This is a genomic window from Rhodococcus sp. YL-1, assembly GCF_001942025.1.
Classification (GTDB): domain Bacteria; phylum Actinomycetota; class Actinomycetes; order Mycobacteriales; family Mycobacteriaceae; genus Rhodococcus_F; species Rhodococcus_F qingshengii.
Genome location: NZ_CP017303.1, coordinates 1 through 57,671 on the forward strand (window position 1 = coordinate 1; position 57,671 = coordinate 57,671).

51 protein-coding genes and 4 pseudogenes are annotated in these 57,671 nt (G+C 60.4%); 22 read left to right on the forward strand and 33 right to left on the reverse strand.

The genetic code is table 11. The annotated features are described in order from the left end of the window. Window positions 1-539: 539 nt before the first annotated feature. The 4 genes from BH682_RS32120 (at window position 540) to BH682_RS32135 (ending at window position 4,279) form a co-directional block, all read left to right on the forward strand. Entirely contained in the window at window positions 540-1,097 is a 558-nt protein-coding gene (locus tag BH682_RS32120; protein WP_075836022.1) for a hypothetical protein, read from the forward strand. A gap of 161 nt (window positions 1,098-1,258) precedes the next feature. Next, a complete protein-coding gene (locus BH682_RS32125) occupies window positions 1,259-1,567 on the forward strand; it encodes a hypothetical protein (protein WP_075836024.1) in 309 nt (102 codons plus the stop codon). A 208-nt stretch (window positions 1,568-1,775) separates the two neighbouring features. Beyond that, window positions 1,776-2,891 carry a CoA transferase gene (locus BH682_RS32130; protein WP_083954811.1) on the forward strand — a complete coding sequence of 372 codons (1,116 nt, stop codon included), beginning with the start codon at window positions 1,776-1,778 and terminating at the stop codon, window positions 2,889-2,891. A 71-nt stretch (window positions 2,892-2,962) separates the two neighbouring features. After that, a complete protein-coding gene (locus BH682_RS32135; protein ID WP_332328464.1) occupies window positions 2,963-4,279 on the forward strand; it encodes an amidohydrolase family protein in 1,317 nt (438 codons plus the stop codon). Window positions 4,280-4,432: 153 nt separating this feature from the next. Here BH682_RS32135 and BH682_RS32140 read toward each other — a convergent pair whose 3' ends face one another. Both BH682_RS32140 and BH682_RS32145 read right to left on the reverse strand, forming a co-directional pair. Next, window positions 4,433-5,509, reverse strand: coding sequence for an enoyl-CoA hydratase/isomerase family protein (locus BH682_RS32140; RefSeq protein WP_087503903.1), 1,077 nt, complete (start codon window positions 5,507-5,509; stop codon window positions 4,433-4,435). Then, window positions 5,510-5,902: a hypothetical protein gene (locus BH682_RS32145; protein WP_075836030.1), complete on the reverse strand. Its 393-nt coding sequence runs from the start codon at window positions 5,900-5,902 to the stop codon at window positions 5,510-5,512. A gap of 104 nt (window positions 5,903-6,006) precedes the next feature. Between BH682_RS32145 and BH682_RS32150 the strand changes: the two genes are divergently transcribed. Both BH682_RS32150 and BH682_RS32155 read left to right on the forward strand, forming a co-directional pair. Further along, window positions 6,007-6,900, forward strand: a complete 894-nt coding sequence (locus tag BH682_RS32150; RefSeq protein ID WP_075836032.1) for an alpha/beta fold hydrolase — start codon at window positions 6,007-6,009, stop codon at window positions 6,898-6,900. Between the two features lie 73 nt (window positions 6,901-6,973). Further along, window positions 6,974-8,112, forward strand: a pseudogene (locus BH682_RS32155) (amidohydrolase family protein). Window positions 8,113-8,183: 71 nt separating this feature from the next. Here BH682_RS32155 and BH682_RS32160 read toward each other — a convergent pair. The 6 genes from BH682_RS32160 to BH682_RS32185 form a co-directional block, all read right to left on the reverse strand. Next, window positions 8,184-9,101: a TIGR03619 family F420-dependent LLM class oxidoreductase gene (locus BH682_RS32160; protein ID WP_075836033.1), complete on the reverse strand. Its 918-nt coding sequence runs from the start codon at window positions 9,099-9,101 to the stop codon at window positions 8,184-8,186. Further along, entirely contained in the window at window positions 9,098-9,838 is a 741-nt protein-coding gene (locus BH682_RS32165) for an ABC transporter ATP-binding protein (RefSeq protein WP_075836034.1), read from the reverse strand. The genes BH682_RS32160 and BH682_RS32165 overlap by 4 nt, the downstream gene beginning before the upstream one ends. Next, on the reverse strand, window positions 9,831-10,634 hold the full coding sequence (locus BH682_RS32170) for an ABC transporter ATP-binding protein (RefSeq protein ID WP_075836036.1): 804 nt from the start codon (window positions 10,632-10,634) through the stop codon (window positions 9,831-9,833). The genes BH682_RS32165 and BH682_RS32170 overlap by 8 nt, the downstream gene beginning before the upstream one ends. Next, window positions 10,631-12,634, reverse strand: a complete 2,004-nt coding sequence (locus tag BH682_RS32175; RefSeq protein ID WP_075836038.1) for an ABC transporter permease — start codon at window positions 12,632-12,634, stop codon at window positions 10,631-10,633. Before BH682_RS32175 ends, BH682_RS32170 begins: the two co-directional genes overlap by 4 nt. 32 nt (window positions 12,635-12,666) lie before the next feature. After that, the gene (locus BH682_RS32180; RefSeq protein ID WP_143542644.1) at window positions 12,667-13,932 is read right to left on the reverse strand and encodes an ABC transporter substrate-binding protein; all 1,266 of its coding nucleotides are present in this window, start codon (window positions 13,930-13,932) and stop codon (window positions 12,667-12,669) included. A 182-nt stretch (window positions 13,933-14,114) separates the two neighbouring features. After that, the gene (locus BH682_RS32185; RefSeq protein ID WP_143542643.1) at window positions 14,115-15,377 is read right to left on the reverse strand and encodes an ABC transporter substrate-binding protein; all 1,263 of its coding nucleotides are present in this window, start codon (window positions 15,375-15,377) and stop codon (window positions 14,115-14,117) included. A 221-nt stretch (window positions 15,378-15,598) separates the two neighbouring features. Here BH682_RS32185 and BH682_RS32190 point away from each other — a divergent pair, with 221 nt between their 5' ends. Then, window positions 15,599-17,053, forward strand: a complete 1,455-nt coding sequence (locus BH682_RS32190; RefSeq protein WP_075836044.1) for an MFS transporter — start codon at window positions 15,599-15,601, stop codon at window positions 17,051-17,053. A gap of 40 nt (window positions 17,054-17,093) precedes the next feature. On the opposite strand, the pseudogene BH682_RS32195 reads toward BH682_RS32190, so the two are convergent. The 5 genes and pseudogenes from BH682_RS32195 to BH682_RS32215 all read right to left on the reverse strand — a co-directional run bounded on the left by BH682_RS32195 (window position 17,094) and on the right by BH682_RS32215 (window position 22,562). After that, window positions 17,094-18,232 (reverse strand): annotated as a pseudogene (locus tag BH682_RS32195) (amidohydrolase family protein). A gap of 123 nt (window positions 18,233-18,355) precedes the next feature. Continuing rightward, window positions 18,356-19,219 carry a mycofactocin-coupled SDR family oxidoreductase gene (locus tag BH682_RS32200; RefSeq protein ID WP_075836046.1) on the reverse strand — a complete coding sequence of 288 codons (864 nt, stop codon included), beginning with the start codon at window positions 19,217-19,219 and terminating at the stop codon, window positions 18,356-18,358. A 47-nt stretch (window positions 19,220-19,266) separates the two neighbouring features. Then, window positions 19,267-20,799 carry an aldehyde dehydrogenase family protein gene (locus tag BH682_RS32205; protein WP_075836048.1) on the reverse strand — a complete coding sequence of 511 codons (1,533 nt, stop codon included), beginning with the start codon at window positions 20,797-20,799 and terminating at the stop codon, window positions 19,267-19,269. A gap of 201 nt (window positions 20,800-21,000) precedes the next feature. Then, a complete protein-coding gene (locus BH682_RS32210) occupies window positions 21,001-22,143 on the reverse strand; it encodes a thiolase family protein (RefSeq protein WP_075836049.1) in 1,143 nt (380 codons plus the stop codon). Further along, window positions 22,140-22,562: a Zn-ribbon domain-containing OB-fold protein gene (locus tag BH682_RS32215; RefSeq protein ID WP_075836050.1), complete on the reverse strand. Its 423-nt coding sequence runs from the start codon at window positions 22,560-22,562 to the stop codon at window positions 22,140-22,142. Before BH682_RS32215 ends, BH682_RS32210 begins: the two co-directional genes overlap by 4 nt. Window positions 22,563-22,813: 251 nt before the next feature. Here BH682_RS32215 and BH682_RS32220 point away from each other — a divergent pair, with 251 nt between their 5' ends. After that, window positions 22,814-24,034, forward strand: a complete 1,221-nt coding sequence (locus tag BH682_RS32220) for a CaiB/BaiF CoA transferase family protein (RefSeq protein ID WP_075836052.1) — start codon at window positions 22,814-22,816, stop codon at window positions 24,032-24,034. A 125-nt stretch (window positions 24,035-24,159) separates the two neighbouring features. Here BH682_RS32220 and BH682_RS32225 read toward each other — a convergent pair whose 3' ends face one another. Further along, window positions 24,160-26,307: an acyl-CoA dehydrogenase gene (locus BH682_RS32225; RefSeq protein ID WP_075836053.1), complete on the reverse strand. Its 2,148-nt coding sequence runs from the start codon at window positions 26,305-26,307 to the stop codon at window positions 24,160-24,162. A gap of 256 nt (window positions 26,308-26,563) precedes the next feature. Here BH682_RS32225 and BH682_RS32230 point away from each other — a divergent pair, with 256 nt between their 5' ends. Together BH682_RS32230 and BH682_RS32235 are read left to right on the forward strand one after the other, a co-directional pair. Then, entirely contained in the window at window positions 26,564-26,857 is a 294-nt protein-coding gene (locus BH682_RS32230; RefSeq protein ID WP_087503910.1) for a hypothetical protein, read from the forward strand. A 13-nt stretch (window positions 26,858-26,870) separates the two neighbouring features. Further along, window positions 26,871-28,364 carry a class I adenylate-forming enzyme family protein gene (locus tag BH682_RS32235; RefSeq protein WP_075836055.1) on the forward strand — a complete coding sequence of 498 codons (1,494 nt, stop codon included), beginning with the start codon at window positions 26,871-26,873 and terminating at the stop codon, window positions 28,362-28,364. 158 nt (window positions 28,365-28,522) lie between these two features. Here the strand turns inward: BH682_RS32235 and BH682_RS32240 are convergent, their stop codons facing one another. Both BH682_RS32240 and BH682_RS32245 read right to left on the reverse strand, forming a co-directional pair. Then, entirely contained in the window at window positions 28,523-29,761 is a 1,239-nt protein-coding gene (locus BH682_RS32240) for an acyl-CoA dehydrogenase family protein (RefSeq protein WP_075836057.1), read from the reverse strand. Between the two features lie 15 nt (window positions 29,762-29,776). After that, complete coding sequence (locus tag BH682_RS32245) at window positions 29,777-30,904, reverse strand: acyl-CoA dehydrogenase family protein (RefSeq protein WP_075836059.1); 1,128 nt, start codon at window positions 30,902-30,904, stop codon at window positions 29,777-29,779. Window positions 30,905-31,130: 226 nt separating this feature from the next. Here BH682_RS32245 and BH682_RS32250 point away from each other — a divergent pair, with 226 nt between their 5' ends. Continuing rightward, a complete protein-coding gene (locus BH682_RS32250) occupies window positions 31,131-32,003 on the forward strand; it encodes an AAA family ATPase (RefSeq protein ID WP_075836061.1) in 873 nt (290 codons plus the stop codon). 7 nt (window positions 32,004-32,010) lie between these two features. Here BH682_RS32250 and BH682_RS32255 read toward each other — a convergent pair whose 3' ends face one another. Then, window positions 32,011-32,694, reverse strand: coding sequence for an alpha/beta fold hydrolase (locus tag BH682_RS32255; protein ID WP_075836063.1), 684 nt, complete (start codon window positions 32,692-32,694; stop codon window positions 32,011-32,013). A 62-nt stretch (window positions 32,695-32,756) separates the two neighbouring features. On the opposite strand from BH682_RS32255, the gene BH682_RS32260 reads away from it, so the two are divergent. From BH682_RS32260 to BH682_RS32270, 3 genes are read left to right on the forward strand one after another with little or no spacing between them, the layout of a single operon-like run. Next, window positions 32,757-34,130: a vWA domain-containing protein gene (locus tag BH682_RS32260; RefSeq protein ID WP_190287678.1), complete on the forward strand. Its 1,374-nt coding sequence runs from the start codon at window positions 32,757-32,759 to the stop codon at window positions 34,128-34,130. A gap of 32 nt (window positions 34,131-34,162) precedes the next feature. Continuing rightward, window positions 34,163-34,690, forward strand: a complete 528-nt coding sequence (locus tag BH682_RS32265; RefSeq protein WP_075836393.1) for an FAS1-like dehydratase domain-containing protein — start codon at window positions 34,163-34,165, stop codon at window positions 34,688-34,690. A gap of 32 nt (window positions 34,691-34,722) precedes the next feature. After that, window positions 34,723-35,142 carry a MaoC/PaaZ C-terminal domain-containing protein gene (locus BH682_RS32270; RefSeq protein ID WP_075836065.1) on the forward strand — a complete coding sequence of 140 codons (420 nt, stop codon included), beginning with the start codon at window positions 34,723-34,725 and terminating at the stop codon, window positions 35,140-35,142. A gap of 70 nt (window positions 35,143-35,212) precedes the next feature. Here BH682_RS32270 and BH682_RS32275 read toward each other — a convergent pair whose 3' ends face one another. From BH682_RS32275 to BH682_RS32290, 4 genes are read right to left on the reverse strand one after another with little or no spacing between them, the layout of a single operon-like run. Then, window positions 35,213-36,148 carry a VOC family protein gene (locus BH682_RS32275; RefSeq protein ID WP_075836067.1) on the reverse strand — a complete coding sequence of 312 codons (936 nt, stop codon included), beginning with the start codon at window positions 36,146-36,148 and terminating at the stop codon, window positions 35,213-35,215. Between the two features lie 39 nt (window positions 36,149-36,187). After that, window positions 36,188-36,517 (reverse strand): DUF4286 family protein, encoded by a 330-nt coding sequence (locus BH682_RS32280; RefSeq protein WP_075836069.1) that lies wholly within the window; start codon window positions 36,515-36,517, stop codon window positions 36,188-36,190. A 38-nt stretch (window positions 36,518-36,555) separates the two neighbouring features. Then, on the reverse strand, window positions 36,556-38,004 hold the full coding sequence (locus BH682_RS32285; protein WP_075836071.1) for a carboxyl transferase domain-containing protein: 1,449 nt from the start codon (window positions 38,002-38,004) through the stop codon (window positions 36,556-36,558). 6 nt (window positions 38,005-38,010) lie between these two features. Beyond that, a complete protein-coding gene (locus BH682_RS32290) occupies window positions 38,011-38,865 on the reverse strand; it encodes a 3-hydroxyacyl-CoA dehydrogenase family protein (RefSeq protein WP_223304709.1) in 855 nt (284 codons plus the stop codon). 184 nt (window positions 38,866-39,049) lie between these two features. Here BH682_RS32290 and BH682_RS32295 point away from each other — a divergent pair, with 184 nt between their 5' ends. Beyond that, a complete protein-coding gene (locus tag BH682_RS32295; protein WP_075836075.1) occupies window positions 39,050-40,501 on the forward strand; it encodes an NAD-dependent succinate-semialdehyde dehydrogenase in 1,452 nt (483 codons plus the stop codon). 29 nt (window positions 40,502-40,530) lie between these two features. After that, a complete protein-coding gene (locus BH682_RS32300; RefSeq protein WP_075836395.1) occupies window positions 40,531-41,238 on the forward strand; it encodes an SDR family NAD(P)-dependent oxidoreductase in 708 nt (235 codons plus the stop codon). A gap of 72 nt (window positions 41,239-41,310) precedes the next feature. Here BH682_RS32300 and BH682_RS32305 read toward each other — a convergent pair whose 3' ends face one another. Together BH682_RS32305 and BH682_RS32310 are read right to left on the reverse strand one after the other, a co-directional pair. Continuing rightward, window positions 41,311-42,150: a PaaI family thioesterase gene (locus tag BH682_RS32305; protein WP_190287679.1), complete on the reverse strand. Its 840-nt coding sequence runs from the start codon at window positions 42,148-42,150 to the stop codon at window positions 41,311-41,313. A gap of 23 nt (window positions 42,151-42,173) precedes the next feature. After that, window positions 42,174-43,352, reverse strand: coding sequence for a thiolase family protein (locus tag BH682_RS32310; protein ID WP_075836079.1), 1,179 nt, complete (start codon window positions 43,350-43,352; stop codon window positions 42,174-42,176). A gap of 216 nt (window positions 43,353-43,568) precedes the next feature. Here BH682_RS32310 and BH682_RS32315 point away from each other — a divergent pair, with 216 nt between their 5' ends. Continuing rightward, entirely contained in the window at window positions 43,569-44,336 is a 768-nt protein-coding gene (locus BH682_RS32315; RefSeq protein WP_075836081.1) for an SDR family NAD(P)-dependent oxidoreductase, read from the forward strand. 85 nt (window positions 44,337-44,421) lie between these two features. Here the strand turns inward: BH682_RS32315 and BH682_RS32320 are convergent, their stop codons facing one another. Then, window positions 44,422-45,243 carry an enoyl-CoA hydratase-related protein gene (locus tag BH682_RS32320; protein ID WP_075836083.1) on the reverse strand — a complete coding sequence of 274 codons (822 nt, stop codon included), beginning with the start codon at window positions 45,241-45,243 and terminating at the stop codon, window positions 44,422-44,424. 121 nt (window positions 45,244-45,364) lie between these two features. Between BH682_RS32320 and BH682_RS32325 the strand changes: the two genes are divergently transcribed. Continuing rightward, window positions 45,365-46,189, forward strand: a complete 825-nt coding sequence (locus BH682_RS32325) for an enoyl-CoA hydratase/isomerase family protein (protein WP_075836085.1) — start codon at window positions 45,365-45,367, stop codon at window positions 46,187-46,189. Then, the gene (locus BH682_RS32330; protein WP_075836087.1) at window positions 46,190-47,413 is read left to right on the forward strand and encodes an MFS transporter; all 1,224 of its coding nucleotides are present in this window, start codon (window positions 46,190-46,192) and stop codon (window positions 47,411-47,413) included. A 1-nt stretch (window position 47,414) separates the two neighbouring features. Here the strand turns inward: BH682_RS32330 and BH682_RS32335 are convergent, their stop codons facing one another. Continuing rightward, window positions 47,415-48,143: a TetR family transcriptional regulator gene (locus tag BH682_RS32335; protein WP_075836089.1), complete on the reverse strand. Its 729-nt coding sequence runs from the start codon at window positions 48,141-48,143 to the stop codon at window positions 47,415-47,417. Between the two features lie 205 nt (window positions 48,144-48,348). On the opposite strand from BH682_RS32335, the gene BH682_RS32340 reads away from it, so the two are divergent. Continuing rightward, window positions 48,349-48,642, forward strand: a complete 294-nt coding sequence (locus BH682_RS32340) for a WhiB family transcriptional regulator (protein ID WP_075836090.1) — start codon at window positions 48,349-48,351, stop codon at window positions 48,640-48,642. Between the two features lie 232 nt (window positions 48,643-48,874). On the opposite strand, the gene BH682_RS32345 is transcribed toward BH682_RS32340, so the two are convergent. From BH682_RS32345 to BH682_RS32370, 6 genes and pseudogenes are all read right to left on the reverse strand, one after another. Further along, window positions 48,875-49,651, reverse strand: a complete 777-nt coding sequence (locus tag BH682_RS32345; protein ID WP_075836092.1) for an ABC transporter permease — start codon at window positions 49,649-49,651, stop codon at window positions 48,875-48,877. A gap of 87 nt (window positions 49,652-49,738) precedes the next feature. Then, the gene (locus tag BH682_RS32350) at window positions 49,739-50,494 is read right to left on the reverse strand and encodes an iron ABC transporter ATP-binding protein (protein WP_075836093.1); all 756 of its coding nucleotides are present in this window, start codon (window positions 50,492-50,494) and stop codon (window positions 49,739-49,741) included. Beyond that, on the reverse strand, window positions 50,491-51,471 hold the full coding sequence (locus BH682_RS32355) for an iron chelate uptake ABC transporter family permease subunit (RefSeq protein ID WP_075836095.1): 981 nt from the start codon (window positions 51,469-51,471) through the stop codon (window positions 50,491-50,493). The genes BH682_RS32350 and BH682_RS32355 overlap by 4 nt, the downstream gene beginning before the upstream one ends. Next, on the reverse strand, window positions 51,462-52,382 hold the full coding sequence (locus BH682_RS32360; protein WP_083954813.1) for an ABC transporter permease: 921 nt from the start codon (window positions 52,380-52,382) through the stop codon (window positions 51,462-51,464). Before BH682_RS32360 ends, BH682_RS32355 begins: the two co-directional genes overlap by 10 nt. Before the next feature lie 101 nt (window positions 52,383-52,483). Further along, window positions 52,484-53,437 carry a siderophore ABC transporter substrate-binding protein gene (locus BH682_RS32365; RefSeq protein WP_075836098.1) on the reverse strand — a complete coding sequence of 318 codons (954 nt, stop codon included), beginning with the start codon at window positions 53,435-53,437 and terminating at the stop codon, window positions 52,484-52,486. Window positions 53,438-53,572: 135 nt separating this feature from the next. Further along, a pseudogene (locus tag BH682_RS32370) lies at window positions 53,573-53,953 on the reverse strand (cutinase family protein); the annotation flags it as partial. 132 nt (window positions 53,954-54,085) lie between these two features. On the opposite strand from BH682_RS32370, the gene BH682_RS32375 reads away from it, so the two are divergent. Together BH682_RS32375 and BH682_RS32380 are read left to right on the forward strand one after the other, a co-directional pair. Further along, window positions 54,086-54,445 (forward strand): hypothetical protein, encoded by a 360-nt coding sequence (locus BH682_RS32375; protein WP_087503866.1) that lies wholly within the window; start codon window positions 54,086-54,088, stop codon window positions 54,443-54,445. Next, the gene (locus BH682_RS32380; protein WP_083954788.1) at window positions 54,435-55,436 is read left to right on the forward strand and encodes a PDR/VanB family oxidoreductase; all 1,002 of its coding nucleotides are present in this window, start codon (window positions 54,435-54,437) and stop codon (window positions 55,434-55,436) included. Before BH682_RS32375 ends, BH682_RS32380 begins: the two co-directional genes overlap by 11 nt. 557 nt (window positions 55,437-55,993) lie before the next feature. Here BH682_RS32380 and BH682_RS32385 read toward each other — a convergent pair. Together BH682_RS32385 and BH682_RS32390 are read right to left on the reverse strand one after the other, a co-directional pair. Further along, a pseudogene (locus tag BH682_RS32385) lies at window positions 55,994-57,103 on the reverse strand (IS256 family transposase); the annotation flags it as partial. 22 nt (window positions 57,104-57,125) lie between these two features. Next, window positions 57,126-57,611, reverse strand: a complete 486-nt coding sequence (locus tag BH682_RS32390; protein WP_075836102.1) for a hypothetical protein — start codon at window positions 57,609-57,611, stop codon at window positions 57,126-57,128. Window positions 57,612-57,671: the final 60 nt, after the last annotated feature.

Sequence of the window (57,671 nt, forward strand, 5' to 3'; positions counted from 1 at the left end):
GTGCCGTTGCCGTCGATCGAGTCGCTTCGCTCCTCTGAATTCCGAATCTTGGTTCTCACCAATCGAATTCATCGCAACGTCTGAACCGGTACCCGACACCCGAACGAGGCTGGGGAGGAGGGGAAGGGTCACGAAAAGCGCCCCGTCTCGCGTCCACTGCCTCGTCATCATCATGCTCCCAATCATACACCCCCACCCACCAAACCGCAAAACAACCCGAAAACACAAAACACCGAAACACTCACCACCACAACATAATTCGGCGTTCACAAAAACACCGCCGTGCACAACCCACGAAACCAACCCAACACCAACCGAATACCGAAACCCACTGACACACAACAACATTCAAAAACACCCAAAACGAGCCCTCACAACACCGCCGAACGACCCGACACCACTCCCCCACACCACCCAACCCGAACACCCCGCCGGCCCCCGCCGGCACCCAAAACGCCGGCGCCCCACACACCCCCAACAACCACCCCAGGGACATGTCATCACCACAGGTCACAGCACCAAAGTAGAGTCTCGTGATCATGAACCTGGACATGCTCCTCTGCCCCCAGCACGGATGGATCTCGCACGCCGCGATCCACGAGGCCGCCCACGCGGTGTTTGCCCACGCACGTGGGATCCCGTACATCGACATATCGCTCGCCACTCCTGCTGATCTCGCTCCGCTCTGGACGGGTGGAACTGTCGTGGGAGGGGGCCTTCAGCTGACTACTGCCGACCCCACCGCCTGGGTACCTCAGCGACCAGACGACGCGGCCGACGTGCTCCTCGCGGGCGTGCAGGCCGAGGAAGGCGCATTCGGACACGTCGGCCGAGGGAGCGGAGGCGGTGATGTGAAGATACTGCGCCTGGGCATGGGTTGGGTCACCCCAGAACACGAAACCGAGATCAAAGGTGCCATCAGCAGATCGCGTTCGCGACTGCGAGAAGAGATGCCGACCCGCTACGACGCCATCAAACTGGTGGCCGCGGAACTCACTCGCGACTTGAATGCCGACGATTACGGCGTCTACTCCGACTTCGACGAAAGACCACGTCTGAGTGCTGAAGAAGTCGCAGCCATCATCGAGAACGCCTGACAATCGCAGTGCACATCGACTGCCCCGGGGGTTCGGTTCTATTCGATAACGCTCGATAGTGCGCCTCGCAGCCCATAACCGAACGGAACCCCCACAGAAACCCGAAAAGGCCCCTCACCGGACGGTGAGGGGCCTTTCTGGACCACACAAACGAACGGATCATGCTCGGCTACTACGCCGCAGTCGCCGTCGCTGCCGCCGCACTACTCGTCTGGGCCTCCGCACAGCCGCACGAAACCCTGGTGAGCGACGAGGAAACCGGCACGGCCCCGGCGAGCACGACCCTCACGCCAGGGCAGGCCAGCGCCGTGTTCCCGTCCACCGACATCGCCAACTTCCGCACCATCACGCAGAACACACTGATGAAAGTGCAAGCCTGCGACCACACCGGCGCGGTTGCACGGATCAACGACCACCTCGATTCGAAGATTCTTCGCAGCCCATATTTAAAACTCTACGTTCAGGGGTAACGGATCAATCTGGTCGAATCGCGAGACGTATCCCTTTCTTGGTGCGTAGCGTGCACAGTTCGACAGGTCGCGATGCTAGATTCAAAACGCATTCGAATCCAGCAGAGCACCACAGCAGGGAAATGTGAGCAGCGTTCGTCCGAACTTCACCGATGACTGGCTCGACAGTGGTGTAGTGCCTCTGACAGGGCCTGCCGATGGGCCACCGATGATCCCGCCCGGGGCCGCCGCGTCCTACGCACGCACATTGTCGCATCACATTTCCGAGGCAACTGTCGCTACACCTTGCCATGTCGACGTAGATGGAGCCGCGCTTCTGGGCGAGCGAGCCTCATTCACCTCGTACACTCGCAACGGTGCCCTCTCGGTCGGGGGTTCCTGCCGCCTCCTTCCCAGTTCGGACGGCTGGGTCGCCGTTTCTTGTGCACGAGAAGACGATGCATCCCTCTTGTCCGCGTTGATTTCACGGCAGACCAACGGCGACATCTGGCCCGAGCTCGCCGACTGGATCGCACATCACACGACCGCCGAATTTGACGACCGCGCAACACTTCTCGGTATCGCCGCTGGGTCGGTGCCGAGCGTTCGCGCCCAGCCGCCACCCCCAGGTCCGCTCGTTCCGAGATCCGTCCAGGGCATGCTCGTGGTCGATTTCAGTGCGCTGTGGGCCGGTCCGCTCTGCGCACAATTGCTCTCTGAGGCTGGTGCTCGGGTCGTCAAGGTCGAAACTCCGACCAGACTCGATGGCGCTCGCTTCGGCGATCGAGAGTTCTACCGACTCCTCCACGCAGGGCACGAATCAGTCGTTCTCGACCCCGAGACCGAATCGGGAAGAGTTGCACTGCGCAGACTCGTCGACGCCGCGGACATCGTCATCGAAGCATCACGCCCACGCGCACTGCGAAATTTCGGTCTCGACGCAGAATCATCGGTGGCCTCCGGATCCACATGGATCTCCATCACTGCGAACGGACGCGCTTCTGATCGAGTCGGATTCGGCGACGACATCGCCGCATCGAGCGGTCTCGTCGCCCGTCACTCCGACGGATCACCACTGTTCGTCGGCGATGCCATCGCCGACCCTCTCACAGGATTGACTGCTGCGGCAGTCGCTATGTCCCAACCGTCCGGGAGCACAGGGAAGCTCTGGGACCTGTCCATGTCGGACATCGTGGCATGCACGCTCGACGGGTCCCCGTCGCACCAGTATCTGGAGTCGACCGTACCCTCGAAGCCACACGGACGGGCACCTCAGGGTGAAGCGCCGACAAGCGGCGCGGACACCTCCTACGTTCTACGAAGCCTCGGAATCGAACTGCCTTGACCAAATACGTCATTCGAGATGTCGAACTCGACGGCGCTTCGGGCGTCGACGTCGCGATCCGAGACGGAATCGTGACCGACATCGGAAATCGGTTGCTCGCCAGCGACTCCGACGTCATCGACGGCCACGGTGGAGCCCTCATACCCGGACTGACCGATCACCATCTGCACCTACATGCGACCGCGGCCGATGCCGCGTCGGTTCGATGCGGACCGCCATCGGTACGGACATCTGAGGACCTTTCGCGCGCACTCAACCGAGCCCCACGCGAGACAGGAGGTTGGATTCGCGGCGTCGGGTACATCGAAACCGTTGCCGGTGAACTCGATTGCGCAGGTCTGGACTTCCTTCACCGAGAGCGCCCGACGCGAATCCAGCATCGCAGCGGAGCGATGTGGATGTTAAATTCTCGTGCCGCAGAGGCCGTCGGACTAGCAACGGCCGATCATCCCGGTATCGAACGTAAAGACGATGGGACGCCAACCGGACGCCTGTGGCGAGCCGACGACTGGTTGCGGGAACGACTGCCCGGCAACGGTCCTCCGGATCTGTCAGCCGTCGGTCGATCATTGGCGAACCTCGGTGTCACCAGACTCACGGACGCCACGCCTGACCTACCCTCCAGTTCGATTGGTTCGATTCTCGACGCCGTGAGGACAGGAGCACTGCCCCAGCGGGTGCATCTACTCGGCATTCCCATCGGAGAATCCATCGACGAAAAACTTGTGAGTGTCGGCCCGTACAAGATAGTCCTCGCCGATTCCGATCCGCCAGACCTCGCTGCACTCGCCGCGCTGATTGATCGTCTGCACCGTATCGGTCGCCCCTTTGCCGCACACTGTGTCTCGCGCGAGAACCTTCTGATCCTGCTCGCCGCCCTAGACGAGGTCGGCGCAGCACCCGGCGACAGGGTCGAACACGGAGCGTTGATTCCGCACGAGTCCATTGCCGAACTTCAACGCCATGAATTGACGGTAGTGACGCAGCCCGGTTTCCTCTCCGACCGAGGAGACGACTACTTGCGCGACGTCGATCACCGGGATCAAAGCGACCTGTACCGTTGTAGATCGCTTCTGAATGCCCAAGTCCCCCTGGCACTGTCGAGCGACGCACCATACGGGCCGCTCGACCCATGGGCAAACATCGCGTCGGCAGTTCACCGCAGAACCCGAGCAGGAAGAGTTGTCGGCGAGTCCGAGACCATCACCGCTGCCCAAGCCCTCGCATCTTTGCTCACGTCATCGACAGATCCAGGTGGACGACCACGCACTGTGCGAGTAGGCGGACCGGCGGACCTAGTGCTACTCCATGCGCCCCTCACAGATGTCCTACGAAATCCCTCCGCAGATGCCGTACGTATTACGTTGACGGCATCCGCAGTCGATTAGCGAAACAGGAACGAGGCATTCACTACTCACCGACACAGCAAGCTGGAAGAGGCTAAATCTCGATTCGTTCAACGCCACAGCGAACCGGCCCAGCAGGTACGCCACGGCGAGATCCGCATAGTTTGTCCGATCGGTGTCGCAATACATCGACGATCACTGCACCAACTGTCCGCCACCGCTCTCAGATGTCACCGCGTCGACAAGACCCCACTCGAATGCTGTTTCTGCATCGATTATTTCGCCACTGAAGATCATCCAGGCTGCTCGCCAGCGTCCGATCCGGCGCGGCACGCTCACCGTCCCGCCCGCTCCGGGCAGTAGCCCCATGGACAGCTCAGGAAGCATGAATCTCGACTCCGAGTGTGCAATGATGCGTCCCGCGAACGCCGCCAGCTCCAGCCCGGCCCCCATGACAGCGCCGTGGACCACTGCCAGGCATCGGTCACCCAGCCGGGTCGCCAGCTCAGAGATCTGCTCGGCCGGGCGATGCTGTGTCCGGATGAGGTGCGCAGAGGCAGGATCAGTTGCCGACCCGAACTCGGTGAGGTCGCCGCCACTACTGAACGACGCGCCCCTTCCCTGGAGGGTGACGCTCGTGATCGTGCTATCTACCCACGCCACCGCGAGAGCATTCACCAGCGCGTCCCGCATAGCTGCATTCAGCGCATTGTGACGGTCGGGGCGATCGAGGGTGATAAATAGTCGATCATCGGTTCGACAGACGTCGACAGGTTCGCCCTTCTCGGGCTTCGATCGATAATCGGCCGACTTCAGCCATCGTGCGTATTCAGGTCCGCCCTGAAGTGTCGAGTACGCAAAAGACTCGACGACAAGCCCGTCGTGCACCGTCGTCGACCGACCGACTCTCAGTAACTGTCCAGTCGTGGCTGCAGCGATCGGCGCACGTCCGATCGCTACGTTCAATTCGCGTACCGCCTCCTCGAGATCGGCGACGTAAACCGTCCGGCGGTCTTGTAGTCCGCGTTCGTCCGAGTGCACCGTCAGGCTCAGCGCATCGAGCAACTCCCCCGCATCCCTTCCAGGCCAACCGACTCCGATCAGCACTCGATGCGAAGCGCGTGCAGCATCTGCGGCGGCGGGCACCCAGCCGTCCTCGACAGTGGACAGATCAATCCACGACACGACGTCGCCCGCCGATATCGGGGCAAGGAGACCAAGCGCCAGCTCTTCTACCGAGTTGCACTCGGGCTGCATAGCATTCAATGTCACCTAGGGCTCCAGGGTGCGGAGAAATTCGACCTGCCGCGAAGAAAGAGGCGACGGTGCGCCGTCAGCTATGTGCGCGACAGTAAATGTTGCGACGGCGGCAATGCTGCCGGCCTGGGCGATCGACGTCTCGAGAACAAACGACGTTCGGCCGATCCTGCGAAGTGAGACGAAAAACTGTGCATCTCCCACGAGTAGTTCACAAGAAAAGTTTGCATCCACATTCACGATAACGACATCGGCAGCGGACAGTTTCCCGCCACTGGCCTCCCGAAGCGCGTCGTCCCATGCATAGCCGGCGACCTCGATCGCCAGGAAAGCAGGTACGTGCGCTCTGTCGACCGGCAATCCGTCCCGCGTAGGCCGGTGGGTCAGCGGCCGAGTGCACTGGTACATCGTTCGAATGCTACCGCCCTAGTTGCAGGAATAGCAACGGTATGCCTTTCGATTCAGTGATAGGAAGGAGGGGAACATCATTCGACCCGAGGAAGCAGAACACTATGGCACCGAACTCACCAAGTACCCATGACTTCGCCGGCGGCGCAGGTAGACTCGCCGCTGATCGGTGGGGCCCGACGATCGAGGAATCACAAGGGGTGATCCTCATGCTCCACGGTGGTGGCCAGACCCGCCATTCATGGGATCGCGCGGCCACAAGATTCGCCGACGAGGGCTGGACCGTATTCACTGTCGATTCCCGTGGCCACGGCGAGAGCGCCTGGGACACGGAGGCGCGATACGGGATGGACGATTTGTCCGATGACGTGCGTGCAATCGTCGAACAACTGAGCGAATCCGCAGGATACGCAATATCACCAGTCATATTCGGCGCCTCGATGGGAGGCATCACCGGCCTTCTTACCGAGGGGGAACACCCTGGCTTCGCACGAGCGCTGGTACTCGTCGACATCACCCCGCGGATCGAGCCGTCAGGCATCAAGAGGATCACCGATTTCATGACCGGGTCCCCCGACGGCTTCGCAGACCTCGAAGAGGTCGCGAACGCGGTCGCCGCATACCAACCACACCGGGTGCGGCCCAGGAACATCGAAGGCCTGAGGAAGAACATCAGAGTCGGCGAAGGCGGTCGTCTGTACTGGCACTGGGATCCCGCGTTTCACCGCCTCGGCCCGAACTTGAACACACCGCAGGACAACCACGACCGACTTGTCAGAGCTGCTGCCGCCGTATCGTGCCCGACCCTTCTGGTTCACGGCGCCGAGTCTGACATCGTGAGCCAGGACGGAGTCGACGAACTGCTGGCATCGATACCTCGCTCGCAGTCCTTTCAGGTCTCAGGCGCAGGCCACATGGTCGCGGGCGACGACAACTCGGTCTTCGTCGACAAGGTAGGCGATTTCCTCAGCCAACTCCCAGCCGCGCAACCCCGGTGACACAGCTCACTAGTTAGGCGTACAGTACGACTTACCGGATAGATTATCCAAGAATCACAAGGGAGTAGCGCACATGCTTGCCGACGACGTTCAAATCATCTCGGTCGACGACCACGTCATCGAACACCCACGGGTGTGGACCGATCGAGTGGCGGCGAAATTCAAAGACGATGCGCCGCGCATCGAACGGGCCGAGGACGGTAACGACTGGTGGATCTACGAGGGCCAGAAAGCAGGCAACTTCGCCCTCAATGCGGTTGCCGGTAAGGATCCGAAGGACTTCGGGATGGATCCTCGTTCGTACGACGACATGCTGCCCGGGTGTTACGACATCTCCGATCGCATCAAGGACATGGATGTCGAGGGGGTGCACGCGCAGTTGTGCTTTCCGAATTTTGGTGGGTTCGCGGGCTCGACGTTCCAGAAGTCCAAGGACTACGCGCTCGCCAACGAATGCACCAGGGCTTACAACGATTTCATCCTCGACGAGTGGTGTGCCTACAATCCGGACCGCCAGATTCCACTGGGAACGCTGCCGTACTGGGACGTTGAGGAAACCGTCAAGGAAATGAAACGTACGCCGACAAGGGCGTCAAATCCTGGACGTTCCCCGAGCTTCCGGACCGCATCGGTCTGCCCTCGTTTCACACCGATCATTGGAATCCGGTGTTCGAGTTCGCGCAGGAAGCGAATATTCCGCTGTCGTTGCACTTCGGATCCGGAGGCTCCCCACAAGCCTCACCGGAGGGGATGAGCACGAACATGACGGTCGGAATCACGTTGTTTGCGTTGAACTCTGCCAGTGCGATGACGGAGTTGTTGCTCTCACCGGTCTTCCACAATTACCCGACTCTGCGAATGGCGTTGTCCGAAGGCGGTATCGGTTGGATGCCGTACGTTCTCGAGCGTTCGGACTACGTGTGGGAGCGTCATCGCTTCTACAACGACGTCCACCAGAGCGTGCGTCCTTCGGAGTTGTTCGCTCGCGGGCACATCGGCGGTTGCTTCATCTCCGACGAAGCCGGCCTCGAGATGCGCCACAAGATCGGCGTCGACCACATCATGTTCGAATCCGACTACCCGCACTCGGATTCGCAATGGCCGCACACTCGTAAGGTGCTCACCGAATCGATGGCGAATATTCCCGACGCCGAGGCACGCAAGATGTGCGAGGACAACGCACGAGTCTTCTACAACTTCCCACGCAACTGACGACGCAACAAATCGAATGAGGGGAAGAGGGCCGGACCACTATGGTCCGGCCCTCTTCGTCTATACCCTGATCAGCTGAACCGTGTGACCACGCGTTCGCCGAGCACACCGATATCACGTCGGTATGCGTCCAATGTTCTACTGCTCGGCTCGAATCCGATCCATGTCACACCAGCATCCTCGTACGCAGGTATCACCTCGGCGACGGCCGCGGCACACGCTTCCACGTCATGGGTGCGCAGCATCTCGGCCTCGAACGGAGTGAATACCACGTCGAGAGGAGGCTTACCGAGTTCTGCGCGTTGCTTCTGGACACTCGAAATCAGGACTGCCAACTCGCCAATCGACTCCAGCGGTGGCGATTTCGTGATCTTTGACGTCTCCGCAGACTGACCCATCGGAATCCACCCCTGGCCGTGCTCCACCGCCCGTCGCCTGGCCGGGCCAGAATTGCCCCCGATCCAGATCGGCGGACCGCCTGACTGCATGGGTTGCGGCAACATCGTATTGCCGTGCGCAGGAAACAGATCACTGTCGTGGTCGGTCCCCGCCCAGGCACTGCGCATAGCGGGAATTGCCGCATCCAATAGTCGCCCCCTCGATGTGTAATCCGCACCGAGCACGACAAATTCGTCCGCGAGGTACCCCGCCGCCATACCGAGTGTCAATCGCCCCTTGCTGAGGACGTCCAGACTAGCGGCAGCTTTGGCAGCCATATATGGATGTCGATAACTCGACACCATCACATATGTCAGCATCCGGATCTTCTCGGTCGACGCCGCCATAAATCCCAGGGACACGAACGGATCGAAAGCGTGATGCCCGCCTTTACCCAACCACGCGTCGTCAGGGTACGGATGCTCGCTCATCCCTATAGCGTCGAAACCCGCGTCCTCGGCGATGCACGCCGCAATGCCGAGGTCTCCCCCATTCATCCACTGGTGGTAATGTTTGACCGCACGCATAGGAAATAACAGAGCGAATTTCATTGCGCTACAGAGGTTTCTTCCTCGGATTGCGTTCCGCCCATATAGTTCTGAACCACTTCGTCGACCGCGCCGTCCGCAACCCCGGACCAAACTATCTCGCCACGCCGCATCACAACGGCATCGTCCGCGAACTCCAATGCGCGCTCGACGTACTGTTCGATCAAAATCATCGTGGTACCCGACTTCTTTGCAACCTCGAGTGCCTCGTAGATCTTGTCGATCACCAGGGGAGCCAGCCCCAACGAGAGTTCGTCCACCACAAACAGTCGCGGTCCGGTGACGAGCGCACGTCCGACGGCGAGCATCTGCTGTTCTCCCCCGGAGAGAGTCGATGCTTGTTGCTTGCGCCGGTCACCGAGAACGGGGAACAGTGAGTACAGCCTGTCGACCGCATCTGCCCTGGCATCTTTGGGCAGAATCCGCATACCGAGCGCGACATTGTCGGCAGTGCTCAAACCAGGAAAAATCCCACGCCCCTCAGGCAGATAGGCGATTCCTTTGCGCGCCAACGCAAAGGCGTCACTTCCAGTGATGTCCTCTCCCTCGACTGAGATTGTTCCCCGGTCGGGCGGGATAAGTCCTGCCAGAGCCTGAGCGATGCTGCTCTTACCGGCGCCGTTCGCGCCGAGCACAGCCAGGCATCGACCGGAGGTGACGGCGAACGACACACCGTCTACAGCGATGGCGTCGCCGTAACAGATACGCAAATCATCGACTTCGAGCATCACGTCAGACATCAAGATCAGCCTCCATGGTTCCCAGGTACGCAGCCTGTACTTTCTTACTGTTTCGAATGTGACTAGGGTCGCCCTCATCGATCAGTCGGCCGAAATCCAGCACGAAAACCCGGGCGCTGATGTCGAGAACCAAATCGATATCGTGTTCGACGATCACAACGGCGATATTGCGATCACGACACACCCGAACAACCAAATCGGAGAAAACCGCCGTCTCCGCGCGACTCAGTCCTGCAGTCGGTTCGTCGAGCAGCAAGGTTCTCGAGTCGCACGCCAGGCACTGTGCGACCTCAACGAGGCGCCTCGTTCCGAGCGGCAACTCTCTTACTCCCTTAGCCGCCACATTCGCCAGACCCAACTCTGCAAGCAGCTGCTCCGTCTTTCCGAATTCGTCTGTTGTAATGCGTTTTCCGAACGCGGACTTGAGAGCGCTACCAGGCTTGTGGTTATTGGAGCGTAGAGCCAGAACCAAATGTTCGCGCACATCGAGATCCGGTACGAGTTGCGGGGCTTGAAAGGTGCGTGCCATTCGGGCATGTGCGTACACCTGCGGCCGAGCACCGGTGACATCCTGATCTTCTAGCCGAACGATTCCGGAGTTCGGCCGTTGAATTCCGGATGCGACGGCAAGCAGTGTGCTCTTACCCGCCCCATTCGGACCGATCAACCCGGTGACCTGGCCACTGCGAGCCTGAAGGGAGACATTCTGCAGTGCCTTGACACCGCCGAAGTTGACGCTGATATCCGAAAGTTGAAGTCGGACTTCTCCCACTTTCGTGTCGGCGACGGCGGTCATCGTGAACTCCCAACTGGGGTAGCTGATACGGCAGTCTGATCATCGGTGGTGGGCGACTGTGTGCCGTCCGGTTTACGCTCGGGTGTCAACCTCGCTGCCAGAGTGCGAATCTGTGCTCGCATCATGGTGTTGATTCCGGAGGGATTACTCACGATCATGATCGCGAGGAGGCCGAAGAGCACGGCAGGTAGTTCAGCAAGCCGCGATGGCAGGTAATTGGCAACCAACGCCGGCCCCACTGCGAGAGACAACCCTGCGACCGCCGCGCCGCCGATGCTCGACGATCCTTGGGCGATGACAACCGCAAACCAGGTCAATCCGAGCAGAGCACTGTATGCGCCGGTGAATGCAACGTACTGGTTGCTTGCGATCACTCCACCACCGAGGCCGGCGATTCCGGCACCGAGGACAAACAGCGCAAGACGGGACCGGAAGATGGGAATCCCGAGACTGGATGCCCGAACACGGCTGGCACGAATTGTGGCGAATCTCAGGCCCAGCGTCGACCTCCGGATCAAGAACAACACGAGCGCCACGATCAGGAAGATCGCAACGGTGAAGTACAGGTAGTCCTGATCATTGGTGAGGTACACCCCACCGAACGTCGGGCGATCCACGAACACACCCGCGTCGTTGTTGGAGAATGTCGGTCGGGTGAAAATCACCTGGTCGGCGAGAAGAGCGAAGGCGTAGGTCGCGATGGCCGCGTACAACTGTCCAAGCGGTAGGCACACGAGGCCTACGACAAGACCGCACAGCGCCGACACACATGCAGCCAGCAACATGGAAGTGATGATGCCGAGTCCGTATGTCGTCGAGAACTGCGCTGTCGCAACCGCACCGATACCTACAAACGAGATCTGGCACAAACCGACGACGGCCGCCTCACCGGTGACGGGCCGGAAGCAGAGCAGCGCGATGGCGTATGCCATACCGACTGCGAACACCCCCACCCAGAAACCGCTGAAGACATAGGGGACCGCGACGAGCACGACTCCGAGTACAGCCCAACCGACGTATCTGTCCCACGAACCGCGGGTTCCTCGCATGACCGACTGGACATGCGCGACACTGCGTTCGGCCGCTGACGAGAGTTTCGCCACCTCCCGTGACGCAACATCGTCTCGGACGCCCGCACCTCGACTTCGGGCGACGATTGCGATGACCATGAGCAGGAACGGGATACTGGGACGCAAAGCCGTGGTCAGGATTCCCGAGTCCGGTAAGTACGGAATGACGACCGATTGCAGAACGCCGACCAGCAGTGCACCGCCAAATGCCCACCACACGTTGGTAAGTCGACCGATGACTACACCCGCGAACGATGCGGCGACGACACTACTGAAGCCAGCCGCATTCAGACCGACCTGAGGCATGACCAGAATGCCCGCGAGCCCGATGACGGACATGCCTGCCATCCATGTGCCTGCAACGACCACTTTGGGATTCGTTCCGGTAAGCACCGTCATCATTTCCGAGTCAACCGCACCCCTGGTCACGAGGCCCACAGCTGTCCGGTTGAGAAGCAAGAAGCTGCCGATTGCAACGATCAGAGCGATGCCGATGACGAGCATCTGCTCATTGCTGATGTTGACACCGGCGATGGTCACGACGCTTCTGACGTTTCTGATCAAGCCAGCAGGTTGCAGAACTTGATCGTGCCCGAAGAGCAATGTCGTTCCCGCGGACAGCGCAACCGAGAGACCAATGGTAGCGGCGAGGCGAATCAGAGGTGTTGCGGTGGAGAGCCTTCCGAGAAGGACGCGCCACAGGAACCATCCCATGATCGGAGCGATCACCACAATCGACAGAACGAGCGAGACCACCGTGGGAAGTCCGACGTCGGTGTTGAGCCAGTAGAAGCAGTAGGCCAAGAAGAAGGCCATGCCTCCCTGCGCGAAGTTGAACACATGTGAAGCGTTGTATGTGGTGACGAGGACCAGCGCGAAGATCGCATAGAGCGACCCAGTGACGAGTCCCGCAACGAGATAGCTGAGCATCTATTTTTCTCCTCGAACGGTAGGGTTCGGCATCAGTTCATGACCTCGCCGCAGGTGGCCTCCGGCTCCGGAACGAATGAGTTGCCCTGGAATGTCACGAGCCAGTTGCATCGCCCGTAAGGGGTCCCCGCCGGGACCGGTCCGGAGGCGAAGTTTGCCGGCTCGATCAGGAGACCGGCTCCGCCATAGTCGGAGACCTTGTGCAATTCGGATATGAAGGCATCCCTCGTCGGGCAGTCACCTGCCTTCTTCAACCCCTCGATGAACAGATCAGCCGAAATGTATCCGGGCCCAGTGAAACCGGTCCGGGGATCGACACCGTCGCCGTACTCGGACATCGCATCCACGAAAGCGTTCGTGCTCTCGTTATCGAGTTCGATCGGAACGATTCCGACGCCTGCACCGGAAACACCTTGGAGCAGATCCCCGACCTGAGCGGTAATCTTGGGGTCATAGAGTCCCTGCATTTCGGTGGCCTTGAGCTTGACGCCCTGGGCCGCCATGGCCTTGAGGACCGAGATGGACGAGTCGGTTACGAGCGGCATGTACAGACCATCGACGCCCGCATCCTTCATCTGGATGGCCACCGATGTCGCGTCGAAGGCTCCGATCGGGATGTCGAAGGACGTGGCCGCGACCTCGAGGCCTATCTGGCCCGCCGTCTTCACCAAACCGTCTGCGCCGCCTTTGGATCCGGTCGAATTGTTAGCGAGAACGCCGAGCTTGGTGACACCCTTGTCCTGCATGAACTGTGCCATGGATGTGGAGTAGAAGCCGATGAGGGACGCTCCGGCGTATCCGAACGCGTTCATTTTCTCCTGGTACGCCGGCTGCCCGGGGTACCCAGCGACGGGCACATTCTGCGCAGACAGATAGTCGAACATTGTGTCCACGCGGGATGCGTGCAGAATGCCGAACGCCTTCTGCGACTGCACCGCGTTTCGAGCCGCGGTTACCTGCGCAGCGCCGTCGCCGAGGTCGTCGTTGGTCACCAATTCAAGTCTCCGACCATTCACGCCACCGTTCTCGTTCTCGACGGCAAAGCGGGCCTTGGCTCCTTCCACGAAGCCGGCGAAGGTCGAGGCCGCCGGACCCGAGAGCGGCGATACGGATGCAACAACGATTTTGTCCGCGGTGACGCCGGGCGAGTTACACACTCCCCCAGCGCCACTCGCAGAATCGGCCGAACTTCCCGCACAGGCGGTCACACTGGCCAGCGCAATCATACTTACCGCACCGACAATCATGGCGCGACGAACCCCGGCGCCGCCGAACCACACCGACTCGAATTTCGACATCAAGACAACTCCTCGAATTATTTGCTGCACAGTGGCATTTGAAGTGAGCGCACGAACGGTGCTGATTCGGAAGGCGGTGGACCACACCCCAATCGAAAGCCTTGCGGTAAGTAATACTATTCATATGACTTAGATCATGTCAACAAAACTTGGACATGACGACGTTGATCTGATACCGCTTGCTACAGACCGAGAATCTCTCCACACGTCGCTGCAGTATCCGGGACGAACGCACCGCCGGAGTAGGTCACGAACCAAGCACAGCGTCCGTAGGGGAACCCTCCGACAACCGGACCTTCCGCGAAGTTTGCGGGTTCGACCAACAGACCGCCACCGTCATACGCATCGACCGCTCGCAGCTCCTTCACGAAATTCTCTCGCGTCGGGCATTCGCCGGCCATCTTCAGCCCCTCGATAAACAGATCCGCCGCGACATACCCCGGGGTCGTGAAACCGGTCCTCGGATCGACTCCGTCACCGTACTTTTTCATCGCGACCGCCAACTGTTCAGTTGCATCGCCTGCAACTTCGACCGGAATCGTCCCGACCGGCGGCGAAGATACACCTTCGAGCAGATCGCCCACCTGGTCGGTGACCTTCGGGTCGTACAGTCCCTGCATGTAAGCGGCCTTCAGCTCCAATCCTTGAGCCTTGACGGCCTTGAAAATCGCCACCGACGAATCCGTAACCAGTGGCATAAACAGCCCATCAACGCCGGCATTCTTCATCTGCAACGCGATCGAAGTGGCATCGAACGAACCGACCGGAATATCGAGTGCGGTCGCCTCCACGTTCAGCCCCACCGTAGGTGCAACCTTGATCAGACCTTCGGCGGCACCTTTGGATCCAGTCGAATTATTCGCCAGTACACCGAGTTTGGTGACACCACGATCGACGAAGAACTGAGACTGCGCGGTCGACGGAAAGCCGATGCTGGCTGATCCGGCGAATCCGAACGCATTCTCCTTCGTCTGGTAGGCGATCTGTCCGGGGAAACCGGTTACCGGAACATTTTGAGAGGAAAGATAGTCGAACATCGTATCCGCGCGGGAGGCGTGCAGGATGCCGAATGCCTTCTGCGACTGGACCGCATTACGAGCGGCGGTTACCTGCGCAGCACCGTCACCGAGGTCGTCATTGGTCACCAGCTTGATCTTTCTGCCGTTGACTCCGCCCGCTTCGTTCTCGACCTCGAACCGTGCACGTGCGCCCTCTACGAACCCTGCGAAAGTGGATGCCGACGGGCCCGACAGCGGCGACACGGAGGCGACGGTGATCGAGTCGGCGGTGACGCCCGGACTGGTGCACGCTCCAGTCGCGCCGTGCTCGGAGGCACTGCCCGCGCATCCGGTGAGACCGGACACCGTGGTCACAGTCGCGGCGGCTATGACGCCGATGCGGACGGAGGACCGCTTGGCAGCCCGTATCGACTCGAGAATCGACATGTAGTTCTCCTGATTCGAGTGCGCACATCGGTGCGCGTGAGTTGAATGCTCTCGTTCCGAGGCGGCACGCACCGGCAGAAGCCGCGCACAGTATCGAAAACGAGAACGCGATTTCGCCGAAAATACTTACGCCGGAACCTATAGTTCGATTAACCGCAAGACTTACGGTAAGGAACCTACAGCATGTCTCCATCTATTTTGACCGAGTTGACGTCACCAAAATGAAGAAGATTCTCAGGGGCAGCGGGGTGGGCAATCCCACTGTGATCACAACAGTTCTGGCCTCGACCGGATTAGTCGTCTCATTCATGCAAACGCTGCTCACCCCACTGGTTCCAGAGTTACCTCGACTTCTGAACACGAGCCCCGCAAATGCGGCATGGGTTATCACGGTCACGCTCCTTGCGGGCGCCGTATGTACGCCTATTGCAGGTCGCCTCGGCGACATGTTCGGCAAGAAAAAGATCGCGCTGATCTTGCTTGCAATACTGACTGCAGGATCGATATCCGCGGCTCTGTCGACCAGCCTGTGGCTACTCGTAGTGGGTCGCGCACTGCAAGGCGCGGGGTTGGGCATCATTCCACTCGGCATCAGCATGTTGCGAGACTCTGTACCGTCAGATCGACTGGGGCGATCGGTGGCGTTGATGAGCTCCACACTCGGCGTCGGCGGTGCCATAGGAATGCCTCTGTCGGCCTTCGTATCCGAGCGAGCCGATTGGCACGTACTGTTCTGGTTAGCCGCGGCACTCAGCACGACGGGGGCCTTGCTGATCTTCCTGTGTGTACCAGCCGGCCCTGCGCACCGACATGCGTCGTTCGACTTCGTCGGCGCGGTCGGTATCGCGGTCGGGTTGAGCGGCGTACTTCTCGCGGTCAGCAAGGGATCCGAGTGGGGGTGGACAAGCACGTTCACGCTGTCGAGCGCAACTGTCGGCGTCGTGATTCTCGTCAGTTGGGGCATCTACCAATGGCATAGGAACAACCCCCTAGTGGACCTGAGAGTGAGCACGCGACGCCCGGTCCTGCTGACCAATATCGCCTCCGTCGCAGTCGGTTTCGGACTATGTGCGTCTACGGTCGTGCTTCCGAAGCTTCTCGAGATGCCGTCGACGTCCGGGGTGGGTCTAGGACAGTCGATCATGGTGGCAAGTCTGTGCATGGTCCCCACCGGTCTGATTATGATGGCAACCTCGCCTGTAGCCGCACGGACATCGGAACGCTCGGGGCCCAGAACCAGTCTCATCATCGGTGGTGTCACGATCGCATCGGGTTATGCGCTCGCGATACTGTTGATGACCGAGGTCTGGCACACCGTGCTGGTCGGCTGCTTCATCGGCGTAGGAATCGGGTTCGCCTACGCCGCGCTCCCCACCCTCATCATGCAATCGGTACCGGATGGCGAGACTGCTGCCGCCAACGGGTTGAACACATTGATGCGATCGATCGGCACATCGACGGCAAGCGCAGTGACTGCCATGGTGCTGGCCCAGAACGTCATCGAGGCCGACTCGATACCACTCACCACCACGGCCGGATTCCGCCTGGCCTTCGGGATCGCCGGGCTGGCAGCGATCGCAGCCGTGTTAGTTGCGATGTTCATTCCGGCCCGCAGGCCGGTGAACTCGGACCTACACGCCGCCGTTCCGAACGAACCGAGCACTTCACCGGTCTAACCGGGAAGTGCTCGGTTCGTTCGGAAGTGATGAACGATATTCAGTTGCGTGGGAAGTTGTAGAAGACTCGTGCGTTGTCCTCGCACATCTTGCGTGCCTCGGCGTCGGGAATATTCGCCATCGATTCGGTGAGCACCTTACGAGTGTGCGGCCATTGCGAATCCGAGTGCGGGTAGTCGGATTCGAACATGATGTGGTCGACGCCGATCTTGTGGCGCATCTCGAGGCCGGCTTCGTCGGAGATGAAGCAACCGCCGATGTGCCCGCGAGCGAACAACTCCGAAGGACGCACGCTCTGGTGGACGTCGTTGTAGAAGCGATGACGCTCCCACACGTAGTCCGAACGCTCGAGAACGTACGGCATCCAACCGATACCGCCTTCGGACAACGCCATTCGCAGAGTCGGGTAATTGTGGAAGACCGGTGAGAGCAACAACTCCGTCATCGCACTGGCAGAGTTCAACGCAAACAACGTGATTGCAACAGTGAAGTTGGTGCTGGCTCCTTCCGGAGACACCTGAGGAGCACCGCCGGATCCGAAGTGCAACGACAGCGGAATATTCGCTTCCTGCGCGAACTCGAACACCGGATTCCAATGATCGGTGTGAAACGAGGGCAGACCGATGCGGTCCGGAAGCTCGGGGAACGTCCAGGATTTGACGCCCTTGTCGGCGTACGTTTCATTTCCTTGACGGTTTCCTCAACGTCCCAGTACGGCAGCGTTCCCAGTGGAATCTGGCGGTCCGGATTGTAGGCACACCACTCGTCGAGGATGAAATCGTTGTAAGCCCTGGTGCATTCGTTGGCGAGCGCGTAGTCCTTGGACTTCTGGAACGTCGAGCCCGCGAACCCACCAAAATTCGGAAAGCACAACTGCGCGTGCACCCCCTCGACATCCATGTCCTTGATGCGATCGGAGATGTCGTAACACCCGGGCAGCATGTCGTCGTACGAACGAGGATCCATCCCGAAGTCCTTCGGATCCTTACCGGCAACCGCATTGAGGGCGAAGTTGCCTGCTTTCTGGCCCTCGTAGATCCACCAGTCGTTACCGTCCTCGGCCCGTTCGATGCGCGGCGCATCGTCTTTGAATTTCGCCGCCACTCGATCGGTCCACACCCGTGGGTGTTCGATGACGTGGTCGTCGACCGAGATGATTTGAACGTCGTCGGCAAGCATAGTCCCTCCTCAGGGAAATTGAACTTGGGGGAATACCGATTCGACGGTGCTACGGACCGCGCTCCAGTAATTCATACGATACATCATTCGTGTGAAGACCGTCACATGTTTGAGCTGTCGAAGTCAGGCTGGAGCACCAGATGCGGTGACCGCCAGCGTCGCGCCCGCATCCACTTTCATCTGAAGGCCTGTGATGTAACGAGCGTCGTCGGACGCGAGGAAAAGAACTGCCTTGCTGATGTCGGCAGGTTCGACGTACCCGATCGGCATCGGTTGCATTGCAGGGAAGGCGATTTCGGCGTCCTCGCGGGTTGGCGATTCCAGATCCGGTCGAAATACGCGATACATCGGTTCGCTTTGCAACATGTTCGTGTTCACGTTGGTCGGATGCACCGCGTTGACCCGGATGGACGATGGAGCAAGAGCTAAAGCCAGGTCGTGGACGTAGCGCGACACTCCTCGCTTGGCATGGGAGTAACCAGCACCTCCCGGTCCGTTGGCCGGGTTGTCCGTCCCTCCTGAAAGAAGCCCTGCCACCGATCCTGTGGCGATGATGGACGCACCAGCGTCGAGATGCCGATATGCCGCCGACACCGTGTTGATCACTCCGATCAAATCGACATCCACCGCATCGATGAATGCCTGCGGCGGCACGTCCCCGCCGAGCGGACAGATGCCTGCATTGGCAACGACGATGTCAAGGTGCCCCAACTGAGCTACCCCGTCGTCCACAGCCCCTCGCAATTGACTCGGCTCACGCACGTCCGCCTTCGTTGCAACGATTCGGCGATCCAATTGTTCGACCAGGCGGACAGTCTCCGCCAGGTCGGCCGCGGATGAGAGTGCATAACCGTTCGTGGCGACGTTCTCACAGATGTCGACGGCGATGATATCGGCACCTTCTCTAGCCAATTCCAATGCGTGACTACGGCCCTGGCCTCGCGCCGCACCAGTGACAAAGGCGACCTTTCCGTCCAACTTTCCCATGATTCCCTCCAGTTCATTCGTTGCGCATGTATGCGTGTACGTGCAGATCAGACGAAGCCGACGGCCTTGGTCTCCAGGTGTTGTTCAAAACCCTCCAGGCCGTTCTGCCGTCCCTGACCACTGAGCTTGTATCCGCCATAGGGCGAATCGGCTCCGTAGAAAACACCGCCGTTGACCGATATGGACCCGGTTCGGATTCGCCGTGCTACAGCAAGTCCATGCTCGGTCGAGGCCGAGAAGACGGCGCCCGACAAGCCGTACATGCTGTCGTTCGCTATCCGGACCGCGTGATCCTCGTCCTCGTATCCGAGCACTGTGAGAACCGGTCCGAACACCTCCTGCTGAGCGATGGTCGACGCGTTCGTCGCCCCTGCGATCACGGTCGGTGCGATGTAGAAGCCGCCCTCCAGATGTTCCGGCAAATTATCTGCCGCCCCTCCCCCTACGGTGATCCGCCCGCCCTCGGCAGCTACACCTTGCAGCATCCCGAGAATCTTGGCCTTCTGCTTGACGTTGATCACCGGACCTACAAATGTCTGGGGATCGGCTGGATCTCCGACAGGCAACTGCCCGTACAAGTGAGTAACCATCTCCACTGCCTCGTCGTACCTGGCATTGGGAACGAGCAACCGAGTCGTCAATGCACAACCCTGCCCGGCGTGCAGACATGCCTGTGCAGCCGACGGAATCACCTGAGCGAAATCCGCGTCTTCGAGCGCAATCATTGCCGACTTGCCACCGAGTTCGAGAAAGACGCGCTTGAGACTTTCAGATGCTTTCTGCTGCAGCATCTTTCCGACTCCGGTGGATCCGGTGAACGAAATCATGTCTACTCGCGGATCAGACACCAGCAACTGCGCAACATTGTTGTCCGGAGTCGGAACCACGTTGAGCACTCCGGCGGGGATATCGGTGTTCTCGCTCACGAGACGGCCGATCCTCGTCGAGGTCCATGGCGTGTTCGGATCGGGCTTGAGGATCAGTGTGTTGCCGGTCGCGAGCGCCTGACCGATCTTGTTGATGATGATCTCGAATGGAAAATTCCACGGCGCAATCGCTCCAACGACGCCGATCGGTTCCTTGTATATGCGGCGCTTGTTGTTCGCCGGGCCGAAGGACAGAGGACCCAAATCGCGTTCCCACTCGAAACTGTCGATGAGTTCGGCCGGATACGTCAGCCCGTCTGCCAAGGGCCAGTCGAGTTGAGCGAGGTGGGTCGATGAAAGCGGCGCTCCTGCTTCGGCAATGATCTCGTTGCGCAGTTGTTCCTTCTCCGATAAGAGCGCATCGTGCAACTGCATCAGAACCCGTCGTCGCAGAGCCCTATCGGTGGACCATGAAGTCTCGTCGAACGCGCGACGCGCAGCACCGATCGCTTCATTCATGTCGTCGCGGTCCGCGGCGGTGGTCACTCCGATCACGCCGCCGGTTGCCGGGCTGATGTTTTCGAAGGTCTCACCCGAGCGAGATTCTCGCAAGCGACCATCGATCATCAAGCGTCGCTCCGCATTACGCTCGGCATCGCTGTTGACATCGGCACTGGTCCGGTCCGCAGATTCCGGGTAGTCGATAGTAGTCATCGATGACTCCTGAGAAGATGGCCGATGCCCTCGGCCGTGTCGGGCGAGATCGCAGCATTGATACCGCAAGGCATACGGTACATAACTTCAGTAGTTCCCGTGAGGTATCGACAAAGAAGAACGACCCGTCTGCTTCTCATGAGAATCGAAAAGAAGACGGGCCATTGCTCATCTATCGCCGCAGCTCTCGCACACTATGTTTCACGAGGTGAGGACCATTGCTCCGCATTGCGGGCCTGCTGCATTGGCGACTACCGCCACTCGCGCGCCGTCGACTTGACGAACGTCGCACTGACCACGTAACTGAAGCGCGGCTTCGGCGAGGAAACTCAATCCGTGCATTCGCCCCTCGGCGAGCTGGCCGCCGTTGGTATTCATCGGTAACGACCCTCCTGGCCCGATGGTCGCGCCGCCGTCGACCCAAGCACCGAATTCGCCGATCCCGCACAGCCCCAGCGCCTCTGCCCACGAAATGGTGATGTGGGTGAATCCGTCGTACAGTTCGGCCACGTCGACGTCGGCAGGGGTGACCGAGGATCGTTCCCACAATGTGTTCGAGCATGCCCTTGTTCCACCGAACACGAAATCATCGGTGAAGGTCCAGTCCGGGCGTCCGCCGGTACCCAACGCACTGGCGTCGATGAAAACCGGCTTCTGTGCCAGGTCGGCGGCTCGTTCGGCGGTGGTGATGATGACCGCGCACGCACCGGTGATGGGGTAATCGCAGTCGAGAAGTCGGAGCGGCTCGGAGACGAATCGTGAGGACAGGTAGTCGTCCATAGTGATCGGATCCCGAAGCACGGCTCGCTCGTTGAGCGCCGACCACTTACGGGCGTTGACCGCAATGGCTCCGTAGTCCTCTTCGCGCCCGCCGAACTCGGCGAATCTACGCTGCTTCTTCATGCCCATCACCGGGATGATCGCACCCGCGACGCCGTAAGGCATCTGATACTGCAGCGGTCCGCCGGCGGGCGGAAACACGACCTGCCCACTCTGTTGGCCCCATTCCCGGGTGATGGACCGAAACACGAGCGCCACGTCGCACTGGCCACTGGCCACCGCTGTCTCGGCGCCCAGCGCGGCGGCAAGTCCCGATGGGCCGGACGCTGCGTAGTCACCGAAACAGCGAAGGTTCTCGATGCCCAGCATGCGCTGCATGTCGATCGAGAGTTCACCGAAGCCGGGGTACTCGAAGATTCCGTCAATATCCGACACGTCGAGTCCGGCGTCGGCGATAGCATTCTTGGCGGCGGTTGTCGCAAGCGGACGACTGTCCACCCCCTTCTCCCGATGAATTGCGGAGTACCCGACCCCGACGATTGCAGTCTTACGTCCGAAGGTCATGCCGAATCTCCTGATCGCACTGGCCGAAACTGGGGAAGGTACTGACTCCCTCGCTCCTCGAAGGTCACCTCGACGGGGAGCCCGGATCGGAGTTCACCGATCTCGGCGTCGACGATATTGCTGAGAATGCGAATGCCCGGGTGATCGTCGAGTTCGGTCAGGCCGATCGCGAGCGGGACGGAATCTGCGAAAGCAGGGTGGAATGCCTGGTGCAGAATCGTGTACGCGTACAAGGTCCCGCGGCCGCTGACGACCACGGGACGCGGGGCGCCCGACACATCGACCCGTTCGGCGACGGAGTTGGGGGGAAACTGAACGAAATCACTGTCCTCGAAGCCTTGAACGGCTAGTTCACCCCGGGCTGCATGCTCCCAGTAGAACGCGCTCACCGCGTCGGGTACAGGCTCTGGCTTGTCCATCGGCACCTCTCTTTCGCCGGTGGTCGTGCGGCATCGTTGTCCACACGACCCTCATCACCGGCTACCATACGGTAAGCCTTTCTGGAAGTTTGCGAAACGGGCAAACCCACACTGACGAGACACATTTCGGATCAGTTCGCGCAAACCCTCCACATTTCCTATGGATAGGTTTACGGTAAAGGCATTCATCGCTCGCGCCGAGAGGCCGCGAGCCCCGAACGACTGGGCACAGTCGAGACGAGAGGTCAGTCATGGCGGGAATTCTGGATGGCATCAAGGTCGTGGAACTGGCTTCGTGGACATTCGTCCCCGCAGCCGGCGCCGTATTGGCGGACTGGGGTGCCGATGTGATCAAGGTCGAGGACACGAAAGCCGGCGATCCCGGTCGCGCACTCGTCGTGGGCGGCCTGCGCCGCCAAAAGGCCCGTGCGGATGCAGATTTCATGCTCGAGATCGGCAACCGCGGCAAGCGAAGCATCGGGCTGGACCTGAAATCGGAGAAGGGTCACGAGTACCTGGCGAAGCTTCTGGCCGAGGCCGATGTTTTTCTGACGAACTGGCTTCCGGCTCCGCTCGAGCGGGCGAACCTGACCTTCGAACAGGTGCGCGCCATCAATCCGAACATCATCGTCGCTCGCGGATCGGGACAGGGACCGCTCGGTCCGGACCGCAACCGCGGCGGATTCGATTCGGCAAGCTTCATGGCCCGCGGTGGAGTTGCATATGCACTGACGCCCGACGACAGCGAATATCCTCTCGGACAGGGACCTGCATTCGGCGATCTGCCGAGCGGAATGACGCTTGCAGGCGGTGTGATCGGCGCACTCTACCATCGCGAAAAGACCGGTGAAACAACGACAGTCGACGTATCGCTACTCGCGCAGGCCATGTGGACCATGGCACCGGACATCCTCGCCTCCGACTTCTTCGGTGTCGACCGGATTCCGGTTCCCCCGGTCGGCAGCGCCATCAACCCCGTCACCAACAAGTACAAGACCCTTGACGGACGCTGGCTGCAGTTGGTCTTCCTCCAGCCTGACAAGTTCTGGGCCAATTTCTGCCACCGCGTCGGACTTTCCGAGCTTGCCGAGGACGGCAGGTTCGTACCATCCGCGAACCTGATGGCCAACACCGACGAGGCGACGGCAATACTGCGTGAACACTTCGCGTCCAGAGACCTCGAGCACTGGACGAAGGTACTTGCAGACGAGCCCGGTGTATGGTCGGCGATCGCCTCGCCGCAGGAAGTGCTCGTCGATCCTCAGGCGGCATCCAACGGATACCTCATCGAAAACAAGGACGACAACGGCGTGGACTATCGCGTCGTCGCTCCCCCGGTCCAGTACGGCAATAAGACCCCGGAACCGTCGCGGGCCCCGGAACACGGTCAACACACCGAGGAGATTCTGCTCGAGCTCGGACTGAGCTGGGCCGACATCGCCGAGGCCAAGGACAGCGGCGCGGTACTCTGACCAGAAACGGATGTAGCCGACACAGGGGTGTCGGCTACATTCGTTTCTCCGGTCATCACCAACGAAAAGGTCCGGCAGACATCTTGTCCGCCGGACCTTTTCGGGCTTGTGTACCGCAGATCGACTCAGACGTTGAGAGGATCGCGAGGAAGTCCCAACAGCCGCTCGGCGATCACGTTGCGTGTGATTTCGGAAGTGCCGCCTGCGATGCTCAGGCACCGATCGAACAGGTACTCGAACGAGATCTCAGCGTACCCACCGGTCACGGCCGAGGTTCCAGCGATCTTCATGCCCAGCTCGGTCACGCGCTGAGCGTGCTCTGCCGAGAGCAACTTGGTCACATTTCCTTCCGGCCCCGGGCCTGCATCGACCACGGCACGAACCACGCGTCGAAGATCGAGCAGTCGCATGTTCTGCTCCTCGACGATCAATCGTGCAACAGAACGGCGAGCCTCGATGTCACCTGGCTTCTCGGCCTTGACGACATCGAGAAGGTCGAAGGCCGACAATCCTTCTCGGCTACCTGCACCGATTGTGACGCGCTCGTTCCCGAGGGTTGCACGAGCCACCTTCCATCCATTGTCCACCGCACCGACTACATCTGAATCGGGAACGAAGACGTCGTCGAAGAAGACCTCGTTGAACAAGGATTCACCGGTGATCTCACGCAGCGGCCGCACAGTCACGCCGGGCGCGTGCATGTCGATGACCATCGCGGTGATGCCCTTGTGCTTGGGTGCGTCTTTGTTGGTGCGGATAGTTGCAAGTCCGCGATTGCAGTCCCGAGCTCCAGAGGTCCACACCTTCTGACCCGTCACGCGCCAACCGCCGTCAACCTTGACTCCCTTCGTGGACACCGCTGCCGCATCCGAACCGGCACCCGGCTCACTGAAGAGCTGGCACCACTGGAAATCGCCGAGGAGACTCGGCATCACCCAACGCTCGATCTGATTCTCGTCGGCCTGCTGCGTCAGTGTCAGAAGCACCCACCCGCCGATACCCAGGTTGGGCTGCTCCACCCCGGCCATTTCGTCCTCGATCACCAACTGTTCGATCGCGCCTGCGGCGAGACCGAACGGAGTGCGCCAATGCGGAACCAGATACCCCGACTCCGCGAGCAACCGACGCCGATCCCCCACAGGCGTGCTGTCATGCTGGGCGACGAATTCGCGGACCGCGGCGCGGTACTGTTCGGCCTCGGCAGGTAGATCGAGTGCGTAGCTCCGGCGTTCACCAGCATCCGATCGATCGATCAGATCGTCCAAGACGATGTCTTCCGGCCCGACCAGCGCCGAGACCGTCCGACTGCGCCGTAGATACAGATGTGCGTCGTGCTCCCAGGTGAAACCGATTCCGCCGTGCAACTGGATGTTGAGTTGAGCATTGTGTATCGCGGCCCCGAATGCCGTAACAGCAGCAACATCGGACACTATCGCCGCCTGCGGATCGGTGACGGGTGTGCGCGCTGCATCCCAGACCGCCGCTGTCGCCAGTTCCGACTGCACGAGCATGTTCGCGCAGTGATGCTTGACTGCCTGGAACGAACCGATCGTTCGCCCGAACTGACTCCTCACCTTCGCGTAGTCGACCGCCATGTCCAGAGTGGCCCGAGCCGAGCCGCATGCTTCCGCTGCGTAGAGCACTCGTGCGATGCGCTGTACCGCCGCCGCCGCGCCTTCCAGCACGGCGCACGCATCGAGAGCCACCGCGTCCAACACCGCCGACCGCACCCCGAGGGTCCTATCGAGCGCGTCGACGACGTCGATGCGAATCCCCGCAGCATCGATCGGAACCACCAATGCATCGTCACCGGTCACGACCAGAAGCAGCGTTGCGAACGCGCCGCCCAGAATTGGTCCCGTCGATCCCGACACGGTGTCTCCGACCGTCAAGGTTCCACCGAGCGCTACGGCGCCTACTGCCGAACCGTCGGCCAGTGTAGGAAGCAACAACGTCCGCTGGTCCTCGGCTCCGAGCTCGTTGATTGCCATCGACACCACAGTCGACGCCGTGAACTCGCCGGGGGCGAGCGCGTAGCCGAGCTGCTCGACGACCAGTGCTGTTTCAGCGAGCCCGTATCCTTGCCCTCCAACGGATTCCGGAAGATGCAGTCCGTGCCAGCCCTGGGTGTTCATTCCCGACCACAGAGCGGAAGTATCGGCGGAGACACCATCGGTGAGTTCTCTCGAACTGGCGCCGGCCTTCACGCCTGCCAGGAAGTCCTTGGCAATGTCCGTGAGCTGTTGGTGTTCCTCCGTGATCGCCAAACTCATGTGCGTTCTCCTTCTCGGTGCTTGACTTCAGGGGTGTTCAAATTCGACTGGAGAGGCCGCTTGGGGGTCTCATATCGAAAGGTTTGGGAAAGTGGTGCTGGCCAGCGGCAAGATGTGTACCATATGCCTTACGGTATGGAACTTACCACCGTAGTCCGGCAGTCCGGATCACTCTGGAAAATAAAACCGTCAAACTCCGTGGCAGTTCGGAGCGGAGCTTGGTCAGGGCAGTCATCAATATGAGGAGAGAACTCTCGTGGCACTGAAAGTTGGAAGTCACCTTCGCGCACCGTCGACGAGTTGCGAGGTCGTCGTCGTTCGAGGCACCGATGATGACGGTGTCGTCGCCGCCGCCGGCGCTTCTATGAGCACCGATGCCGCCGCTGGGGAATCGAACCCTGACGGCCCTGTGCTGGCAATGGGAAAGCGCTATACCGATGTGGATTCGGGCATCGAACTTCTCGTCGTCAAACCCGGAACCGGACCGTTGACCTTCGCCGATCGCGAACTGAACTTGAAGTCGGCAAAAGCACTGCCGGCGTCGGACTGAAAGAGTTCTGAACATGAATCTCCTGACACTCCTCGACATGGTCGCGGGCGGAAACGGCGACATCACGCTGCTCGGAACACGTGCTGAGGGGCTCACCGGTCAGCAGCTCCAGCAGCAAGCACTCGCCGCGGCCACCCTCGTACGCGAAGCCTCCGCAGACACAGTCATCTTTCTCGGCGGCAACGGTCCGGCGTTTCCCGTCGCGCTCTTCGCGTCCGCGTATGCCGGCGTGCCGTTCCTGCCTATCAACTTTCGACTCAGTAGCGATCAGATCGACGAGATCATCAGCCGTTCGACGTCGCCGTTGATCGTCACCGACAACCCCGAACGCGCTGCTACGTCGAACGCGATCACCACCGAGGACTTTCTGTTCCGGTCCGTCACTACCGAACCTCTGGCCGACCCCGCCGATCCCGACGTGGAGGACATCGCAGTCCTCCTTATGACCAGCGGTACCACTGCAGCTCCCAAAAGTGCAGTACTGCGGCACCGGCACCTGACGTCCTACGTTCTCGGTTCTGTCGAATTCGCTTCTGCCGAGCCGACCGACGCCACGATCGTCAGTGTCCCGCCGTATCACATTGCAGCAGTTGCGAATCTGCTTTCGAACTTGTTCGCCGGTCGTCGCATCGTGTACCTCGATCAGTTCACTCCACGCCAGTGGCTCGACACCGTGAAGTCGGAGCGTATTTCCAACGCGATGGTCGTTCCCACGATGCTCGTTCGGATCGTGCGCGAGTTGCTCGCCGCCGGGGAAACCGGCCCGGCATCGTTGAAGGGTCTTTCGTACGGCGGTGCCAAAATCTCGGCCCCCGCTCTGGCCAAAGCTCTGGAACTGTTCCCCGACACAGGCTTCGTCAATGCGTATGGCTTGACGGAAACCGCATCGTCCATCGCAGTGCTCGGACCCGACGATCACCGCGATGCGCTCGCCAGTGACGACCCGAATGTCCGTGCGCGGCTGGCATCTGTGGGTCGGGCGCTTCCCACAGTCGAAATCGAAGTACACGATGCTGACGGATCACCCTGTGCGCCAGGGGAAGTGGGTGACATCGTTGTGCGCGGTCCGCAGGTGGCCGGCGAGTATCTCGAAGCCGGTTCACTCGTCGATCCGAACGGATGGTTCCCCACCCGCGATCTCGGTCATCTGGACTCCGACGGTTTCCTCTTCGTCCAGGGCCGAGCAGACGACACGATCATCCGCGGCGGTGAGAACATTGCTCCCGCTGAGATCGAGGCTGCCCTTGCCGCGCACGAGTCGGTTGCCGACTGTGCTGTCGCGGGGATCCCGGACGCAGAGTGGGGACACCGTATCGCTGCGTTCGTCGTCGCCCAGCCTGGCCACGCCACGGACGCGAATGCACTGCGCGCTTGGGTGCGATCCCAGCTTCGAAGCTCGAAAACGCCGGACGACGTGATCTTTCTGGACGAGCTGCCTACGACACCGACCGGGAAGATCCTTCGACGCAACCTCGTAGCGTCTGTCGTGTCCGACGCGCCGGCCTGATCGAACGGTGGTGCCGACGAATGCCCCGTCCGATTCGGACGGGGCATTCGTCGTTACCACCGCCCTGGTACCGACAGTGTGTACCGAAGTATCGGAAGTACGCACCGAGAAAGTCGACCCCATCCGATTGGAAAGGGCCGGCTTCCTTCGCTGTGGTGTCAGCGACCGCGTTTGACGTCCTTGAAAGGAACGTCACGATCGGCTGCATATTCTCGTGGCATCTGCAGTAGACGTTCGCTGATGATGTTGCGTGACATCTCGCTGCTGCCACCGCCGAGACTAGCACCCTGACGGGACAGGTAGTGCTGGCCCATATCGGCGGCGCCGCGTTCACCCAACGGCCCCACAACTGACTCGCTGCCTGCGAGCTCGAGTGCGACATCGCTGTTGAGCCAGTCGGTTTCAGCGTGGAACAGCCGGATCAATGACATGGCCGGACCCGGCATCTCACCGGATTCGACAGCACCGGTGACTCGCTTGATCAGCTGGTCTTGAACTGTGCGGTGTGCGTAGGCCTCGCCGACGCGTTCGCGAACCCGCACATCGTGATTCTGACCGGTCGCCTTCGCCAACTCTACGAAATCCAGTGACGCATTGCGGGTGTCGAGCACGCCGACACCGCTCGAGTACTGCGATCCACCGCCCACTGCGGTTCGCTCGTGAAAGAGCTGCCGTGAAGCAACCGACCAACCGTCATTGACCTCACCTACGACGCAATCGGCAGGAATGACAACGTTATCGAAGAATTCCTCACAGAATTCCGTGGATCCGTTGACCTGCTTGATTCGACGAATCGTCACGCCGGGCGAATCGACCTTCAGCAGGAACATGGTCAAACCGCGATGTTTGGGTGCATCCCAGTCGGTGCGTGCCAGGCACAGTGCCCAATCGGCCGCGTATGCACTCGTGCTCCAGGTCTTCGCGCCGTTGAGGATCCATTCGTCCCCGTCGCGCTCCGCTCTGGTGATCAGCCCGGCGAGATCGGAGCCACCGCTGGGCTCGGACAGGAACTGCACCAGGATTTCGTCACCGCGAATGGCAGCGCCGATGCGGTCCCGCTTCTGCTGCTCGTTTCCCATGTCGAGAATGGTGGGCGCACAGATGGTGAAGGTGGGGACATTGAGCAGCAACGGCAGCTCGTAGCCTATGGCTTCCTCGGTGAACGCCTCCTGATGCGCAGGGGTGAGACCAAGGCCGCCGTATTCGACCGGGTAACAGATACCGGCGAACCCGCCGGCGTAGAGCATCTTTTGAAGTTCGCGGGTGCGTAGCCACATTGCATCGTCGTCGCCTTCGGGTGCAGCAGGTGCATCCGGATCGAACCGCGGCATGTTCGCAGCGAGCCAGCCTCGTGCGCGCAAGCGGAAGTCTTCGACGCTTTCTGTCGTCACAGCCATGATGTTCGGTCCCTTCTAGAGTTCGAGGTAGTCGGCGATCGAACGCCGGTGATCTTCCGGCGTTCCCAACAGTTCGCGGTTCAGTAGGGCACGGCGCAGGAACAGATGCAGATCGTGCTCCCACGTGATGCCGATCCCGCCGTGCATCTGCACGCAGTCCTGAATGATCTGCGCGGATCGCCATCCGACGTAGGACTTCGCCACGCTGACGAGGTATCCCGCGTCGTCTGCACGGTTCTGGACTGCTTCCGCGGCACCGTCGACGGTTGCGTGGCACGCTTCGAGCCACATCTTCATGTCTGCGAAGCGATGCTTGAGTGCCTGATACGACGCGAGTGGACGGCCGAACGAGTAGCGGTCGAAGGCCCACTGCACGGTGAAGTCGAAGACGGTGTCGAGCAGTCCGACCGTCTCGGCGACCTGGAGAAGGTTGGCTACCTGAATCTGACGGTGGATGAGGGCCACTGTCGTGTCGACATCTCCGACTGCAGTGTCGATACCAACCTCGGCGTTGTCGAACTCGACCGACGCGTATTGCTTGACCAGGTCGATCGAGCGCGAGCGAGTCACGCTCACACCCGGCACGTCTGCATCGACCAGAAACTGAAGGGGGCCTGCATCGGTCAGTGCGGTGACCAGGAAGGTGTCGGCCTGCGGACCGGCTTCGACGCGGTCCTTGACTCCGTTCAACACGTAACCTTCTGCGGTGGCGGAGGCGGTCACTGTCGGAGCATGGGGAGCCCAGGCATTGCCCGGCTCGTAGACCGTCCAGGTGGCGATCTTTTTACCAGAGATCAGTTCCTCGATCTCCTTGGTGTGGTCGGGACCGGTGCGCGCATCCACGAGTGCCGCTAGAACGACGTTCACCGGATGCAAAGGCCCAGGGGCAACGCCACGGCCGAGTTCCTCGGCCACCGCAACGAGGTCGAGAATGCCATTGCCTGTGACGCTGCCACCCCCGAGATCCTCTGGCACCTGGAGGGCAGTCCAGCCCAATTCGGCGCCTTTGGTCCACCACGAACGCTCAAATGAGCTGTCTTCGTCTGCGAGAGCTCGCACTCGGCTTATGGGTGTTTCTTTGGAGAGAAAAGACTTGGTTGTTGCTCGGAACAGCTTGTGTTCCGAGGACGTGTCCACTGTCATTCGGTTAACCCCTTCTGTTCCTCCACCGATCACACCCGACAGTACGAAGGGCTAAGGACCCGGGAGGAAACGTATCGACGGCTCTTGATTCGGTCGAAAGACCGTGGCAACGACCGAAAGTAGTCGCCACCAGCAGAATGCGCCGCCGACACGTCATTGTCAAATGCCTTACGGTAAGACTAACGGAATAGTATTCTATTGGGACGTTCAGAAGAGAGAAGGCATCATGGACACAGTGGATCTGGGCTCTGCGGCCGACGTACGCCGCCAGTTGTCCGAGTACGGATACCTTCCGGACGAACACATCGCCGGAACAGTCCATCTCGCAGCCGCATTGGGAAAGCCTGTACTGGTCGAGGGACCCGCAGGGACCGGTAAGACAGAACTCGCCAAGAGCGTTGCCGCGATCACCGACGCACGGCTGATCCGACTGCAGTGCTACGAGGGCCTCGACGAATCACGGGCCCTCTACGAATGGGACTACCGAAAGCAGCTTCTCGCTATCCAGGCCGCGCGATCGGCCGACGATGCCGGCGCCATCGATGCCGGAATATTCGACGAGAAGTTTCTACTCACTCGTCCACTACTCGAGGCCATTCGAGCCAAGGACCGGGTAGTTCTCCTGATCGACGAGGTCGATCGATTAGACATCGAGACCGAAGCGCTCTTGCTGGAGATCCTGTCGGACTTCCAGGTATCCATCCCCGAACTGGGTACTGTGGTCGCCACACAGAAACCGTTGATATTCCTGACGTCGAACAACACACGCGATTTGTCGGAAGCACTCAAACGCCGATGCCTGTACCTCCATGTTGGCTACCCGAGCGCCGAACGCGAACGCGACATCGTGATGTCCAAGGTTCCAGGTATCACCGAGCACGTTGCCGGCCAGGTCACCGCGGTGGTGAATTCTCTCCGTTCGATGAATCTCAAGAAGAAGCCGTCCATCTCCGAAACCCTCGACTGGGCACGCACTCTCGTACTACTCGGCACCGAGGAGGTCGACGTGCAGACTGTCGTGTCACATCTGCACGTCCTCCTCAAGTACCAGTCCGATATCGAGTCGACTACCGCGGAACTCGGCACAGCCCATGTCTGAGTACGTGTCAGACCGCCGTCCGCGAACGGACGAAGTCCGTCACGGCATTCAGGGCACGGTAGTCCGCGCTCGTAGCGAAGTGGTCTACCCCCGGAAGGGATACCAGCGTCGAACTCCGCAGGGCGGAAAGGAGATTCGTGGCCGGACCCACGTCGTCACGCTCCCCCAGCACGACCAGAACATCTGCGTCGATCGAGCCCAGCGCGCCAGTGTCCGGTTGACGAGGAACCGCGCGCACGAACTTGGCGATCGATCCGAGGTCGTTACCTGCGGCGCGGGCCGTCCGGGCCATGAAGGCCAGGGCGGGGTCCTCGATGTCTCCATCGGACTCGAAAGCGTCGGCGATGGCGCGCAAACCCGAACCGTCGTTCCACATTCCATCGCCGACTCCGAGCAGAGCGAGGTTTCGGAACTGCGAAGGTTCACGGACGGCGCTGCGCAACAGCATCAGCGAGCCGGCAGAGAATCCCACGGCGGTATCGATGCCGTGTGTTCTCGCCATGTCGAGCAAGGCGGCGAGGGCGTCGTCGTCGTTGCCCGGCTCTACGGTGGATCCCGAATGGCCGGGAAGGGCGAAACCAACTGCTTCGTAGCCCATTTCTCCGACGGCATCAGGCCACCCACTTCTTTCCCAGTTGTTGCTGTAATTCGATGCGAGCCCGTGCACGAACAGAATCTTGGAAGAGGTCATACCCGCATACTAGACGCAATTACTTTGTTGCACAGCTTGTCTCACGGAAACCGGGCCGTCTCGTGTTGACTGCCATCGAAGGACTCGTCGGAGAACTCAGGCGCATGCAGGTACCGATCTCGACTAGCGAGGTGCTCGACGCAATGCGGGCAGTCACCGTCACCGACATCTCGGCTCGAGCTGAGTTCAAATCGGCGATTCGGGCTTGCCTCGTCAAATCCGAAGACCACCGCCATGCGTTCGATACGGTTTTCGAGCTGTACTTCGCTCCTCCTGTCTCCGACTCGGCGGAAGATTCGGGCAACGGTCGACTCGTCGCCCCGCTGGAGTCGTTGTCCGACGCCGAACTTCGCGAAATTCTAGTCGATGCAGCAGCCTTCGAAGGGGACACGCTCCTGCGTGAGATCGCGAATGTCACCGTCGACCGGCACGCAGGAATTCAGCCGGGACGGGCCGTCGCCGGGACGTTCTACACCTATCGAGCCATGCGCGCGATGGGAGCTGATTCTCTTGTCGCGGACATTCTTTCACGAAGCAGACACGACGACCGTCCGATGTCCGGGCTCGCAACGCGAATGGCACGCGAGCACGCAGAGAATCGGGTCGAACGCTTTCGCCAACTCGTCGAGAGCAGAATTCGAATCGCGCTCGTTGCCGACCGCGGCGCTGATGCCGTCGCAGCCACACTTCGCACCCCACTACCCGAAGACAGCGACTTCTTGACCGCGTCCTCGGAACAGATCGCAGCGATGCGCACTGTCATGGACCCACTCGGCCGCAAACTCGGCTCCGCACTAACCGACAAACGAAAGCGATCCGGCCGTCAGGTAGTCGACATCCGACGCACCATCCGAGGGTCGATGTCAACCGGCGGAATCCCCTTGAACCTGAAAATGGCAGAACCACGGCCCAGCAAGCCGAAACTCGTTGTTCTCGCCGATATCTCCGGATCAGTGGCCACTTTTGCAGAATTCACACTGCGCTTGATGTCGGCGCTACGAATGGAATTTGCATCCCTTCGATCGTTCGTATTTATCGACGGGGTGGACGAGGTGACACACATCTTCGCCGAGGCCGGCACCATCGTCGAAGCCTCCGCCCGCATCAACAACGAAAAACTCGGAGTCTGGCTCGACGGCCGGTCGGACTACGGGCACGCACTGGAGGATTTCGCCGATCGATGCCTCCACGACCTCGACAGCCGCAGTACAGTTTTGATTCTGGGCGACGCACGCAACAACTACCACAACCCACGCGCGGACATTCTCGATGCGGTTCGCACCAGAGCAGGGCACCTCTACTGGCTCAACCCGGAAAAACAGGTGCTGTGGAACAGCGGGGACTCGGTGATCTCCGAGTACTCCAAGCACTGCGACGAAGTACATGAATGTCGAAACATCAGACAACTCGCCGCCTTCGTCGAAGCACTCGACTGATGTCAACACCGAACCAGGAAGAGGATTTACACATGACGACACTCGTCTCCGAAGCCATGCACTCCGCAGTCGGACGGACGGTGACCGAACGATCGAGCCACCCGATCTCCGAGTCGGATATCCGTAAATGGGCGTTAGCCGTCTACTGGCCTGCAGAGCCTCCTCGTCTGTACTTGGACGCCGAGTATGCCGCAACCACAAAATGGTCCGGAGTCGTGGCACCAGAGGAATTCAACCCCTTCGCCTGGTCCGTTGCACACACGTCACCGTCCGCCGACTCCGCCGAATCAGGCACGGACGCCAACGATCCGGACCGGCTCGAGAAGGCACTGGGCATCGTCGGGCCCGGGCTGAAGTTCCAACTGAACGGTGGTCTCGTGACCGAGTACGGCGAACGGATGCGCCCCGGCGATGTAATCACCGGAACCGAGAGCCTGCACGAATACCGCGAGCGCGACGGAAAGCTCGGCTCCATGCTGTTCACCACTATCGAAGATCTCTGGACAAACCAGCACGGCTCGGTGGTCAAGCGAACCCTGATGACGCTCATCCGGCATTGACCGTACCGGGAACACAACGAAAGCGAGTAATCATGACCAACACCCAGACAACCACCATCCCCACGGTAGGAGAAGAACTTCGGCCCTTCACCAGGGACACCGGGTTCGCCACGTGGAACCGCTACGCAGCGGTCAACGACGAGTTCGTGCCGATCCATATGGATGACGAGGCAGGCCGGATTGCAGGCCAGAGCGGCGCTTTCGGCATGGGAAACCTACAGTGGTCCTATCTGCACAATCTCATCCGCCAGTGGGCGGGTGATGATGCGGTGATCCTGTCCGTCAGTTGCCAGTTCCGCAAGCCCAACACGAAGGGGCCCGTGACCGCGCATGGTCGGGTCTCCTCGGTGAGAAGCTCCGACGCAGGTACTGAGGTCTCTCTCGACATCTGGACCGAGGACGGCGTCGGCGACAAGCTGGCACCCGGATCAGCCACTGTCCTGTTGCGTTGATCTTGTTCCTCAACGACTTCGGGGTGTGTCGCGAGATCTTGCGACACACCCCGAAGTCATGTGCTGAGGATCAGACCTCGAACGGATCGTTGGGGATGGTTTCCGTACTGAAGAAGTACGGCGCGTTATGGCAATCGTCCGGGTTCGCTGCGAGCAGCGTGGGACGAATACGAGTGGTCCGAACTCCCTTGAGGTTCAACCACTTCTCCGCCGAGTCGAGGTCACCGACGCGGAATGTCACGCCGTAGATCATGTTGCCCCACTGGTCTACATGGCGGCCCAGATCGGAGTCCGTGTTGAGCGGTTGCGCGAGCTGAAGCAAGCAATCTCCCAGCTGGACGATCTGAAACTTGGTCTGCAGGTCGTCGTCGATCCCGGAATGGACCGGAACCGCCTGGATCACGTCGACATACGTGTGTACCGCAGCATCGAGATCCTTGACACCGAGTGTCACGTAGTTGGCCCGCTCGATGGTGAGCGGGTGGCTACGCCACAGCTTCACCTGGGAAGACCATGTTCCGAGCTGGCGGGGATCGTCTGGCATGTCCGTGCGACACAGCTCAACCATCAGCCCCGCCGTATCGCGCGGACTCGGGTAGAAGTACATCGTCTCCGGGTCCATCTCTTCGATCTTTCCGCCACCGGGCTTGCCGATGTACACGCCACGCTCGATGAGCCTGTTGCCGATGGCAACCAGGTCGTCGACCTTGTAGCCTACCGAGTGGAGGTGCTTGCCGTACTTGGTGTAGAATTTGCCGACTGGTTTGGTCGGATCGGCGGGCAGGTTCGGCGCCATCGTCTCGACGCAGAAGTCCGAGACCTGAATCAAGCCGGCCCAGCGATCCTCCACCTCGAGCCACTGCGGTTCGTCGACGCCCATGAACATCAGTCCGCCGAACACGTCCTCGTAGAACTTGTTCAGCGTGGGAACGTCGTCTGTCATGTGCACCATGTGAATCATCAGGCCGATACCGTGGTCGCCGGTCTTCTGGACAATCTTCTCCATGTCACTTCTCCTGTCGTGTCGTGCTATTGCCGTGGAAAATTAGATAGCGGTGAGGAATTCGACCACCGGGGGGTGATCGGTCACGTTCATCGTGTCCGTCATGGAGACTCGTCCTTCGCTGACTGCGCCCTGCAGCGCTGCGGCCGCTGCGTCGGCGTCGGCGTCGTCGATCTCATAGATTGCGACATAACGTGGCAGTGCCTGATCGCCGGCGGCCGGGTCGAGAACCCGATAGCGACCTACGGAGGTGATCGCCGGGATGGCAGCGCGCACGTCGGGAATGTGAATCTCGTCGTACCAACGGCCGAACTCCGCGTCGACCTCGACGCTCGATGGACTGCTGGATGCAAGCAATATCGCTTTCGCCATGATGTGGCCTATTCCTTTTCGATCGGGTTTTCGAAATATCAGGTCGATACGGTCGCGTCGACGATCGTCAACGCGCCGACTGTCATCGAATCGAGTCGAGCATTTCGGTTACCGGCATCTCCCCGACGGATGCTCTCGACGATGTACCGACGTACGTCCGCACTCGTCTCTTGGATACGGCAGTCCGCGAAGCCCGTCGCGACGAGTTCGGCAGCCGTCGGTTCGAAGGAGCGAGCGAGCTCGGTCGCCTTTGTCGGGTCGCGATAGAGAACTGCAGCGCCGGCCTCGGGGCCGATCACCCAGAACAGCGAGTGTTCAAGCATCCCAACATGATCTGCGTGAGCCAATGCCATCGCCCCGCCACTTCCTCCTTCTCCCACCACCACGCACACACTCACACTGGACAGTGCCGCCATAGCTGTCAGGGTGTGCCCGATCTCGTGAGCGATGCCGCCAGCTTCTGCTGTCGGTGACGGATCTGCGCCGGGCGTGTCCACGAAGGTCACCAGAGGAAGACGAAGGCGATCCGCGAGTGCGATGGCACGCCTGGCCAGTCGGAACGCGCCCGGACCAGGAAGGCCGGTGCCGCCGCCTCGATGGAAGCGATCCATCGCGACGACGACAGCACGTTCGCCGTCGATAGTGGCAATGCCCGCTCGAATCGACGGATCGGTGCCGTGGAGATCGATCCACGAATCGGTCGACCGGGCAGCCCAATCCAGACCCGATGCGCGCGTGTGGGATCGAACGACGTCGATCCTCGCTCGTGTGTCGAGGGCCCCGGCCTTCATCGATTCCGCGCCCAGCGTACGACGCGATGGCAGTCTCAGCGGCGGCGCAGGCGCCACTCCCAGGATCGCTTCCAGTCGGAGCTGCTGATCTTCTTCCGGCACCAGGTCGTCGACCAAGCCGTTGGCATAGGCCGACTCCGCGGTGTGCGAAGTGGCAGGAGGGCGAAATCCGGTGACCTGTTCCACCACCCGGGGGCCTCCGAACCCGATTACTGCACCCGGAGTCGCGATCCGCACGTCTGCTCCGGACGCCCACGATGCGTAGACGCCACCCGTCGTGGGGTTCCGCAAAGCTGCAGCAGTCATCAGTCCGGCACGACGATGTTCGACGAGCGCCGAACTTGTCCGCGCCATCTGAACTAGAGAGAACATCCCTTCCTGTAGCCGAGCGCCGCCGCTACTGACCCGGTACGCCACCGACAATCCTCGGTCGGTCGCGCGATGGAAGGCGCGCACGATACGTTCGCCCGCAACGACGCCCATCGTTCCGCCTTGCCTGGAGAAGTCGCAATCGATCAGCACGTAATCCCCTGCCGCACCGGAGACAGTTCCGCACCGAACCGACTCGGCCACAGGAGGCTCGTACTCTGGAAAGGACAGTGGATCCATCGACACCAGGTCGCGGTCCCACTCTTCGAGGAACCGAGTCTCGAGATGGAAGGACTCGTCCGAGGTGCCTATCGCCGATTCTGCCACTGTGATTCAGCTCGAATACGTGTAGAAACCGCGTCCGGTCTTGCGCCCTAACCAGCCGAGGCGGACATACTGTTTGAGCAGCGTCGGAGGCTGGTAGCGGGGATCCTTGTATTCCTCGTACATCGAGGCGGCCATGTCGTGCACGATGTCGAGACCGATGAGATCGCTGAGAGCGAAGGGCCCCATCGGGTGGTTGAACCCGAGCTTGATGACATCGTCGATCGATTCCATATCCGCGACACCCCGTTCGAACGCGCGAATAGCGTCTACCAGGTATGGAACGATCAGGAGGTTTCCGATGAAGCCGGGGACATCATTGACGATCACCGGGCTCTTCCCCAGCGCCTTGGCGAAATCGACCAGTACGGCAACGTTGTCTGCGTCGGTGACCGGAGTCTTGATCACCTCGACGAGCTTCATGGACGGTACCGGATTGAAGAAGTGGAATCCCACAACGGATTCGGGTCGCCTCGTGGCCGCGGCGAGGACCACCAGCGGAATGGTCGAGGTATTCGAAGCGATGTACGCGCCGGGAGCCACCAACGCGTCGATGTCTCCCAGAACCTTCTTTTTCAGCTCGACGTCCTCGAACACGGCTTCGATGACCAAGTCGGCGTCTGCTACCGCAGAGAAGTCTGTTGTAATCGAAATTCGTTGTAGCGCTTCGGATAATTCTGCTTCGTTGATCTTTCCTCGGTCGGCGGTAGCACGCAATCCTGCCTCGATCCGTTGCTGCGCCGCGCTCGCTGCCTCGCTCGAGGTTTCGATGCCGACGGTCTCGAAGCCGAACCGCGCAGCGGTTTGGACGATACCGCCTCCCATGGTTCCGCAGCCAACCACTGCAATCCGCTTGATTTCCACTGCCACTCTCCTCTGAAAGCACTGCATATGACCTACCGGTAAGTGTTACGGTAAGAAAAACGATAACAGAGCGAACAAGCCTTGGACAGAAACGGAGAAAATTGATCGAGAGGCACGACAATCCCTCTCGCAGAATCCAGTCCCGACCGCGAAGCCACGCTCCCCACCCCCGAAAGGCACGTCAATGACCCGCGAGAACGCTGCAACTCTCTTCATCGACGGCAGATGGCAACCATCCTCGGAACACAGACAGTTCGACGTCGTGGATCCCGCTACCGACACCCCTTTCGGTAGTGCATCGGACGGCGGAAGAGCGGACGCCCACGCCGCGATCGATGCTGCCGCGCGCGCATTCGACTCCTGGGCGGGCGAGACGGCGTACGCACGCTCCGCCGCGCTTCTACGAGCCCATCGACTGATGACCGAGCGCGCCGACGACCTGGCCGCGCTGATGACCCGCGAGCAGGGCAAGCCGCTGCGCGCGGCACGCAACGAAGTCAACTACGGCGCCGATTTCCTGATCTGGTTCGCCGAAGAGGCGAAACGTGTGTACGGCAGCATGATTCCGTCTCCACGTGCCGACCACCGATTGTCCGTGCTACGCCAACCTGTAGGTGTCGTAGCCGCTATCACCCCGTGGAACTATCCAATCTCGATGATCACCCGTAAGGTCGCACCGGCCGTCGCCGCAGGGTGCACGATCGTCCTCAAACCCGCCGAACAGACACCCCTGTGCGCCGTGGCGATGTTCAAGATCTTCGAAGAGGCCGGACTCCCCGCAGGCGTGGTAAACCTCGTCACCTCCAACCACCCCGAAGAAGTCGGAGACGTACTGCTCGAGTCTCGAACGGTGCGGAAGCTGACGTTCACAGGCTCGACCTCCGTCGGCCGGACCCTTGGCGCACAAGCAGCGAAGACGATGAAGCGTGTCTCGATGGAACTCGGCGGACACGCACCCTTTCTCGTCTTCGAGGACGCCGACATCGAGCATGCCGCGAAGGGAGCAGCCCTGGTGAAGTTCCTCAATACCGGCCAAGCCTGCATCTGCCCGAACCGAATCTTCGTACAGGCCGGCGTATACGACAAGTTCGTCGATGTCTTCTCCGCGCGAGTGAAAGCGATGAAAGTCGGCAATGGAGCGACGCCGGGAACCTCTATCGGCCCGCTCATCGACACCGACGCAATGGACAAGATGTCACGCCAGGTCGACGACGCAGTGACTAAGGGGGCTCGGGTGCTCGCCGGCGGTCACCGAGTCGACGTCGACGGAGCGGGCGGGCAGAACTTCTACGCCCCCACGGTATTGGTGGATGTGACCGAGGACATGGAGATCTACCGCGAAGAGACATTCGGTCCGATCGCGGCGATCATCGCATTCGACGACGAGGCGGAGGCAATCGCCAAGGCGAACGACACCGACTACGGTCTCGCCTCGTACGTATACACCGACGACCTGCGCCGGGCCGTAAGAGTGACCGAAAAGCTACGTTTTGGCATCGTGGGCGTCAACGACATCAACCCCACTGCCGCTGCCGCGCCATTCGGCGGCATCAAGGACAGTGGACTGGGGCGTGAGGGCGGCGCCCAGGCTCTCGATGAGTATCTCGACGTGAAACTCGTGGGCATGAGCCTGTGAGTAACGCGCACAATGAAGCGAGGGATGAAATGACACAACGTAATTCGGTGATCGTTACGGGCGGCACCGGCGGACTCGGAACGGCAGTGACGACGCTACTGCTCGACAAAGGCTGGCGGGTGATCGTGCCGTGGATCGCCGAGGAAGAAGTCGATCGCCTGGCCCGGCATACCGACAATCCCGATCTGGTTCTGACACAGGCCGATCTATTCGACCCGTCCGGGACCGAAGCAGTTGCCGCACTGGCCAGTTCGGATGCATCAGCGCCGCTGAACGCTGTGGTCAATCTCGTCGGAGGTTTCGCGATGGGTCCGCGAGTGCACGAGAGTCCGATCGAGGACTTCGAACACCAACTTCAGCTCAACCTGCGGCCGACCTACGCGACGACGAAGGCTGCGATTCCGCACCTTATCGCTGCTGGAGGGGGGTCCATCGTCGCGATGTCGACCAAGGCTGCATCTTCTCCGTTTGCAGGTGCCTCCGGTTATGTCACGGCCAAGGCCGGCGTACTCGCCTTGATGGCAGCGCTGGCAGTGGAGTACAAGGCGGATGGTATTCGGGCGAACGTACTGATGCCGACCGTGATCGACACTCCGGGTAATCGTGCCGGACAGCCGAACGCCGACCGAAGCAACTGGGTTGCCCCCGAGCGCATCGCGCAGGTCATCGCATTTCTCGTCGGCCCCGATTCCGACGCCATTTCCGGTGCTCAGATTCCCCTTCCGGGTGTCGGCTGAACGATCCGTCCAAAAAACTCGAGCAGGCCACGGCGTAGTTAACCCGTGGCCTGCTCGTCACATATCGACCTGCTACGTCCTCAACGCATACGACACGATGGAATGAGTGAAGACCTTTCCCGTGTTCCCGATGGTCCGAACCCGCATGACCGACAGGTTTCTGCCTCGATGGACGGCCTCGGCGACCACTGTCACCTTGTCGCCCACGTTTGCTGGGCGCAAGAAACTCGTGCGCAACGACAACGGGCACCAGCGAGCTGCGCCGCCGTCGAGTGCGGCCACCGCCACGTAATCCGACAGTGTCGCCAGTACCCCGCCGTGCATCACCTGACGCGGATTGTTCAGCCACGGTGCGGCAGCGACCTGCAGCAGGGCACCAGTGTGTGTGAGCTCGGGAATACCGCAGAACATGTCCGTCAACGTCGCCGTCGGATCGGGGCCGGGAATATCGAGAGGCTCCGACGGACTGTGGCCACTCGGAATGGGAAAGAACCGACCCCACAAAGTTCCCGTCACGCAAATATTGCCGGATGAGTCGCGCACATCACCACGCGTCAGCCCTCCCGAGTTGTCGATCTGCATCAACTCGCTCACGGCCTTCAATTCCGGACCGTCCCACGCCGTATTCGGGATGAAGTCCAGGGAGAGTTCGGATGTGGCCATTCCCAGCACTGGGCTGGGACGGCGGACGAACAGCGGACCGCACAGAACGCTGTCCATCATGACCGCTACGGCGCTCGGGTAGTGCACCCCCTCTGCGTCGGTCGTCCATGGACCGACGCGCATACCCAGGCCCGTTTCGCCCCAGTCGTCCCGTCGATCGATCGCGAACAAGGTCTGCGGAGTGTGCTCGGCGAAACGTCGCGCAGCGTCACTGGTCAGGATCTCGACACCGCGGGGATGTACAGGCACCTGGACACCTGATTCGATCGCCATCAGGGCACTTCGATGATCACGGCGCCTGCCTGACCACCACCGGCACACATCGCAGCAACGCCGATGCCACCTCCTCGACGACGCAGTTCGTAGATCAAGGTAGTGAGCATTCGCGCTCCCGATGCCGCGACCGGGTGACCGAGTGAACAGCCGCTCCCACTGAAGTTCACCAGTTCCTCGTCGATCCCGAGCTCCTTGCACGCTCCGACAGGAACCGAGGCGAAGGCCTCGTTGATCTCCCACAAGGCGACATCGGCCACGTTGATTCCGGCACGCGACAACACTTTCGGAATGATGCGGATCGCACCGAGGCCGGTGTCCTTGGGGTCGATCCCCAGTGCCGCCCACGCACGTACAGTGGCCATGGCGGTCAGCCCCTCGGACTTCGCGAGCTCCGCGCTGGTCAGAGCGAGTGCTGATGCCGCGTCGTTGACACCACTGGAGTTGCCCGCAGTGATGTTGAAGCCCTCGATCTCAGGATGAAGAACCCTCAGCGAGGCCAACTTTTCTAATGTCGACCCGCGACGCGGATGCTCGTCGACAGCGAACTCCACGATGTCACCATCTGCGTTGGCTACCTTCAGCGGAACGATTTCGTCGATGAACTTGCCTGCATCGATCGCGGCAATTGCGCGCTGATGAGACCGAAACGCCCACTCGTCGAGTTCCTCACGGGTCAATCCGAGTGCGCGAGCGGTGTTCCAACCCACGGTGATGGACATGTCGCGGTTGGGGGCATCGGCGCGATCGGGGTGTGTCGGGGGCATCCATCCGTCGTTGTATTCGTCGACGGTGCCCAACACACGTTGGGAGAGTTTCGGGCCCGTCGAAGCTGACATCACACCACCGGCAACGACGGCGTCTTCCATGCCGGACATGATGTTCGCCGCTGCATTGCCCACAGCGGTAAGGCTGCCTGCACAGTGACGATTCACTGCCTGCCCGGACACCGTCGTGAGTCCTGCGTTCACTGCGGCGTACCGAGCGAGATCTCCCCCGCCGTAACCCGACTCCGCGAAGATGACATCGCCGAATCGCGAAGGCTCGAGTCCGGACCGTCGCACGGTCTCTTCCAGAACTGTGGTGGCGAGCTCCTCCGCTGGGGTGTTCTTGAGGGATCCCTTGTACGCGGTTCCTATTGCGGTGCGTGCGGCACTGACTATCACGGCGTCCGACATGATAAATCCTCACTGTCTGCGGGGGCGCACCGACGACTCGCATTCTGTCGACTACACCCTAATTGTCTGTTCGGTATTTAATACCGTAATACCAACAGTATAGTACTGGCGAGGGCCGGGGAACTGATTTCGATCAGTAGATCGTTGCCGATCGAATATCGTCCCGAGCCCCGTCTACAGCACCGCTCGCCGAGCGGTATGCAATCAGGAGGATCCATGGAACTGGCAGGAAGTTCAGCACTCGTCACCGGAGGCGCAGGCGGATTCGGTGAAGCAACGGTTCGACGGCTAGTCGATGCCGGCGCCAAGGTGGTCATTGCCGAACTGTCCGACGAGAAGGGCGAGGCACTTGCAGCGCAGCTCGGAGACAGTGTTCGCTACGTCAAAACCGATGTCACCGATGAAGATTCCGTCGCCGCCGCTATCGCGGCTGCGCGTGAGTTAGGACCATTGCGAACGACGGTCATCGTGCACGGTGGCCCGGCAGCAGGCAAGCGCATTATCAACCGTGAAGGCAAGCCATACCCGTTGGCCACGTTCAAGCGGACGGTCGACATCTTCCTCAGCGGAACATTCAATGTCCTGAGCCAGGCGGCGGCTGCAATGTCGTCGAACGAGCCCCTCGATTCGGGTCAGCGCGGGGTCATCATCACCACGGCGTCGATCGCCGGGTACGAAGGTCAGGTCGGTCAGTCCGACTATTCCGCGGCCAAGGGAGGCGTCATCGGACTCAATCTCGTGGCAGCGCGCGACCTCGCACCAATCGGTGTACGGACGATGTGCATCGCACCGGGAACATTCTTCACTCCCGCCTACGGCATGGAAGAGGCCGAGGCGCAGGCGAAGTGGGGGCCGGGCGTGCCCAACCCCAAGCGAATGGGTCACGCGGACGAGTACGCACGGCTGGCGCTGCATATCGCCGAGAACGATTACCTCAACGGCGAGGTCATTCGCATCGACGGTGCGCAGCGGTTCAATATCTGATCTCACGCTCTGCTGACCGAAGCAGCGGTGCCGACCATCGTGGATGATGATCAGCACCGCTGCTTCGTCTGAAGTCAGTCAGATGTCAGCGTCCGACCCAGACGGGTGCTCGCTTTTCCGCGAAAGCAGCGGGCCCCTCCTTGGCGTCTACCGAGGCGGACGTGGAGCGGGACTCGACCGAAGTCATCTCCCAACCGGCTTCCTCTGCCGGTCGCCGACCGTCCGGCAACTGACCGAGTGCAATTCGCTTGTGCGCCTGAACCGACAGAGGCGCATTGGCCGCGATCTGCTCTGCGAGCTCGAGCGCGGAATCGAGTAGTTGATCGGATGGTACGACCCTGTTGATCAGATGGAGCTCGAGAGCGCGCTCCGCAGTGACGGGTTCGCCGGTCAGCAACATTTCCATAGCAACGACAGACGGAATCCTGGCAGCCAGACGAAATGCTCCGCCTGCGCCTGCGACCAAACCGCGCTTCGCTTCGGGCAGACCGAACGTCGCGTTGTCGGCCGCGACGACCAGGTCCGCCGCGAGCACGATTTCAGTACCCCCACCGAGGGCGGGCCCGTTCACGGCCGCGATGGTCGGCTTGCTGATTGCATGCCCTACCCAGCCTGCCAGGCCCCAGGCCTCACGTCCCTCGGGGATGATTCTCTCCCCACGCGCGATGGCCTTGAGATCTGCACCCGCACAGAACGCCTTGTCGCCCGCCCCGGTAAGAACCACCGCGCGAACCTCAGGATCGTTCTCCGCCTCCTCCAGCGCGTCCCCGACAGCGATACACAAGGCCTCATTGACCGCATTGCGTGCCTGTGGTCGGTTCATCACGATCAACATCACGTTGCCGTGTCGGCTGACCAGCACCTCTTCGGTGTCGACGTCCCTGACTGCTGTTGTATCTGAAGACATTGCAGCTTCTTCCCTTCGAGTGTCACAAGCCGGCGCAGTCCGATTGGCTGCGCCAGCGGTAAGCCTTACGGTATATAACACTAGAATACTTACGATGGAAAAAACGAGAATGGTGAAATCAATGTCGACATACTCCGCGGATTCTGCGATCACACTTGAGGTGGACGCTGGCATCGCGTGGCTGACGATGAATCGGCCAGAGCGGCTCAACGCAATCGACCACGAAATGCGAGACGACCTCCTCGTAGCAATTGAACATATCCGCACAGACCCCGACATTCGGGTCGCAGTGGTAACCGGAGCGGGACGCGCCTTCTGCTCTGGCGCCGATCTGAGCCAGGACGACCATTTCCAGGTACCGGCCGAAGCCCGTCGCGGTGACAACTCGACGATGGCCCGTGAAGACGGCCGGAAGTTCGGCTGGTGGCGGGTCATCAAAGCCGTTTGGGAGAACGAGAAGCCCTTCGTCGCCGCGGTGAACGGTCCCGCCTACGGCTTCGGCTGCAACTTCGCACTCGCCTGCGACTACGTCATCGCTGCCGAGGATGCCCAGTTCTGCGAAGTATTCGTCACACGAGGACTGCCGCTCGAAGCCCTTGGCGCGTACCTCCTGACGCGGGCGCTACCACCCGCACGCGCCAAGGCGATGGCACTTCTCGGTGAGGCAATCGACGGCAGCGAGGCCGAGCGATGGGGTCTGGCCAACCAGAGCGTGCCCGCTCGTGACCTGATCTCAACCGCCTCTGCAGTCGCCACCCGTTTCGCTGACGGCCCGAACATAGGCATAGGTCACATCAAAGGCCAAATTAACGACGCTTACGAGGCAACCTTCGAGCAAGCATGGAAAATGGAGGTCACCTTGCTGGGCCTCGGCAGCGGCGGTGAGAGCGCCGAAGCGTTCGCTTCCTACGCCGAACGCCGCGCACCCAATTTTCGGGGTATGTGAATGTCGACAACCGCTGAGGCGTCTCCCACGCGGATCGTCAACGGCGCATTTCTGGCGCCGGCGACAGCCGTGTTCTTCTTCTTCTTTGCCTTCGGGATGGCTCTACCGACAATCCCGATTTACATCACAGATACCCTCGGCGGATCCGACCTCGCAGTCGGCACCGTCGTCGGGGCCACCGCCGTGTCCGCGATAGCGATCCGCCCGTGGATTCCAGCGGGCGTACAGCGTTGGGGTGCAACGCGATTAATCGCGGTGTGCGGCATTCTCGGCGCGATCTCCTTCATCTTCTCTGGCCTGATCGGGAGCACGGCCGGGTTGTCCGGACTTCGCCTCATCGCCGGTGTCGCACAGGCCGTGATCATGGTCGCCGCACTGATCATTGTGAGCTCGTCCGTATCAGATGCACACCAGGGACAGGTAATCAGTTATCTCTCAGTCGCCCCCTACATGGGAATCGGGCTCGGCCCTGTGGTGAGTCAGCCGATACTTGAGAATTACGGGCCAGCATGGTCTTTCGCAGCGGCAGGCATAGTGTCACTGGTCGCGACGGCAGCAATCTCACCTAACGCGATTCGACGCCCTGCGCGCGACATGCACACACCGCGGACGAAGCCCGAAATCTACGTCCCCGCGCTGGTTCCAGGCTTCGTGCTGATGCTCGGCATTCTCGGGCCTGTCGCCTTGAGTACCTTCATGCCGCTCTATATCGGAGACTTGGGTTCAAACAGCCCGCAATGGATATTTCTCGGCTATTCGACCGTCATTCTCGCTGCGCGGATACTGGGAGCGCGTATCCCGGACCGGTTGGGCCCCATGATAACCGGGGTGGGTTCGACTGTTCTGATCAGCGTAGGTCTGACCGGGATCGCGATCGCGCCCTCGGTCTGGGTGGTGTATCTGGCGTTAGTTCCGTTCGGAATCGGAATCGCCCTGCAATATCCTGGCTTGCTCGCGCTGGTAATCTCCCGCGCACCCGCAGGGCGCCGATCGACCGCGATTTCGACGTTCACGATGTTCTTCGACGTTGCATCCGGAGTGGGGGCCGTACTCATCGGCGTTGCAGCGACGATCGCGGGTTATCGGGTGGCGTTCGGCGTCTGCGCCGTTGCAGCACTGGTGGGACTAGCCCTGCTGTTCGTGTTTGCAGCCGCGACTGCACACGACCCAGGAGGCGAGTCCGAGCCCGCAGTGCCCGCCACAGCGGACTCGGACAAACTCTGATTCAGGCCTGAACTGCCTTTCGCGCCCTCTTGTCTGCGCGCAGTACGGCTTCGAATCCAGTCATCAAGTGGGAAACTCCAGCTTCGTAGTCGTCGTCGGTGACCATGCTCAGGGAGCGAGTTTTGATCAACTCGGCGAGTCGCGGCATGTCAACCGGATCAATCAGCCTGCCTTGCCGCTGAGAGTCGATCGTGGGCGCCTTGGCCGAGAGCTGAATTCGTTCGATCAGAATCGAACCTCTCGTGTAGACCGACATCGATTCGTATACGTCCAACGCGGAATCAGGGGCAAAACCGGCCTCGATCAACATCTCGAGGATGTCTTCCATCACCTTGAAAACTTGATGGACGGCTTCCTTGCTGTACGTCCCGAATCGGACCATGCCCAGATCGCACAGCACGTGATCAGAACTGTAAATTTCGCGAGTCTTGGCAAAGTGCTTTCGCAGATACGACTTCCAATCGGACTTTTCGACAGGCAGCAGTTGCTCGAAAACCACGCGAATCGCTTCGTCCGTCATGGCGTTGAGAAGATCTTCCTTCTTGCGGAAGTACCAATAGATACTGGTCACACCCACGTCGAGGTGCTTGGCCAACTCAGGCATCGACAGCTTGTCCAGCGTGTCGCGACGGGCGACTTCAAACGCACCGTTGATGATCTCTTCGGCGCTTATCGAGCCTCTTTCTCGACGTTGACGACCGGTTTTTTCAGGTGTTGCCTGCTTCGGCATCGTGCGTCCTCCCCTAAGTAATCTCAGACAGTGAGTCCGTCAAGTGTACCCAAGCATCCGGTAAGGTTTACTGTTGCGGACCAACTTCGACGCTTAGATCACACTTTTGGCTCCCATCAAGGTAACCATCTCACGGCACAGGGACCCGACATTCAGCCACTAGCCACACATCGCCCCCGAAATCGCGTACAGAAGGCGTGAATCCATGCCCAGATTCGACTACTCGACCATAGTGGACACCGCGACGTTGCCCCCACCAAAAAATAGCGCGTGGGAATGGCAGCTCGACGCATCGTGCCGCGGTCAACCCATCGACACCTTCTTCGGCACTGAGGAAGCGTCCACCGACGACTTCGAGGCAACAGCGAAAAGAATCTGCGCCCATTGTCCGGTGATACTCAATTGCCGGGAACACGCGATACGCACGCGCGAACCTCACGGAATATGGGGAGGACTGTCGCCACTGGAACGAAAACGGCAGCGCTGGTTTTACAGCTGAATTCGGTCCTGATCGCGGACTTAGGGATAAGCAACGCGTGCACACTCGTCGCCTAGTGAGGCTGCGGCCGGCCACCCGCACGGGTAGCCACCAGCGTCAGGGAAAATTAGTGCTGCAGCGGGATATCGAGAGACACCCAGCTGCCCGCGGCCGCTGCTGATCACCGCTCCGAGACGACGACCTCTGCGAATCGCTCGTCACCCTCAATACTCCGACCCGTGACCGTTACCACTTACTCAGCGCGAACTTGCGCAGGCCTGACAGCTTGACCTCGAAAGACGAAACCGCGGGCGACGAGTTCCAACGCCACGGCCACCGAGCAGGTTTGTGCCAACAACAACCCTGCCAATACAAGAATTTGCACAGCACCGGCCTGAACGGCCGATCCCGTCGCGAGCAACACACCGACAAAGGCTCCGGGCAATGTCACGAGGCCGACGGTGCGCGTCTGGTCGACTCCAGGCAGCAGAGCATCGGAGGCAGCGGTGCGGGCTACCTCCCACCGCGCATCGCGTTGGGAAAATCCAAGGCTCAGTGCTGCTTCCACTTCCCCGTACCGGTCGTCGACGGCGTCGAGTCCGCGTTTGGCTGCCATCGATGTTGCAGTCATCGCGCCACCCAGAACAATGCCGCCGATCGGCACCAGAGCGACGCCTTGCAGCGGAACCACTCCGGACAGCGGCATCAGTGGCAGAACCACACCGATTCCCGACGCCAACGCGATGGTCAGCCAAACTCCGGACGTCCCCGCGTTCGAGCGTCGTGCCGCGGTGAAAGACGCTGCAACGAACATGCCGACGAGCACGAGGAGCGCCGACCAGATGTGGGCCAAGGCGGCGGCAAGGATCAACGAAATCGCAGCCAACTGAAGAGCGCCACGAGCGAGGGCACCGGGGACCACCCGAACGCTACCGAGATAGGTGAATCGGTAGACGAGCGTGGCGACAAGTGCCATGACGATGCAGAGCACAGCCAGACGGATACCGGAGTCGGCTATCGAAAGGCTCATGGGTCTCAGTGTTCCCTACGAGCCGCCTCAGGCCGAATCCGTATGTGCAGTTCAAGGTTCGCAGGTTCGACCCATGACGTGTCCTACCTAGAAATAGACGGCGATCCGACGCCCACCGACGTCGTGGACCTCGATGTCCATGTCGTATACCGAGTTCAGTACCTCCGGCACCAAGATTTCGTCGACGGGACCGTCCGCGATGATCCTGCCTCTTCGCATCGCGACGATGCGGTCGGAGTTGACGGACGCGAAGTTGATGTCGTGAATGACGATCACGACAGTTTTTCCCATGTCGTGTGCCATTCGACGCAGTAGACGCATCATGTTGCGGGAGTGAGACATGTCGAGGTTGTTCAGCGGTTCGTCGAGTAGCACGTAGTCGGTGTCTTGTGCCAAGACCATGGCCACGAATGCGCGCTGCCTCTGGCCTCCTGAGAGTTGGTCGAGGAATCGATCCTCGAATCCCTGCAAGTCGGTGCATTCGATGGCCCGGTCGACAGCTTCACGATCAACCGCAGTCAAACGTCCTTTGGAATGGGGGAAGCGGCCGAACTCCACGAGTTCGCGGACAGGCAACCGAACTGCGGTGTTGTTGTCCTGTCGCAATACCGAAAGCTTGCGTGCCAGAACATTGTTCGCGGTCCCACGGAGGTCGAGCCCGTCGATGCTGACACTACCGCCGTCAGCTTCGATGAGGCGGCTGACGATCGAAAGAAGTGTCGATTTGCCGGCTCCGTTGGCTCCGATGATCGACGTCACGCCGCCCTGAGGGAGTTCGAGGTCGACGGCGTCGACGACAGTGGTATCTGCGTAGCGTTTTGAGATGTCGTTGATGATGATCACAGCTTGGCGCCTCTCACCAGGAGCGAGATGAAGTAGATTCCGCCGACAAAGTTGATGACGACGATGAGACTCGAGTTGAAATCGAGAAGGCGGGCTAGGACGAACTGGCCGCCCACCAGCGCGATGATCGAGAGGAGAACGGCGGCGGGAATTGTCCAGCGATGTCTGAAAGTCCCGGTTATCTCACGCGCTAGGTTTGCGACCAACAGGCCGAGGAAGGTGATCGGGCCGACGAGTGCCGTGGAGACTGAGACGAGCACAGCGATCACGATCAGTGTGCGGTTGAGAACCTTTCGATGTTCGATCCCCAAATTGACGGCGTGCTCACGCCCGAGCGCGACCACGTCGAGCTGACGTAGAAGGGGAAGCGAAAAAGCTGTCGCCGCTGCTACGCAAATCGCCGATACGCCGAGCAGTTCGACATGGACGGTGTTGAAGCTGGCGAAAAGGATGTCCTGCAGCGTGATGAAGTCGTTGGGATCGATCAACCGTGAGGCTAAGCTCGACAATCCGGCGAACAGAGAACCTAGCACGATGCCGACGAGCACAAGCACGTACAGGTCTCCGGATTCTCGGCCGAACAGCGTCCAATACAAGACCAGCGCGAATACGATCATCACCAGAACTTCGACACCGAACTTCGCACGCGGGTCGATAGCAGTCAAAGCGCCGGCGCCGAAGAAGAACACGATTATCGTCTGGATGAGCATGAACAGCGAGTCGAAGCCCATCACACTCGGCGTGAGGATCCGGTTGTTGGTGATCGTCTGAAAGATCACGGCTGCGAATGCCGTCGCATATCCGACCAAGATCATGGACAGCACCTGCCGCGTGCGGACCTTCATCGCGTAGTTCCACGAACCGGTGACGAACAGGAACATGTACGCGCACACCACCGCCACTGCGATTACCGCCAGCACCACCAGTACCCGCGTGCGGCGGTCGCTACGCGGATCGGTGTGTTGTTTCACAGTGATCGCGGTCTCCTTGCTCGCAGGATCAGCGCGATGAAGACAACCGCACCAATAACACTGGCGACCGTGCCTACGGGAATCTCGTAGGGGTGGCGGATCACTCGGCCGAGCACGTCACACACGAGCACGAATCCCGCACCGGCGAGTGCTGTGAACGGCAGAACTCGTCGTAGATTGTCACCCAACACCATCGTCACCAGATTGGGAATTATCAAACCCAGGAACGGAATTGCGCCGACCACCACGGTGACCACCGCTGTGGTGATGGCGACGATGATCATCCCGATGTTCACTACTGTGTTGTAGGAGACGCCCAGATTCTTCGCGAAATCTTCACCCATACCTGCGACGGTGAAGCGGTCGGCGTAGAGATACGCCACGATCATGACCACGACGACGAGCCAGATGATCTCGTAACGTCCACGGAGAATTCCCGAAAAATCGCCGGTTGTCCAGGTATTGAGCGCTTGCATGAGTTCTAGTCGGTAGGCGAAGAACGTGGTGACGGCCATGACCACACCGCCGAACATCAGCCCGACGAGAGGGACGACGATCATGTCGGTGAACTGAACTCGTCGCAGCAGGCGAAGGAACAAGAACGTCCCGAAGAGCGCAAAAACTATGGCTGTCACCATCTTGCCCATGACGGAGGTACCACCAAAGAACAAGGTAGCGACCAGGATCCCGAGCATGGCCCACTCGGTGGTGCCGGCCGTCGACGGAGACACGAACCGGTTTCTGGTCAGGTGCTGCATGATCAGGCCAGCAACGCTGAGGGCTGCGCCGGCCAGGAGAATCGCGGCGAGGCGCGGCAGCCGAGAAATCACGAAGACCTGAATTTTGTCACCTTCTCCGCGAAGGAGATCCAGCGGTGTCAAGTCGGAGACTCCGACGAACAGCGACGCTAGCGACATCACCGAAAGTGCAACGATGCCGCCGATCAGATACCGAGGACGCAAACCAGGGCTGACGGGTGCGGAATCGCCGTCAGCCCTGGCGGAAACATTGGTGGTGCTCACGCGCCGACTGCGTCTCCGACTACCTCGATCTGTTGCTGAACGGAGCTGATCGCGTTAGGCGCCATGTACCAGGTGTACAGATCCAGGTAAATGATCTTGTTGTTCTTGGCGGCATTGGTTCCGGCGACCAACGGATTATTCAGCACCGGTGCAGCATTGGGACCCGTGGTGTCACCGAGGGGCGCTTCACGGTCCTGAACGAACATTACGTCCGAATTGGCCTGTGCAATGTACTCGAAGGAGACAGCGTCACCGTGTGCGACCTCCTTGGCGAAGTTCTCGTTCACCGGGTTGATTCCGAGATCGTGGATGATTCCGTAGCGCGAACCCGGCCCGTACGCGGTGACTTCGGCTGCTTCGACCCGCAGGATGAGCCCACGTACGTTCGCGTTCGCCGCTGCCGCGGTTATGGCGTTCTTGGCCGTCTCGATCGATGCGAAGGCTGCATCGACTGCATCGTCTGCACCGTAAATCTTGGCGAGGTTACGGTTCTGCTCCTCGAAGCTCGTGAGGAAGTTCTCGGCATCGACGGAAAGGTCCACGGTCGGGGCGATCTCGCTGAGTTCGGGATACTTCGCCGCAGATCGCGCGGCAACGATGATCAAATCGGGTTCGAGTGCGTTGACAGCCTCGAAATCCGGCTCGAACAGCGAACCAACCTTCTTGGTGCCGTCGCTCTTGTACTGCTCGAGGCTGGCCGGCCAGTTGCTCAGCGCCGGAACGCCGACGGCAGCGGGAAGTTCGAGGTCGATCATCGACTGGAGCACGCTCTGGTCGAAGACGACAACGCGCTCAGGGTTCAACGGAACTGTCGTCTCGCCCTGCGCATGGGTGATGAGAACTGTGTCGGCCGACGCATCCGCGGTGGCGGAGTCGTCAGACGAGCAGGCGGTGAGCCCGAGTGTTGCTGTCGCGGCAAGCGCGATCACAGTGGTGAAACGGAAACGCATGGTTCTCCTCGTAGCAATGCGCGAGAACAACTCGCACAGCAGGTAAGCACCACCTAACTTACGATAGCTTTACTAAATTTGGCAAAACAGAACTATTTCTTGACCTGATTGGACAAGTGAAGCCAACCGATGTGCCTTTCCTGACGGCTTCGGGCCGATGACTGCTTCACCGTTCGTCCCGGAACCGGGATCTGCGAGAAGCGCGACCGCGAGGACTTGCTCTGCCTTGATGGGGCCGGAGCCATTGCCGATCTCAGAGGCAAGATCACCTGCGATGTCCGCGCCCTGGGAATAGCCGGTGATGGTGAACTTGATGCCAGAGCATTTCGCTGCGATCTTGGAGAGAACGTCCTTCGCCCTCGTCAAACCATCAGATTTGCTGTCTGCGTAGGTTTTTCCGTTGTCGAAGGCTCGGGCCATGTACGGCAGAATGTAGTTCTGCGCCGCGTTACCGTGCTTGTCCGCGATGCTGTCGGCGATCGGTTTGAGCATACCGACCGGGATCGAGGGATCGGCGCAGAACTGCTCGGCGGAGTACGTCGAGGCCTGACCGAGGATGTGCTCCCAGAGGTGTTCGACGGGGGCGCCGCCCGCCAACTTCGGGCGGCGCTGCACATCCTCGGCAGACTCGAACGCTCTTGGGATCGGATGCCGGCGTACCTGGCGGCTGAAAACGACGATATTGCAGCAACTTTGAACATCGCCCTCGCCGATGTCACTGTCGCCGGCGGGGAGGATTACAGCGACCTCTTTGCTGACCTCGCAAAAGCGACCGGCGGCAACGGCACGGATTCAGGGCAGTACCAAGTTCACGACCACCGACTTGCCATGGAAATGGCCGTCAACGAAGCACTTCAGGGCCTCCTCGAAAACTTCGACCGCCGCTGGCGTTCAGACCAGACGCTGGACAAAGTTCTGCGTAAACAACTCGACCGCGAAATATTGGAACTGTACTTGCGCATGGTCGAGCGCGAAGCACAAGCGGCAGGAACCGACGATGACCACTAGCGGAAATATCAGGACCACCAACATCACCCAACCTCATGACGTCACCGGTTTCGACGTGCTCGTCGAGACCGTGCATGAAGAGTCCGCCGGCGTTCGATCCTTGTCCTTGATTGCGGCCGATGGTCGGCCGTTACCCGATTGGGCTCCCGGCGCACATATTGATCTGGTGTTGGATGACGGACTCGAGCGGCAGTACTCCCTGTGTGGACCCCGAGGCGACCGATCTCGTTGGCGGGTAGCGGTCCTCCGTGCCAGCGAAAGCCGGGGCGGTTCCAAATGGGTTCACGATCGCATCCGAGTCGGCGACAACATCCGGGTACGGGGTCCCCGCAACAAATTTCCTCTAAAAACCGCCCGCAAATACGTCTTCATCGCAGGAGGAATCGGCATCACGCCCCTACTGTCGATGATCGAAGAACTAGACGCGACCCGCCCGGAAACACCGTGGACTCTTGTATACGGTGGCCGGCACCGCGAATCCATGGCGTTCCTCACCGAACTCGGCCACTTCGGTGACCGGGTCGAGATTTGGCCGGAGGACGAACGGGGCCTGATCGATCTCGATGCCGTTCTCGGTACGCCTCAATTCGGTACGGCCATCTACTGCTGTGGTCCAGAACCGTTGATCAAAGCAGTCGAACGCCTCTCACGCTCATGGCCCCCCGGGTCACTTCACGTGGAACGATTTCAAGCGCCGATCATCACGGGAGCGGAAGCCAGTGAGTCGACATTCGAGGTCGTCGCAACCCAGTCCGGCGTAACCGCACAGGTACCCGCCGGACAAACCATTGTCGACGTGCTCGCCGGGTATGGGATCGACATTCCAGTTTCATGTGGTGAGGGAGTCTGCGGAACCTGCGAGACAAGAGTGCTCGAAGGTATACCCGAGCATCGAGATGCTGTGCTCACTGAAGAGCAACGCGCATCCGGAGAGGTCATCACGCCCTGCTGCTCCAGGTCGAAGACCCCTCGCATCGTCCTCGACGTATAGACATCTCCCCAGTTGGCAGCAGCCCGTTTTCGCCGCGCATTGATCGTTTTCGCCGCGCATTGATAAAGCCTCTTGTTGTCGATATGTCGTCCCAACGGGGAAGCGTGTACACGCCGGTGTGCTCCTGAAGGTGACATCCTTCGTGGACCTGCTTTCCATATACTTCTCTCGTTAAGTGCTGGTTGAGGGGGTCCACCTTCAGGCCACTCGGGCGACTTCTTAGATCGGTGTGCGTTGAAGTGAAGGCACGTTCGAGTTGCGCGGCCCGGATGCGCCCCGCGCCCGATTACGACCCTGCGGAAATGATGGTTGCGCCGGTTACCCGGTTTAGCGCAATTGTCTGACGCTAATTCGCGACGTTGTCGACATGGCCCCCGTAATTCGTTTGAGGGCTCATACCAATGTCTTTCCCAGGTGAACTGGCTATAGGAAGAGGGCACTCCTTCCAGCCCAATCCGGCAAAAGATCTGGATAACAGAAGACTGCTCTTGCCGGGCGATTTCCTCTTGTCGGTCGGCCATTGCTGAGTCGATCATGCGTCATTCCGTTGGCAAGGTCAGAGCCCTGCGGATTCGAGCGTTGACACTCTCGATGGCGTTGGTCGTGTAAATGACCTGCCGGATGGCGTTGTCGAATTGTAGGAACGGCACGAACTCAGCCCAGGCGTTAGTCCAGAGCCTGATGATCGCGGGATAGCGTTTCTCCCATTTGTCACTGAACTCTGCGAATCGGTCGAGCGCGGCCTGCTCCGACGGAGCCGTGTAGACGGGTTTGAGGTCCTTGGCGATCTCGGACCAGTCCTTGCGGGAGGCATAGGCGTAGGTGTTACGGAGAAGATGGACCACACAAGTCTGCACGATGGTCTGTGGCCACACTTGCTCGATCGAGTCGGGTAGATGCTTGAGACCATCGCACACGACGATCAGAACATCCTGCACACCACGGTTTTTCAGCTCGGACAACACCCGAAGCCAGTACTTCGCTCCCTCCCCGTCGCCGTGCTCACCGACCCACAATCCGAGGATGTCGCGGGTGCCGTCGACAGTCACCCCCATCGCGACGTAGATCGGCCGGTTAGCGACGTTGCCCTCGCGGATCTTGACGTGGATGCAGTCGATGAACAACACCGGGTACACAGGATCCAACGGCCGGTTCTGCCACTCGGCCATGCCTTCCATCACCCGCTCGGTGATCGTCGAGATCGTCTGCTTGGACACATCAGCTCCGTACACCTCGGCCAGGTGTGCAGCGATCTCACCGGTCGTCAAACCCTTGGCCGACAATGAGATCACCATGTCCTCCACGCCTGAGAGCCGACGCTGCCGCTTGGCCACGATCTTCGGCTCGAAGGAGGAATCCCGGTCACGGGGCACCTCGAGTTCGACCGGGCCGGCCTCGGTCAACACGTTCTTGGCTCGTCTGCCGTTGCGGGAGTTGCCGCTGCCCCTGCCTGCCGGGTCGCTCTTGCCGTATCCGAGGTGGTCGTCCATCTCGCCTTCGAGCGCGGACTCCACGACTAGCTTGGTCAGCTTCGACAGCAATCCACCATCTCCGGTCAACTGCAGCCCTTCGGCTCGCGCCTGCTCGACCAGCTCTTTGAGCCGCGCATCGCTGATACCCGGCTGAGCCGAGTTCGTCTCTGTCTCACGTTCAATCACGTCAGTCATAGTGGCGTATCTCCTTTCAGAGTTACACCGTTGTTCTTACAGTCCCCCGTAGGTAGCTCAGGCGGTGGCGACCGTCCAGGATCGTGAGGTGCCCGTCCTTGAAGAACAGCCTTGGGGGTTGCCCAGCCCACTTGCGCTTTTGCCACTCCGACTTGTTGCTGGAGTAACCGCGTTGAGGCGGGAGGTTCGCCGCGAAAATCCCAACATGCGCCTCGCCTCCTGGTATTGCCACACCGAATGCCGGGTTGGCCTCTGCAATTTCCAGTCCCCAGCGTGCGATGTCCACGATGTCTCCGTCCTCGGCAAAGAACGGAGCGAGGTGCTCCGCTACGGCAGCCTGATACGGCCCGGTCCAGAAGTGAGCCTCGTGAACCTCGGGATCTAATTCGTCTGCCCCCAAAAGGTTCTTCACCGCAGCCTGGATCCCCTTGTGCTCCTCCTTTCCCAACCCCTCGGGGTATGGCAGATCCACCACTCGAAGACTCGCGTACTTGGTGTATATCTGCATTCAGGTGCCCCCTCATCCTGGTGCGAAATCTTTCCGCACTCATCGGTTTCCGTATCATCA

What these genes read in the sequence shown, in the direction of transcription:
- BH682_RS32390 (WP_075836102.1), bottom strand. Translation starts at nt 57,611, where the DNA reads ATGCAGATATACACCAAGTACGCGAGTCTTCGAGTGGTGGATCTGCCA.
- BH682_RS32360 (WP_083954813.1), bottom strand. Translation starts at nt 52,382, where the DNA reads ATGTCGCTAGCGTCGCTGTTCGTCGGAGTCTCCGACTTGACACCGCTG.
- BH682_RS32295 (WP_075836075.1), top strand. Translation starts at nt 39,050, where the DNA reads ATGACCCGCGAGAACGCTGCAACTCTCTTCATCGACGGCAGATGGCAA.
- BH682_RS32375 (WP_087503866.1), top strand. Translation starts at nt 54,086, where the DNA reads ATGCCGGCGTACCTGGCGGCTGAAAACGACGATATTGCAGCAACTTTG.
- BH682_RS32215 (WP_075836050.1), bottom strand. Translation starts at nt 22,562, where the DNA reads ATGGACAAGCCAGAGCCTGTACCCGACGCGGTGAGCGCGTTCTACTGG.
- BH682_RS32125 (WP_075836024.1), top strand. Translation starts at nt 1,259, where the DNA reads ATGCTCGGCTACTACGCCGCAGTCGCCGTCGCTGCCGCCGCACTACTC.
- BH682_RS32280 (WP_075836069.1), bottom strand. Translation starts at nt 36,517, where the DNA reads ATGGCGAAAGCGATATTGCTTGCATCCAGCAGTCCATCGAGCGTCGAG.
- BH682_RS32320 (WP_075836083.1), bottom strand. Translation starts at nt 45,243, where the DNA reads ATGTCTTCAGATACAACAGCAGTCAGGGACGTCGACACCGAAGAGGTG.
- BH682_RS32310 (WP_075836079.1), bottom strand. Translation starts at nt 43,352, where the DNA reads ATGTCGGACGCCGTGATAGTCAGTGCCGCACGCACCGCAATAGGAACC.
- BH682_RS32165 (WP_075836034.1), bottom strand. Translation starts at nt 9,838, where the DNA reads ATGTCTGACGTGATGCTCGAAGTCGATGATTTGCGTATCTGTTACGGC.
- BH682_RS32380 (WP_083954788.1), top strand. Translation starts at nt 54,435, where the DNA reads ATGACCACTAGCGGAAATATCAGGACCACCAACATCACCCAACCTCAT.
- BH682_RS32205 (WP_075836048.1), bottom strand. Translation starts at nt 20,799, where the DNA reads ATGACTACTATCGACTACCCGGAATCTGCGGACCGGACCAGTGCCGAT.
- BH682_RS32120 (WP_075836022.1), top strand. Translation starts at nt 540, where the DNA reads ATGAACCTGGACATGCTCCTCTGCCCCCAGCACGGATGGATCTCGCAC.
- BH682_RS32245 (WP_075836059.1), bottom strand. Translation starts at nt 30,904, where the DNA reads ATGACAGTGGACACGTCCTCGGAACACAAGCTGTTCCGAGCAACAACC.
- BH682_RS32175 (WP_075836038.1), bottom strand. Translation starts at nt 12,634, where the DNA reads ATGCTCAGCTATCTCGTTGCGGGACTCGTCACTGGGTCGCTCTATGCG.
- BH682_RS32275 (WP_075836067.1), bottom strand. Translation starts at nt 36,148, where the DNA reads ATGGAGAAGATTGTCCAGAAGACCGGCGACCACGGTATCGGCCTGATG.
- BH682_RS32365 (WP_075836098.1), bottom strand. Translation starts at nt 53,437, where the DNA reads ATGCGTTTCCGTTTCACCACTGTGATCGCGCTTGCCGCGACAGCAACA.
- BH682_RS32265 (WP_075836393.1), top strand. Translation starts at nt 34,163, where the DNA reads ATGACGACACTCGTCTCCGAAGCCATGCACTCCGCAGTCGGACGGACG.
- BH682_RS32235 (WP_075836055.1), top strand. Translation starts at nt 26,871, where the DNA reads ATGAATCTCCTGACACTCCTCGACATGGTCGCGGGCGGAAACGGCGAC.
- BH682_RS32345 (WP_075836092.1), bottom strand. Translation starts at nt 49,651, where the DNA reads ATGAGCCTTTCGATAGCCGACTCCGGTATCCGTCTGGCTGTGCTCTGC.
- BH682_RS32220 (WP_075836052.1), top strand. Translation starts at nt 22,814, where the DNA reads ATGGCGGGAATTCTGGATGGCATCAAGGTCGTGGAACTGGCTTCGTGG.
- BH682_RS32180 (WP_143542644.1), bottom strand. Translation starts at nt 13,932, where the DNA reads ATGTCGAAATTCGAGTCGGTGTGGTTCGGCGGCGCCGGGGTTCGTCGC.
- BH682_RS32210 (WP_075836049.1), bottom strand. Translation starts at nt 22,143, where the DNA reads ATGACCTTCGGACGTAAGACTGCAATCGTCGGGGTCGGGTACTCCGCA.
- BH682_RS32200 (WP_075836046.1), bottom strand. Translation starts at nt 19,219, where the DNA reads ATGGGAAAGTTGGACGGAAAGGTCGCCTTTGTCACTGGTGCGGCGCGA.
- BH682_RS32130 (WP_083954811.1), top strand. Translation starts at nt 1,776, where the DNA reads ATGATCCCGCCCGGGGCCGCCGCGTCCTACGCACGCACATTGTCGCAT.
- BH682_RS32145 (WP_075836030.1), bottom strand. Translation starts at nt 5,902, where the DNA reads ATGTACCAGTGCACTCGGCCGCTGACCCACCGGCCTACGCGGGACGGA.
- BH682_RS32185 (WP_143542643.1), bottom strand. Translation starts at nt 15,377, where the DNA reads ATGTCGATTCTCGAGTCGATACGGGCTGCCAAGCGGTCCTCCGTCCGC.
- BH682_RS32225 (WP_075836053.1), bottom strand. Translation starts at nt 26,307, where the DNA reads ATGAGTTTGGCGATCACGGAGGAACACCAACAGCTCACGGACATTGCC.
- BH682_RS32160 (WP_075836033.1), bottom strand. Translation starts at nt 9,101, where the DNA reads ATGAAATTCGCTCTGTTATTTCCTATGCGTGCGGTCAAACATTACCAC.
- BH682_RS32190 (WP_075836044.1), top strand. Translation starts at nt 15,599, where the DNA reads ATGAAGAAGATTCTCAGGGGCAGCGGGGTGGGCAATCCCACTGTGATC.
- BH682_RS32250 (WP_075836061.1), top strand. Translation starts at nt 31,131, where the DNA reads ATGGACACAGTGGATCTGGGCTCTGCGGCCGACGTACGCCGCCAGTTG.
- BH682_RS32255 (WP_075836063.1), bottom strand. Translation starts at nt 32,694, where the DNA reads ATGACCTCTTCCAAGATTCTGTTCGTGCACGGGCTCGCATCGAATTAC.
- BH682_RS32240 (WP_075836057.1), bottom strand. Translation starts at nt 29,761, where the DNA reads ATGGCTGTGACGACAGAAAGCGTCGAAGACTTCCGCTTGCGCGCACGA.
- BH682_RS32325 (WP_075836085.1), top strand. Translation starts at nt 45,365, where the DNA reads ATGTCGACATACTCCGCGGATTCTGCGATCACACTTGAGGTGGACGCT.
- BH682_RS32300 (WP_075836395.1), top strand. Translation starts at nt 40,531, where the DNA reads ATGACACAACGTAATTCGGTGATCGTTACGGGCGGCACCGGCGGACTC.
- BH682_RS32335 (WP_075836089.1), bottom strand. Translation starts at nt 48,143, where the DNA reads ATGCCGAAGCAGGCAACACCTGAAAAAACCGGTCGTCAACGTCGAGAA.
- BH682_RS32315 (WP_075836081.1), top strand. Translation starts at nt 43,569, where the DNA reads ATGGAACTGGCAGGAAGTTCAGCACTCGTCACCGGAGGCGCAGGCGGA.
- BH682_RS32150 (WP_075836032.1), top strand. Translation starts at nt 6,007, where the DNA reads ATGGCACCGAACTCACCAAGTACCCATGACTTCGCCGGCGGCGCAGGT.
- BH682_RS32170 (WP_075836036.1), bottom strand. Translation starts at nt 10,634, where the DNA reads ATGACCGCCGTCGCCGACACGAAAGTGGGAGAAGTCCGACTTCAACTT.
- BH682_RS32270 (WP_075836065.1), top strand. Translation starts at nt 34,723, where the DNA reads ATGACCAACACCCAGACAACCACCATCCCCACGGTAGGAGAAGAACTT.
- BH682_RS32340 (WP_075836090.1), top strand. Translation starts at nt 48,349, where the DNA reads ATGCCCAGATTCGACTACTCGACCATAGTGGACACCGCGACGTTGCCC.
- BH682_RS32330 (WP_075836087.1), top strand. Translation starts at nt 46,190, where the DNA reads ATGTCGACAACCGCTGAGGCGTCTCCCACGCGGATCGTCAACGGCGCA.